The organism is Fusobacterium perfoetens (assembly GCF_021531595.1).
GTDB lineage: Bacteria > Fusobacteriota > Fusobacteriia > Fusobacteriales > Fusobacteriaceae > Fusobacterium_B.
This window is the reverse complement of sequence record NZ_JADYUD010000006.1, coordinates 1-57671: the sequence shown is the minus strand read 5'-3', so window position 1 is coordinate 57671 and position 57671 is coordinate 1. Positions and strand designations below refer to the sequence as shown.

The following is a 57671-nucleotide window of genomic DNA, read 5'->3' as shown; positions in this document are numbered from 1 at the left end:
TTTTTCAATACATCTTTAAACTTTTCATCTTTTTTTACTTCCTCTTTCATCAGAGCATATTGACCATCTATAAACGAATCAAAAGTTATTTTATACTCTCTGCTTTTTTCTCCTTTCTTAGCAATAGCAACGGCTTTTTCAAGAAGTTCTGAAAGTCCTGTTTTCTTTATTGCAGATGTTTTTATTATCTCTATTTCTGTAAGTTCACTAAGTCTTTTTAAATCAAGTGTATAATTTAATTTTTCAAACTCATCATAAAAATTAAGAGCCATTATCATAGGCTTCCCTAATTCCTGAAGAAGCATAGTAAGATACAAGTTTCTTTCTATATTTGTAGATTCCACTACATTTATAACAACATCAGGATTTTCATTTATTATGAAATCTCTTGTAATTTTTTCCTCTAATGAAAAAGGACTTAGGCTGTATACTCCTGGAAGGTCAATCATTGTTATTTCTTCTCCATTATGTATAAAATGTGCCTCTTTCTTTTCAACTGTAACACCTGGCCAGTTTCCAACTTTAAGTTTAGAACCAGCTATTGCATTTATAAGTGCAGATTTTCCTACATTAGGATTTCCTGCAAAAGCTATTTTAATCATCTTATTTGTCCCCCTGTAATAAAATTTAATCCCTTTATCTATTATTTTATAAGTTCTATTTCTATATTTGCTGAATCTTCTTTTCTTATGGCAATACCATTTTCTTTAATACGGAATTCTTGAGGATCTCCAAGAGGTGCGTCTCTTTCAAGAAGAATTATTTCACCAGCTGTTACCCCCATATCTACAAGCCTTTTTTTTAGCTCACCAATTTTTCCTATTTTTATAATTTTGGCTTTTTCTCCTCTTTTTAACTCATTAAGTTTCATAACATCCTCCCATAATCTTCTATTTAAAATTTAAAATATTTAGTGTTTCAAAGTAAAATTCGTAAAAATTTACAGCCTCACGGCTGTAATTATTTTTTTATTCTACCATAATGTCTTTGGCAAATCCGAAACCTATTATATATTGACACTGCCCTGTCTTTACAACAAAATTATTGTTCATATTTCTCATAAGGCAAATTTTCCCACCACAACATATTCCTTTTTCTGCTAAGACAGTTTTATCTTTAGAATTTCCATTTATGTTTTTTATTGTAAAATATTTGTTTTGTTCTGCAAAAGCTAATGGAACTAACATATCAATTCCTCCTTAACCTTATTTTCAAAATCATTATACTCTATAATGATACTAACGGTCAAGCAAAAACTTTGATATTAAAAATATTTTTTATTCTGTTGAAAGAATATTAAAACAATGAAACTTAAAATAAATCCTTTATACTGTTCATTATAACGCTTCTAATGTCATTATTTTCTAAAGAAAATTCCTTTATCATATTTTTTATTTTCAGTCTTTTTGAATCCTCACTTGTTTCGTAAGGACATTTTGATTTCATAATAGGAAGTGAAAGTTTTCTTGCATAACTTATAATATTTTTTTCCTCAACATAGGCAAGAGGTCTTATTATTTTTACTCCATGTTCCTCTGATATATATGAAGGTCTCATAATATTTCTGTTTCCTTGATATAAAATATTCATAAGAAAAGTTTCTATTATATCATCTTTATGATGTCCCAGAGCAAGTTTATTTATTCCTTCCTCTTTCATTACTCTGTATAAAATCCCTCTCCTTATTCTTCCACATAAAAAGCAAGGATTTTTTTCTTTTGTTTCACCAAAAAGCATATCATCAAGATTAGTTTCTATAACTTTAAGTTCAAGCCCTAATTTTCTGCAATATTCTTTTATTTCAGAGCAATCTGCCTGATCTTGTTTAGGATGTATGTGGATTGGAATAATTTCAAAATCTATTTTCGCTATTTTTTTTACTCTTACAAAAGCATTAAGAGTTACAAGGCTGTCTTTTCCTCCTGAAACTCCTACTGCTATTTTATCCCCATCTTCTATCATATTAAATTGGTGCATAGCTTTTCCTATTGGATTCCATAAAACTTTATCATATCCCTTTGATTGAATATATGAAAGAATTTCTCTTTCATTAAGTTCCTCTGTCACAATTTTTATTTCTGTTAATTTTTTTATTTTTTCAAAAACACTGATAGTATTAAAAGGATTATATTCTATCTCTATATTTATTTTTTCTTTTTTATTTTCAATAACAACAATATTTTTTTCTGTACTTTCTACAACTGAAAATTTGTAATTTTCTTCTTCTTTTCCATGAAGTTCTCTTATATTTTTTATTTTTATCACAAACTTCCTCCCTGTTTTTCCTTATTTCCTTTTGTATACCCCATAACATAATCAATGTTTATATTTTTAAGAGAGTTAAATATACTTTGTTTTATATTTGGATTTTTCTCTTCTAAATCTTTTAAAAGAAGTTTTATCTCTCTTCTTTTTGAATCAACTTTTCCTGATTCAACAGGGCAGCCACAGCCCATAGCTTTTATCCCATTTCTTTTTACAAAAGAAATAATATCTGCTTCTTTTACATAAGCCATAGGTCTTATTACTGCAAGTCTTCCACTTGTTGATGGAACTTTTGGAATCATTGTTTTTATCGTTCCTGCATAAAACATATTTATAAGAGCTGTTTCAACTATATCATCAAAATGATGACCAAGTGCAAGTTTATTAAATCCTAATTCCTCAACCTTTTTATAAAGTACTCCTCTTCTCATCTTAGCACATAAAAAGCAAGGATTATCAGGATCTTGTTCAAAAGCTATTCTCCATACATCTGAATTAAAAATTTCACAAGGAATATTAAGAATTTCTAAATTTTTCTGAAACTGTTCTATATCTATAGCTTCAAAACCCGGATTCATAGATATAAAAGCCACTTCAAAATTTTTACTTTTATCTCTTTTTAGTTCTTGAAAAAGTTTACACAAAAGAAGACTGTCTTTTCCCCCTGAAACTCCTACTGCTATCCTATCTCCATCTTCTATAAGATTAAAATCATTTACAGCTTTTATAAATTTTCTCCATATTTTCTTTCTATATGAAGTTCTTAAACTATCAAGAACCATATCTTCATTTAAATCTTTTTTCTCTTCTATATGTATACAATTTTTACACTCACTCATTTTTATCCTCCATTAAAATCTTTAGGCTTTATTATATCATAAAAAAATATATTTATGGTATAATATCTTCAATATAATACTTTATTTTTAAGAAAGGACAAATAAAATGAGAGATATAGATATTAAAATAATAAAATTTTTAGTCAGTGGAAAAGCATACAGTGACACTGCTATTTTAAAAAATACAGGAGTAACTTTTGAAGAACTTCAAAAATCTTATGAAATTCTTACAAAAGAGGGATATCTTGAAAATTATACAGATTATCTTGCAAGAACACAAAATAGCTTTAATTCAAAAGAAAATGAATGCAGTTCATCTTGTGGGAAAAACTGCTGTGATTCAAATGAAAAACACTCATGTTCATCATGCTCAAAAAGTATTCCTGAAGAAGATTATAAAAATATAAAAGTAGTTACAGAAAAAGCTGTAAGAGAATTTGAATAATTTTTCTTGATTTTTATTATTATTAGAATATAATATTATTAATAATTTTTTATCAAAACATTGGGGAGGTAATATATGAATTTAAAATTATTAACAGCTGGAGCTATACTTGCTTCAACAGTATCTTTTGGAGCTGTAAAACCTGCTCAGTTTTCTGTTCTTCCTGGAGTTCAGTTTGGAGCAACTAAATATGATTCTGTAGCAAACTTCAGTTTTAACCTTTTAGGAGCAGAAAACCAAAATGTTTCAGGTCTTGATGTTTCTTTAGTTGGATACAGACAAGTAAATGGAAATTTCAGTGGTTTCCATGTTGCTTTATTTGGATTTGAGGCTTTCAGAGTAAATGGAAATATGAATGGAGTTTCTCTTGCACTTTGGAATGATGTTCATGGAAATTTAAATGGAGGAACAATAGGTGTAGTTAACACAACAGATGGTAATGCTGTATTTAATCTTGGAGGAGTCAATGTAACAAGAGGAGAGGCTACTGTTCAGCTTGGTTTTGTAAACTATGCAGAAACTACAAAAGGTCTTCAATTTGGTTTTGTAAATGCTACAAAAAATCTTGAAGGTGTTCAGGTAGGATTTGTAAACTATGCTGCAAATGGAGTGCTTCCTGTTCTTCCAATAGTAAACTTTAGAAAATCATTCTAAAAAATATCTACAAAAAAATAGTTTACTCTTTAATTAATACAGAAAATAAAGTGTAAAAAATGGGACTGTTGAATTCCTAATTTATAAAAAGTAAAATTTTAGGATATTGAAAATATTTTTGTAATTTATGAAGTGAGTTGAACGATAAAAAATGACACTGTCTGAACGAAGTGAGTTTGTCATTTTTAGTGAAACGAACAATATAAATAAAAAATATTTTCACAGAATAAAATTTTATTTTTATAATTTTCTAACAGTCCCATTTTACCTTTAACAATAAATTAATAAAACTATTTTTTATAAGCAGATTAATTTCATTTTAGTTCATTTTTTTGTATCATTGCTTTAAATTTTTTTCTATATTTATAAATAAGAATACCTGCTTCTATAAACCATTGAACAACAGTGATAATCCAAAAATATGTGATTGGCATTTTTTTCACATAGATAAAGTAATACATAAGAGGCAGTCTTATAAACCAGTTACATATAAAAGCCACTTTAAAAGGAGTTTTCGTGTCTCCACTTCCCTTTAAAGCTCCTGCAAGAACCATATCAACAGCCATAGGAATCTGCTGTGCTGCTCCAATCATAAGGCATTGGCTTCCAAGTCTTATAACTTCTGCTTCTTCTTTTTTTATAAACAAAGATACAAGTTCTTCTGAAAATATAAGAAATATTATACTAAAAAATCCCATTACAAATGCAGAAATAATAGCTGAAGTATTTGCATAGTTTTTGGCCTGTCTAAAATTCTTTTCCCCTATACTATGTCCCACAAGTGCAGTACAAGCTAGAGAAAATCCCCATCCTGGCATAAATGAAATGCTTTCTATAGTTACTGTTATCTGATTTGCTGAAAAAGCCAAACTTCCTAAACTCATAACCATCATAATTCCAAGAAGCCTTGAAATACTAGATGCTCCTTCCTGCATTGCAGAAGGAACTGCAAGTTTTATAAGCTCTTTCATTTCTTTAAAATTTATTTTTTCTGACAAAGATATTTTAAAAGGAAGTTTATTTCTTTGAGTAAAAATAAAAACAAAATATAAAATCTGAGCTCCTGCAGTTGCAGCTGCTGCTCCTCTTATCCCCATTTCAGGAAAACCAAATTTTCCAAAAATCAACAGATAATCAAAGGTTAAATTTACAACATTCATTACAGCAGCCCCATAAAGAGGAGTCTTAGTATCTTTACATCCTCTAAAAATTCCATTGAGCATATTGGCACACATATAAAAAAACATTCCACTGCAACAAATCCTCATATATGAAACAGCTGTTTTTAAAATTTCACCTTCTGCATTTGCTGCACTTAAAATATTTTCAGCAAAAATAAAAAAAGTAACTGTAACAACTGAAGAAATAAATATTCCTATCTTTATTCCTTGATTTGCATAGCTTTTAGCAAGAACTACATTTTTATTTCCCATAGCCCTTGCAACTATTGAAGTCATTGCTATTGAAAGTCCCATTCCCATAAGAATATTTATAAAAGTATATAAAAGTTCAGAGCTAAGAGCTACAGAAGATACTCCTGCCTGCCCCCCATAATGTCCTACCATCATTGTATCAAAAATCCATATAAGCATATAAAGCACCATTTCACCAACAGCAGGAAGTGCTAATTTTAATATTTCTTTTACATATTTCAACATTGTATCTGCTCCTTAATGTCTGTCTTGTAAAAAAAATTTTATCATTTTTTCCTTTTTCAGTCTATATAAAATATGTAAAAGTTTTAATTATCTGTTGACAGGTAAAATTATTTGTGCTAAAATTCTCACAATATAAATTTAATCCATGTAGAGAGGTGTAGGGACAGGCCCTTTGATACCTCAGCAACCTGCTTTTAAAAAAGTGTGGTGCTAATTCCTGATAGATGGTAATATCTCTAAAAAAACATTAGACTTCTTTCATCTATCAAGAATAGATAAAAGAAGTTTTTTTATTTTAAATATTAATATACACAAATGTTTTTATGGGGGTATTTATGAAAATTGCTAATCTTTTTACAAAGAAAAAACCAACTGTTTCATTTGAGGTATTTCCACCAAATGAAATATATTCTCTTGATGAAGTCTATAAAGTTATAGATGAACTTGCAAAACTTAAACCTGATTTTATAAGTGTAACTTATGGAGCTGGAGGAACTTCAAGGGGAAGAACTGTTGAAATTGCTTCAAAAATTAAAAATAAAAATCATATAGAAGCACTTGCACATCTTACATGTATAGGTGCTGAAACTTCTGAAATTAATAATATTCTTGAAGAACTTAAAAAAAATAATATAGAAAATATTCTAGCATTAAGAGGAGATTATCCTAAAGACTGCACTGATTTTAAAAATGGAGATTTTGCACATGCAAGTGACCTTGTAAAATTTCTAAAAGAAAAAACTTCTTTCTCTGTAGGAGGAGCATATTATCCTGAAGGACATCAAGATACAAATGATTTGCTTGATCTTTTTAATCTTAAAACAAAAGTTGATTCTGGAACTGATTTCTTAATATCACAAATATTTTTTGACAACGAACAGTTTTATCAATTCAGAGACAAATTAAAAAAATTAAATATAAATATTCCTCTTATTGCTGGAATTATGCCTGTTACAAATGCAAAACAAATAAGAAAAATAACATCTATGTGTGGATGCTCTATCCCAGAAAAATTAAGAAAAATTCTTGATAGATATGAAAGCAATCCAAAAGCTCTTAAGGAAGCTGGAATAGCCTATGCAACAGAACAAATTATAGATCTTATAGCCTCTGATATTGATGGAATTCATATTTATACTATGAATAAAGTTGAAACAGCCAAAAAAATTATGGACAGTATAGAAAATATCAGAGCTGAGTTTGAGGAGGCTGTATAATTATGAATTTCACAATTTTAAAAAAAGAACTTGAAAAAAGAATACTTGTCCTTGATGGTGCAACAGGAACTGCTATACAAAAGTATAATCTAAGTGATACAGATTTTCTTGGAAAAAAAGGGTGCAGTGAAATTCTAAACATTACAAGACCAGATATTATTAAAGAAATACACCTTAATTATATGAAAGCTGGAGCAGATATTATTGAAACAAATTCATTTAATTGTAACAGTATCTCTCTTTCTGAATATAATTTAGCTGAAAAATCTTATGAATTTTCAAAAATATCAGCTTCTATTGCCTGTGAAGCTGTAAAAAATTTCTCAGAAATTTCAGGGAAAAAAATATGGATTGCAGGATCTGTAGGTCCTACAAGTAAAAGTGCTTCTATTCCTACTGGAGATATTCCCTATGAAAGAGAAATATCTTTTGATGAACTAAAGAATTCTTACTCTGATCAAATAAGAGGGCTTATTGATGGAGGAGCAGACATTATTCTTATAGAAACTATATTTGATGGACTTAATGCAAAAGCTGCCCTTATAGCTACAGAAGAAATTTTTGAAGAAAAAAATAAATTTTTTCCTGTTATGATTTCAGCTACTGTAAATAAACAAGGAAAGCTTCTTTCAGGACAGAGTATTGAATCTCTTATAACAGCCCTTGACAGAGAATATATTATCTCTTTTGGACTTAACTGTTCCTTTGGAGCAAAAGATCTTGTTCCTCTTATTAAAAAGTTAAGTTCTTTTACAGATAAATATATATCTCTTTATCCAAATGCAGGACTTCCTGATGAAAATGGAGAGTACAAAGAAACTCCTGAAATAACAGCTGAATTTTTAAAAGAACTTGTTGAAGAAAAAGCTGTTAATATTCTTGGAGGCTGCTGTGGGACACATTTTGGACACATTAAGGCTATATCAAAACTTGTTTCTGGAAAAGAACCTAGAAAACCTAGTCTTTCATTAAAGAAAACTCATCTTCTTTCAGGAAATGAAATTTACTCTTTTAAAGACAGATTTACACCTGTAGGGGAAAGGAATAATGTTGCTGGTTCAAAAATTTTTAAAAAGCTGATAGAAGAAAAAAATTATACTAAAGCTCTTGAAATTGCCCGTACTCAAATTGAAAAAGGAGCAGCTGTTATTGATATAAACATGGACGACGGACTTCTTATTTCACACGAAGAAATAGAAAAATATTTAAGAGTTATTCAAAATGATCCTCTTGCTTCAAAAGTCCCTGTTATGATTGATTCTTCTGATTTTAAAACTATTGAAACTGCACTTAAAAATACAGCAGGGAAATCTATAGTAAATTCCATAAGTCTTAAAGAAGGGGAAGAAATTTTTAGAAAAAAGGCTCTTATTATTAAAAAATATGGTGCTGCTGTTATTGCTATGGCTTTTGATGAAAAGGGACAAGGAGTTTCTTATGAAAGAAAAATAGAAATATGCAGTCGTTCATACAAAATATTAAAAGAACTTGGATTTAATGACTGGGATATTATTTTTGATCCTAATATTCTTGCTGTAGGAACTGGAAGTGAATCTGATAGATTTAATGGAATAAACTATATAAAAGCTGTATGCTGGATTAAAGAGAATCTAAAATGTGGAGGCGTTGTAGGAGGACTTAGTAATCTTTCTTTCTCTTTCAGAGGAAATAATGCTCTTCGTGCTTCAATTCATTCTGTATTTCTTAAAACAGCTAAAAAAGAAGGAATGAATTTTGCTATAATGAATTCAGGTGAGTCTGCTCCTGAACTTTCAGAACATGAAATATCTGTTATTGAAAAACTTTTAAGAGGAGAAGAAAACAGTCTTGATGAAATACTTTCACTTTCAGTTAAAAAAACTGATACTGTAAAAAAAGAAAATCTTGAAGATAATTTTTATAACAGAATACATAAGGCTCTTATATATGGAGGAAGCACTTCATTTGAAAATGACATCTCAGAAGCATTAAATACTTTTTCCCCTATTGAAGTAATTCAGAATATCCTTATGCCTGGAATGGAAAAAGTAGGAAGTATGTTTGAAAAAGGAGAACTTTATCTTCCACAGCTTATTCGTTCAGCAAGTGTTATGAATAAAGCAGTTGATATTATAACCCCTCTTCTTGCAGGAAATGAAAAAATCCAGTCTAAAGGAAAAATTATTATGGCAACTGTAGAAGGAGATGTGCATGATATAGGAAAAAATATAACAGGAACAGTTTTAAAATGCAGTGGCTTTGAAATTATAGATTTAGGAGTTATGGTTTCAAAAGAAAAAATATTTGAAACTGCAGTAAAAGAAAAAGCTGATGTTGTAACTTTAAGTGGGCTTATTAGTCCTTCTCTTAAAGAAATGGAAAAAGTTCTTAATCTTTTTAATGAAAATAGTCTAAATATTCCTGTTATTATTGCAGGGGCAGCTGCTTCAATGCTTCATACCTCTATAAAACTTGCACCTATTTATAGAAATAAAACTTTATATGCAGCTGATGCTCTTGATACACTTACTGCAGCTGAAATGTTATGTTCTGATAAAAAAGATAATTTTCTTAAAGAAAAAGCTGATGAACTTAATAAGATTGCAAAAATATATTATGATAATAATAAAAATAAAAGTATAGAAAATAAACCTTCAGCTGAAGGTTCAAATGATAAATTTTTAAGTCCTGTTTCTTCTCCTTTAAAAACAGGAAAAGATTTCATTGAATTTTCTATTAAAGATACAGAACCTTTTATTAAATACGGACTTATTTTTCATAATCTTAAAGTAAAAGATACAAAAGAAGAAAAAGAAGTAGAAAAAGATATTAAAATGATCTTAGATACAATGAAAAAAGAAAAACTTACTGTTAAATGCTCCTTTGGTATTTTTCCATGTAAAAAAAATGAAGACAGTATTACAATCACAGAAAATCAAAAGAATTTTTCTATTCCTTTAAAAAGAGGAATCTATAAACCTCAGAGCACTTCTCTTTCTTTAAGTGATTTTTTCAATAAAGAAGATTATATAGGAGCATTTACTATTTCTGTTTTCAGTAATTTTTTTAAAGATAATGATTATTTAAGTCTTTTAGAGACTCTTGTTCTTACAAGAATAGCTGAAGCAGGAGCAGAATGTCTTCAAAAATACATTGATAAAAATTTATGGAAAATAAATATAAGACCTGTACCTGGATATCCTTCTCTTCCTGACCATTCAATAAAAAAAACTATTTTTGATTTAATTGAAGGAGAAAGAACTGGAGCAACACTTACTTCCTCTTTTGCAATGACACCTTTAAGCAGTGTCTGTGGATTATATGTTTCAAATCCTAAAAGTTTTTATTTTAATTTAGATTAAAATTTATTTCAAAAAAGGTGGCTTTTAATGCCACCTTTTTCCTTTCCATGCTTCTTTCAGACTTTTATATTTTAATTTTTTTCTTTTCAAAACTTTTTAATTAAAATACTTTATAAATCTTAAAAAAATTTTCTTACTATATTTTTATTGTATTATTATAAATTAAGTGATATTATTAGTTTGGTATAATTTTTTTGTTACCTTCAAAATTAAATTTAATTTAAAGAGGTCATTTATGAAAAAAGCTATAGGTTATGTCCGTGTATCCAGTGATAAGCAGGTAAAAGAAGGAGGCGGGCTTGAAGTTCAAAAAAAAGCAATTATTCAATTTTGTGAAAAACAAGATATCAAACTCTTAGATATCTTTTCAGATGAGGGAATTTCAGGTGCAGAAGATATTGAAAAAAGAGAAGGGCTTGCCCAGTGCTTTGCATATATCAGAAAAAATAAAGAAGAAGTAAAATATGTTATAGTTCAAAAGCTTGATAGATTTGCAAGAGATACTATTCTTCTAGGGTATCTTGAATTTGAATTAAAAAAATGCAACTGTGAACTTTTAGCTGCAGATCAAAAATTCAACAACGATCCTTCTGGAAAATTGATGAAAGATATTATCAGTGCTTTTGCTGCATTTGAAAAAAATATGATTAATATGAGAACTTCAAGTGGTAAAAAAAATAAAATTGAAAAAAGACTCTTTACTGGAGGTAAAATTCCTCTTGGCTATAAAATAGTTGGAAACGATTTTATACAAATTGATGAAAAAACAGCTCCTATTATTAAATGTATTTTTGTTTTAAGAAATAAAAATTTTTCTTATAGAAAAATATCAAGATACATAGAAAATGTTTTCTGTGTGCCAATGCATCATACAAAAGTAAAATACATACTTTCAAATAAAGCATATATAGGAGAACTTTCTCAAGAAAAGAAATATCATATACCTATTACTCCTTTAATTACCAAAGAAGAATTTTATAAAGCAAATTCTTCTGTCCGTGTTCATAAGGATATAAAATAAGAGTATTAAAAAGACTGTTGCATTTTCTAATTTATAAAATAAAATTTGCAACAGCCTTTTTAATGTCTTTTTATAAAAGTCTGTTTTCTTTCTGTTCTTTTATTTTTTCTAAATGAAATATGCACATAATTTCTTTTTTTATAATAAATCATCTGATCAAAACTATATCCTGATCTCCTTATCCTGTCAAAAGCTATTCTTGCATTTCCTTTTATTGTAAAATCAACTGCAAGACCGTCTCTGTGAGCTGATGTTGTGCTCCCTCCAATTATCCTGTTAAGATTGGGACTTCTATACCAGCTGTTTATTGTAAGAGGCTGTCCTACAATATTTCTTATTTTTTCCATACGCCCTGCTGTATATTTTATAGTTTTAAAATCTCCTCTTCCTGGATAATTCTTTACCCCATATTTTTTAGCTGTTCTGCTGTTTGTTGCTTCATAAAAAGTAAAATGTTTTGAAATTTTATAATTATTTCTTTTTTTTACAACTGTACACCCTGTAAATAAAAAAATTAATAAAACTGCAAGCAGTACTTTTTTCATTTTTCTTACCCCTCTGCCCTTATTTTTTCTTATTTATTATATCATATTCTTCTTCCTATCTAAATATTTCTTTTTCAAGGAAAGAAATATCATTTGTAATTTCTCTGCTTACCATGTATAATATATTATTACTGAAACATATTAAATATAAATCAAAATAATTTTAAAATAAATATTATTTTTCAGAATATAAGGAGTGAATTTCAAAATGATAAAAATGGGAAAAAGACAAAAGATGAAAGTAAATAATTATACTGCCATCGGATTGTACTTAGATGCTGAAACAGGAAATGAAGATGATAATATTCTTCTTCCTAAAAATGAATTTGAAGATATGGAAGAAAAACCTGAAATAGGAAGCGAACTTGATGTTCTTATATATATGGATTCTGAAGATAGACCAATTGCAACTTTAAGAAAAACTGCTGCCACTGTTGGAATGCTTGCAAAACTTACTGCAACTGATGTTAATCCAAGACTTGGAGCTTTTCTTGACTGGGGACTAAAAAAAGAACTTCTTCTTCCTAAAGGACAAGAAATATGTCCTATTGAACCTGGAAGAAAATATCTTGTAGGACTTTATGAAGATAAAAAAGGGCGTATATCTGCAACAATGAAAATATATAGTTTCCTTCTTCCTTGCAGAGACTACAAAAAAAATGATATTGTTACAGGAACTGTTTACAATATAGATGAAAATATTGGAGTTTTTATTGCTGTTGATGACAGATATTTTGGAATGATTCCTAAAAATGAATATTTCAAACATTTTAAAATAGGTGAGGAAGTAACAGTAAGAGTTATAAGAGTCCGTGAAGATGGAAAACTTGATCTTGCTCCAAGAATGCTTGCTTATCAGCAAATGGATGAAGACTCAAAGCTTATCTTTGAAAAAATGAAAATTTTAAAAGGTGCTTTCTATTTCAATGATAAAACTTCACCTGAAGAAATTTATGACTATTTTGGAATAAGTAAAAAAGCATTTAAAAGAGCTATTGGAAATCTTCTTAAAGAAAATCTTATTGAAAAAACAGACAAAGGATTTGCTATAAAAAAATAATTTGTACTATTTAATTAGTCTTATATAAAATTTATATATTTATTTTTATTTTTAAATATAACCTGCTTATTTTTATATAGTTATTCTATATTTAATATAGGCAGGTTTTTTCTTTATTTTTTATTTAACATTTGTTTTTCAATATCTTTCAAAACATCTGATAATTTTACACATTTTTTATTTTTATTTGGAAATCTTTTAAATTTATAATATAATGTTAAGGACTGATTTTTTTAATTTATATAAAACTAAATTTATATATGGAGGTTTTGATGGAACAAAAAACAAAAAAGAGTTTTTTCAACAAGTTTCTTGACTTTGTTGAAGTAGGAGGAAATAAACTTCCTCACCCTGTAACATTGTTTGTTATTTTATCACTTATCATCATTGTAGTTTCAGAACTTTGTGTAAGAGCAGGAGTAACTGTAACTTATACTGGTTTTAACCAAAAAACTAAAGTTGTAGAAGAAATCACTCTTGCTGCAAGATCACTTATGAACGCTGAAGGTCTTAGATATATCTTTGATACTATGACACCAAACTTTACAAGTTTTGCTCCTCTTGGAACAGTTCTTGTTGCAATGATTGGAGTTGGAGTTGCTGAAGGTACAGGACTTATACAAACAGTTCTTAAGAAAATGGTAATGTCTACACCTAAAAAACTTCTTACTGCTGTTATTGTTTTCGCTGGTATAATGTCAAATATTGCTTCTGATGCTGGATATGTTGTACTTATCCCTCTTGGAGCTATTATATTCCTTTCTGTAGGAAGACACCCAATAGCAGGACTTGCTGCTGCATTTGCTGGAGTATCTGGAGGATTCTCTGCAAACCTTTTAATAGGAACTATTGATCCTCTTCTTGGAGGAATCACTACTGAGTCTGCAAGAATATTTGCACCTGACTATTTCGTTCCTGCAACAGCAAACTGGTATTTCATGATGTTCTCTACTATTATTATTACTTTCCTTGGTACATTTATCACTGAAAAAATAGTTGAACCTAGACTTGGGGAATATAAAGGAACACATGATGTTGAACATATAAGTGAACTTAGCGATGTTGAGAAAAAAGGTCTTAGATGGGCTGGGATTTCTCTTCTTATATTCGTTGCTGTAATGGCTTACTCAACTGTTCCTGCTAATGCTGTATTCAGAGTTAACGGTTCTTTAAATAAATTCATGGGTAACGGACTTCTTGTTGCTATCATGTTCTTCTTTATGATTCCTGGTATTGTTTACGGAGCTGTTACTAAATCTATTAAAAATGATAAAGATGTTGCAAACCTTATGGGTAACTCTTTAGGAACTCTTGGAGGATATCTTGCTCTTTCATTTGCTGCTGCACAGTTCATCGTATATTTCTCTTATACAAATCTTGGAACAATAGTTGCAGTTAAAGGAGCTGCTTTCCTTGAAGCTACAGGATTTACTGGATTCCCTCTTATTGTAGGATTTATTCTTGTAACTGCATTTATAAATCTTTTCATGGGATCTGCTTCTGCTAAATGGGCTATTATGGCACCTGTATTCGTTCCTATGTTTATGAAAATAGGATTTACACCAGAATTTACTCAGGCTATGTACAGAATAGGAGATTCAAGTACAAACATCATTTCTCCTTTAATGTCATACTTTGCATTTATCGTTGCATACTCTCAAAAATTTGGAAAAGAAAATGGAATGGGAACTCTTATCTCTACAATGCTTCCATTCTCAATGTGTTTCCTAGTTGTATGGTCAATCGTTCTTGTAATTTGGTATTTCTTAGGACTTCCAATTGGACCTGAAATTTATGCAACAATGCCTGTTCTTTAATAAAAAATATAATTAAAGATATAAAAAACCCACAGTTTTAAAAATCTGTGGGTTTTATTTTTACTATAATTCTTTTAATTCTTTTTCAAGTAATTCAGTAAGTCTTTCCATTTCATGAGCTACTGCTTCAAAATTTTCTTTTTCAAGAAGATTTACACCTGCTGTTTTAAGTTGTTCTATAGGATAGTTATTTCCTCCTGATTTTAATAGTTCTAAATATTTCACACGAGCTTCTTCTCTCTCTTCAATACTGTAATTTTTTCCTGTTACTTTTTCATAAAGTCTTGATGATGCTGCAAAGCTTGTTGCATACTGATAAACATAATAAGGTGAGTTAAAGAAATGAGGTATTCTTGCCCATATAATTTTTTGAAGTTCATCCATTACAAGAGTATCTCCAAAATATTCTGCAAATAATTTTGTCATTATTCCACTTAAAACATCTGGTGTTATTGGACTTCCTTCTTCTGCAAGTTTATGTGCCTCATATTCATAATCTGCAAACAGAGCCTGAATATAATATGTTCCCATAATATTTCCTATTGCTTCTTCTATAAGGGCAATTTTTTCTTCACGGCTTTCTGCTGTTTTAAGCATATAGTCAAGAAGAAGTCTCTCATTGAAAGTTGAAGCTACTTCTGCAACAAATATTGTATAGTCATTTGTTGCATAAGGCTGATGCTCTGTTGAATACATACTGTGTAAAGTATGTCCTAATTCATGTGCTAATGTAAATACAGAGTCCATAGTTCCATTGTAATTTAAAAGCATATATGGGTGAACATCATATATATTAAGAGAGTAAGCTCCACTTCTTTTATTAGGTGTTTCATAAACATCAAGCCATCCTTCTCCAAGAGCTTTTTCAAGATTCCTGCTGTAATCTTCTCCAAGAGGTTTTACAGATTTTAAAACAATGTCTTTGGCTTCTTCATAAGAAAATTCTTTTGTATAATCAGCTAGTTTAATTTGGTTATCATAATAATGATACGAATCAAGATTTAAATATTTTTTTCTGAATTCAACATATTTTTTTAAAGGTTCGCTGTTTTCTTTTGCTGAACTTATAAGATTTTCATAAACTTTTACTGGAATATTATCTGGCTCAAGAGCTTTTTCTGCTGTTGATTTATAATTTTTAGCTTTTGCTCCTGCTGCATCTCTTTGAAGTATTCCTTTATATATAGCTGCATAACTGTTTTTATTTACATTATACGAATTATATAATGCCTCAAATGCCTTTCTTCTGTCATCTTGATTTTTATTTCCATCAAGAATTTTTGAATATAATCCATTTGTTACCTGAACCTTTTCTCCTGTTGATAATTCTACTTCATTCCACACAATATCAGATGTAGAAAGTTCGTCGTAAATATCATTTACAGCTCCCATATATTGAGAAAAATGTGAAAGTAATTTTTCCTTATCTTTATCAAGAACATGGGTTCTTAATCTGTAAAGTTCCATTAAATTAAATTTATGATCTCTTATTTCATCATTTTCATCTATCCATTTTTCAACTTTTTCTTTTGGAATTTCTAAAATTTTTGGGCTTATCCATGAAGTTGCAACACTGAATTGTGCATAAATATATTCTATTTCCTGAAGTTTTTCTGAAACAAGCTGATCTGTTGAATCAAGATCTTTAAGCATATATGGATAAAGATATACTTTTTCCAATATTCTTGAAAGTTTTTCTTCAAGTTTTATAAGTTTTACAAAATCTTCTCTGCTGTTTTCTATCTTATTTTCATATTGTGGAATTTCTTTCATAAGACTTTTCATCTCTTCAACATCTTTTTGCCATTCTTCCCAGTCTTTATAAATATCTTCTGTATTCCATTTATATTTTTTATCAATTTCGTTTCTTGATTTTATCTTTTCCATACTTCACTCCTTTTATTTTAAGTTCTAAGTTATAATACCACTTTTCTCTTTTAATGTCCAACTTTCAAAAAATAGTAAAAATTTTTTAAAAACATATATGAAATATATAGATAATATGATAATATAGTAACAGAGGTACTATTATTTTATTAAAGCAGCTATAAAGGGAGGGGATATATTTTGGATTTACATTATCTAAAAATATTTTATGAAGTTGCAAGAGAAAAAAGCTTTACAAAAGCTGCAAATAAACTTTATATTAATCAATCAGCAGTTTCAATTCAAGTAAAAAAATTTGAAGAACTTCTGAATGCAAAACTTTTTGACAGAAGCTCAAAAAAAATAAGGCTTACTTATACAGGTGAAGCTCTTTACAGAATGGCAGAGGATATCTTTAATAAAGTTCAGAGAGCTGAAAAAGAAATAAATAGAATTATAAAACTAGGAAAAGCAAAAATTGTTATTGGAGCTACTTCTATTATAGGAGATCCTCTTCTTCCAAAACTTATGGAAGAATTCAGTTTTAAACATGGTGAAATTGAATATGAAATTCAGATGGGAAATAAAGCATGGCTTTTAAAATCTCTGAAAGAAGGAGAAATTGATATTGCTCTTCTTGATGAAGAACATATTGTAGATTCTAATCTTGATGTTTTAACTGTTGAAAAAGTTCCTTATGTCCTTATCACAGGAAGAAAAAATATCACATTGGAAAATGTTGCTGATTATCCACTTATTACAAGAAGCAATGTGCCTAACAATGCAAAAGCTATCAATCTTCTTGAAGAAAAATATAAAATTTCTTTTGACAACAGAATAACTGTTCTTGGAAGTCTTGAAGTTATTAAAGGAATGGTAAGAAATGAAATCGCTAATGTCATTCTGCCATACTATGCTGTATATAAAGAAATAAAAAGCGGAGAATTTAAAGTTGTAGAACAGCTTAATGAAATAAAAGATGGGTATCAGGTTGTAGTTACAAAAGATAAAAGCAGCCTGACACCTATAATTAAATTTTTAAACTTTATGTCAGAATACAAAATCAACAGTTAACTTTACATTTAAGGAGGAAATATGGCATTAATAGATTCTTATAAAACAGAATATCAACTTTTAAAAGACTTTATAGAGAAAGAAGAAAAAGAAAAAACAACAGAAAAAATAGCTGAGGAATTAGCTGATATTTTTAAAAATGGAAATAAAGTTCTTATCTGTGGAAATGGAGGAAGTAACTGTGATGCCCTTCATTTTGCAGAAGAATTTACAGGAAGATTTAGAAAAGAAAGAAGAGCTCTTCCTGCTATAGCTCTTTCAGATTCTTCTCACATAACATGTGTTGGAAATGATTATGGATTTGATTATATATTTTCAAAAGGTGTTGAAGCTTACGGAAAAGAAGGAGATATGTTTATAGGAATCTCTACAAGTGGAAATTCTGAAAATGTTATTAAAGCTGTTGAAAAAGCCAAAAGTCTTGGACTTAAAACAGTAGTTCTTTTAGGAAAAGATGGAGGAAAACTTAAAGGTATGTGTGATTATGAATTCATTATACCTGGAGAAACTTCTGACAGAATACAGGAAATACATATGATGATTCTACATATTATAATTGAAGGTGTGGAAAGAATCATGTTCCCTGAAAACTACTAAGAAATAATAAAATTTTTTCAATGTCAGAAAATTTTATTTTTTATAAGGGGCAATAGAAAATGAAAAAAATTTTAACAATATTTTTTATATTTGTCTCATTGACTATATATAGTTCTCCAAAGGAAAAAGCATATATAGGATCTTTTAATGCTCTCCGTCTTGGAGAATCTGAAAAAGATTACAAAGAATTAAGCAATATCCTTGTACTTCTTGACCTTATAGGACTTGAAGAAGTTTCAAACAGAGAAGGTGTTGAAACTCTTGTTGATGAACTTGAAAAAAATACCCATGAAAAATGGAATTATCATATTTCTCCTTATCCTGTAGGTACTAAAAAATATAAAGAATACTATGCTTATATTTGGAAAGAAAATAAAGTAAAATTTCTTAAATCAAAAGGATTTTATAAAGATAATGGAGATAAATTTATAAGAGAGCCTTATGGTGTAGATTTTAAAATTGGTGAATTTGATTTTACCTTCGTTATTATTCATTCTATTTATGGAAAAAATAAGTCTGTAAGAACTGCAGAAGCTATGAATTTAGATAAGGTATATGATTATTTTCAAAGCTCTGATAAAAAAGAAAATGATATTATCATAGGAGGAGACTTTAATCTTTCTGTAAGAAGTGAAGGATTTAAAAATCTTCTTTCTCACAGAGATAAAATTACAAATTGCATATCTCCAAATATGAAAACTACCATAGGAACAAAAGGATATGCTAATCAATATGATAATATTTTTATATCTGAAATCTATACAAAAGAATATACAGGAAGAAGTGGAGGTATAGACACTGCTAACGGAAATTATAAAAAAACAAGAAAACTTATTTCCGATCATATTCCTGTTTTCATAGAAGTTAATACATCAAAGGACGACGATTAGGGAGATTTTTTATTATGAATAACATTAATACTGCTTTTATTTTTCTTAACGGTGTTATGGACAACGGCAGTTCTTTTTATAAAGAACTTTTAATTAATGAAAATAATATATTCTGTGCTGATGGAGGTTTAAAACATGCTCTTGAAATGGGAATTTTTCCTCTTGAAGTATGGGGTGATTTTGATTCTGTAAGTAAATCTCTTGTAGAAATAGCTGAAAAAAGTGGCAGCAAAATTATTGAATTTGACAGCAGAAAAGATTTTACTGACGGAGAACTTATTTTATCTGAAATCTCAAAAAGAGGTTTTGATAAAATTGTAGTTTTAGGAGGACTTGGAGGAAGAACAGATCATCTTCTTACAAATCTTAACTTGCTTTTTAAATTTGATAATGTTTTCTTTGTTGATGAAAAAGAAACTATTTTCAGAGTAAATAAAAAAACTGAAATAAAAAAACAAAAAGGAAAAACAATATCATTTATTCCTATGACAGATACTGTATCAGAAATAACTCTTACTGGCTTTGAATATCCTTTAGATAAACATACTCTAAGAAGAGGGGATTCAATTTGTACAAGTAATATTATCAAAGAGGAAAAAGCTACCATTGAGTTTTCAAGAGGAAAATTATTAGGAGTTATACAAAATAAATAACCTGTTAGATTTTTTGTTAGTATTGATTTTTTTTATTTTTTATGTTAAAATAATTTTTAGAAATAAAAAAGGACTAATAAAATGACTAAATTTAAAATTTATTATTAAACATTATATAAAAGGATTGTGTATTCACTATCCTTTTTTTTTGAAAAAAATAAAGATGCTTATAAAATTTTAACGGAGGTTATATAATTATGACAGAAATCACAACAAAAGGTAAGCTTGTACTTGGTTTACAGCATGTACTTGCTATGTTTGGAGCAACAGTTTTAGTTCCTTTTCTTACAGGACTTAATCCTTCTATTGCTCTTCTTACTGCTGGAATCGGTACTCTTCTATTCCACTTATGTACTAAAGGAATAGTACCTGTTTTCTTAGGTTCATCTTTTGCTTTCATAGGAGCTATTGGTCTTGTTTTAAAAGATGGTGGAATTGGAGCTGTTAAAGGTGGAGTTATTGCTGCAGGTCTTGTTTATGTTGTTATGAGTAGACTTGTAAAAATTTATGGTGTTGAAAAAATAAAATCATACTTCCCTCCTGTTGTAGTAGGACCTACAATAGTTGTTATAGGATTAAGACTTAGCCCAACTGCTCTTTCAATGGCTGGATATTCAAACGGACATTTTGACGGAAAAAGTTTAATAGTTTCAGGAATTGTTGTAATATCTATGATTGTTATTTCTATTCTTGGAAAATCATTTTTCAGATTAGTTCCTATTCTGATATCTGTTACTTTGGGATATATTGTTTCTATTTTTATGGGAATGGTTGATTTCACTCCTATAAAAGAAGCTGGATGGATTGGGCTTTCTTCTGAAGCTGCTCACTCTCTTTTCACTATGCCTGAATTTACTCTGACAAGTGTTCTTGCCATTGCACCTATCGCTCTTGTTGTTTTCATTGAACACATAGGAGATATTACTACAAATGGAGCTGTTGTAGGAAAAGATTTCTTTGCTAATCCTGGAATAAGCAGAACTCTTTTAGGAGATGGAATTGCAACTATAGTTGCTGGATTTTTAGGAGGTCCTGCAAATACTACATATGGTGAAAATACAGGAGTTCTTGCTGTTACAAAAGTTTATGATCCTGCTATTTTAAGAATAGCTGCATGTTATGCAATCTGCCTTGCTTTTATTGGAAAATTCGGAGTTATTCTTCAAACAATTCCATCACCTGTTATGGGAGGAATTTCTGTTATTCTTTTTGGAATGATAGCATCTGTAGGTATGAGAACTCTTATTGAAGCACAGCTTGACTTCTCTCATTCAAGAAATCTTATCATCTCATCTCTTATTCTTGTATTTGGAATAGGAATTGATAATATTGTTGTATGGAGAACTGTTTCTCTTTCTGGGCTTGCAATAGCAGCTTTTGTAGGAATTATCTTAAATAAAATTTTCCCTGAAAATATGTAAAAACAAAATTTTATAAATTTATTTTTTAATGAAGGGACTGTTGCAAATTTATACAAATAAAATTTTCTCTTGTGAAAATATTTTTTATTTATATTGTTCGTTTCACTAAAAATGACAAACTCACTTCGTTCAGACAGTGTCATTTTTCAGTGTTCAACTCACTGCATAAATTACAAAAATATTTTCAATATTCTAAAATTTTATTTGTATAAATTAGAAAATACAACAGTTCCTTTCTTTTTTTATTCAAATTTTTTATAAATATCATTGTCTTTATTTATGATTATTAAAATATTTAAAAGCATTAGGTCTGTTTTTTTACTACTATCTTTGTAATTTTTAAAACTTTTTTTGTTATCATAAATCAAATAAAAATATATAATAATTTCAACAAAAATTATAAGACTAAAACTTTTTGAAAAATTTTCTTGCTTTTTTTTTGATTTTGTTCTATACTTACCTCAATAAGAAAAAAATATTCTTATTGAATATATTTATAAAAAAGGAGGTTAGAATATGTTTTTACTACTTAGCATAATATTTGTCATATGTGTCATACTGCTGATAATAAGGAACACAACTAAATATGCAGATAGTTTTGTTAGGGAAAGTTTAAGTCATATTCTATTGCCTTTGTTTAAATATAATTTTTTATAATAGCATAAGTTAATTTTTTAGATGATACATAAATATCATTTAAAAGTTTATTTTATAAAAAATATTTTTAAATAATAACTTTAGTAGTTTTAGGACAGCCTAACAAGGTTGTCCTTTTTTTATAAATTTTTTTAGGGAAGGGGGAATAAAAATGAAAAAATTTAATGTTGTTTTATTAGGAGCTGCTTTACTTCTTACTGCATGTGGAGGTGCAAAAGAAACTTCAACTGAAGCTGATGTTGTTAAAATCGGAGGTATCGGACCTCTAACTGGGCCTCTTGCTATTTATGGAGTTACTTCTACAAATGGATCAAAACTTGCTATGGAGGAAATCAATAAAAATGGAGGTATCCTTGGAAAACAAGTTGAATATATTGTTCTTGATGAAAAAGGAGATTCAACTGAAGCTGTTACTGCTTATAACAAACTTGTAGATGAAGGAGTTGTTGCTCTTATTGGAGATATCACTTCAAAACCATCTCTTGCTGTTGCTGAAGTTGCTGCTCAGGATAATATGCCTATGATTACTCCTACAGGAACTCAATTCAATATCACCGAAGCTGGACCAAATGTTTTCCGTGTATGTTTTACAGATCCTTATCAAGGAGTTGTTCTTGCAAACTTTGCTAAAAATAATCTTAATGCTGAAACAGTTGCTGTTGTTGTAAATAACTCAAATGATTATTCTGATGGAGTTGCAAAAGCATTTATTGAACAGGCTGAAAAACTTGGTTTAAAAGTTGTGGCTAAAGAAGGATACTCTGATGGAGATAAAGATTTCAGAGCTCAGCTTACAAAAATTCTTCCAACTAATCCTGATGTTCTTGTAGTTCCTGATTACTATGAACAAGTTGCACTTATCACAACTCAAGCAAGAGAAGTTGGAATTAAAGCTACTTTTGTAGGACCTGATGGATGGGACGGAGTTGCTAAAACTCTTGATCCTAGTGCATATGGAGCTATTGAAAATTCATACTTCACTAATCACTACTCATTACAGGATCAATCAGAAAAAGTTCAGAATTTCTTAAAAGCATATAAAGAAGCTTATAATGAAGAACCTTCTGCATTCTCTGCTCTTTCTTATGATGCTGCTTACATGGTAAAAGCTGCTATTGAAAAAGCTGGAACTACAGAAAAACAAGCTGTTGTAGATGCTTTAAAATCTCTTGACTACAGTGGTGTTACAGGACATCTTACATTTGATGAAAAGAATAATCCTGTAAAAGCTGTAACTGTTTTAAAAATAGTAAATGGTGAATACACATTTGATTCTGTTGTTGAGCCAGCTAAATAATATAAAATAATTAATAACACAGTATGGAAAAACTGAAAATATTTCAGTTTTTCCAACTGTTTAAATAAACTTAAGGAGAGAGATATGGAATTTTTACTTCAAATTATCAACGGTTTACAAATAGGAAGCATCTATGCTCTTATTTCACTTGGGTATACCATGGTTTATGGAATTGCACAGTTAATCAACTTTGCACATGGGGATATCATAATGGTTGGAGCATACATTTCACTTTTCTGTATTCCAGCTTTTACAAAAATGGGATTACCCGTATGGCTTACAATGATACCTGCTGTCATTGTTTGTGTCCTTTTAGGAATGTTTACTGAAAGAGTTGCTTACAGACCTCTTAGAAATTCTCCAAGAATTTCTAACCTTATCACAGCCATAGGAGTAAGCTTATTACTTGAAAATCTTTTTATGAAATTATTTACGCCAAATACAAGACCATTCCCTAAGGTGTTTACACAACCTCCTCTTACTTTTGGAGCTCTTCACCTTAACTTTGGAACTATTGTTACTATCATTGTTACAATCGTTCTTTCTGTAGGTCTTCAATATTTTATGAAAAAGACTAAATATGGAAAAGCTATGTTAGCTACTAGTGAAGACTATGGTGCTGCAAGACTTGTTGGAATTAATGTAGATCATACTATTCAACTTACATTTGCTATAGGAAGTGGACTTGCTGCTGTTGCTGCCGTTCTTTATGTTGCTGCTTATCCTCAAGTTCAACCTCTTATGGGTTCTATGCCAGGAATAAAAGCTTTCATTGCTGCTGTTCTTGGAGGAATTGGAATTCTTCCAGGTGCTGTTCTTGGAGGATTTATTCTTGGAATTGTAGAAAGTCTTACAAGAGCATATCTTTCTTCTCAGCTTGCTGATGCTTTTGTTTTTGCAATACTTATTGTTGTACTTTTAGTTAAACCTACAGGTATTTTAGGTAAAAATATAAGAGAAAAGGTATAGGAGGATTCTTCACATGGATAAATATAAAAAATTAAGTTACACATTTACTCTTATACTGGTTCTGGTTCTTTATGCAGTTCTTGGAAGTCTTATTGGTTCAGGAATAATTTCTAGATATCAGACTGGTATATTAATTATTATCTGTATCAATATTATTCTTGCAGTAAGTCTTAATATAACAGTTGGTTGCCTTGGACAGATTACAATAGGTCATGCTGGATTTATGTCAGTAGGTGCTTATGCTGCTGCTCTTTTTTCTAAATCTGGTATTATTGACGGACTTCCTGGATATATTGTAGCTCTTATTATTGGAGGAATTGTTGCTGGTATAGTTGGAATTATTATTGGTATTCCTGCTCTTAGACTTAATGGTGACTACCTTGCAATCATTACTCTTGCTTTTGGAGAAATCATAAGAGTTCTAATAGAATATTTTAAATTTACAGGAGGAGCTCAAGGACTTCGTGGTATTCCTCGTACAAACAGTAATTTTACAATAATTTATTTTGTAATGATTATTTCTGTTATGATGATGTTCTCACTTATGACAAGCCGTCATGGCCGTGCTGTTCTTTCTATCCGTGATGATGAAATAGCAAGTGGAGCTTCAGGAGTAAACACTACTTATTATAAAACATTTGCATTCACTGTATCAGCTGTTTTTGCAGGTGTAGCAGGAGCTGTATATGCTCATCATCTAGGAATTTTAGGAGCAAAACAATTTGACTTTAACTATTCAATCAATATTCTTACTATAGTTGTACTTGGAGGAATGGGAAGTTTCACTGGATCTATTTTATCAGCAATTGCACTTACTGTGCTTCCTGAAGTGCTTCGTGGATTCTCTGATTATCGTATGATTATTTATTCACTTTTATTAATACTTACTATGATATTCCGTCCAACTGGATTATTTGGGCGTAAAGAATTTCAAATTACACCAATTATCAAAAGATTTTTCAAAAATAAGGAGGGTAAAGATGAACAATAATAAAGTGGTACTAAGTGCAAAAAACATCTCTATTACCTTCGGTGCATTAAAAGCTGTAACAGATTTTAATCTTGAAATAAGAGAAAATGAACTTGTTGGACTTATCGGACCAAATGGTGCTGGTAAAACAACTGTTTTCAATATTATTACAGGAGTATATTCACCTACAAGTGGAGAATATCATTTTAATGGAGAACCTGTAACAAAAACTCCAACATTTAAACTTGTAAAAAAAGGTCTTGCAAGAACTTTCCAAAATATAAGACTTTTCAAATATATGTCTGTTCTTGATAATGTTCTTGTAGCAAATAATTTCAATATGAAATATGGAATATTAACTGGTATTTTCCGTTTCCCAAATTATTGGAAAGAAGAAAAGAAAGCAAGAGAGAAAGCTCTTGAACTTCTTAAGATTTTTGATCTTGACCAATATGCAGATACTATGGCAGGAAATCTTCCTTATGGAAAACAAAGAAAGCTTGAAATAGCTCGTGCAATGGCAACAAATCCAAAACTTCTTCTGCTTGATGAACCTGCAGCTGGAATGAATCCTACTGAAACAGAAGAGCTTATGAATACTATCCGTTTAATAAGAGATCGTTTCAATATTGCAATTCTTTTAATTGAACATGATATGAAGCTTGTTCTTGGAATATGTGAAAGATTAGTTGTTCTTGATCACGGAACTACTATTGCAGCTGGAGATCCTATTGAAGTTATCAATACACCTGCAGTTGTCACTGCATATCTTGGACAGGAGGAGGAATAATTTTATGAATACAGAAGCTAAAACAATGCTTGAAATTAAAGATTTACATGTCTATTATGATAATATCCATGCTCTAAAAGGAGTTTCTCTTAAAGTAAAAGAAGGAGAAATTGTTTCTCTTATTGGTGCAAATGGTGCAGGTAAGACAACAACTCTTCAAACTATTTCGGGACTTATTCAGTCAAAACAAGGAAAAATTATCTTCCGTGGTAAAGACATTACAAAAGAAAAACCACACTTAATCTGTCAAGCTGGAATTGCTCAAGTTCCTGAAGGAAGAAGAATTTTTTCAAGGCTTGCAGTTAAAGATAATCTTAAACTAGGAGCTTTTACTGTTAAAGACACTCCTGAAAACCTTGAGAAAGACAGAGCAAAATTCTATAAAGATTTCCCAAGAATGTCAGAAAGGAAAAATCAAATGGCAGGAACTCTTTCAGGAGGAGAACAACAAATGCTTGCTATGGGAAGAGCTATTATGAGCAGACCTAAACTTTTAATTTTAGATGAACCATCAATGGGACTTTCTCCTCTTTTTGTTAAAGAAATTTTTTCTGTCATTAAAAAATTAAAAGAAGATGGTGTTACTATCCTTCTTGTTGAACAAAATGCAAAAATGGCACTTTCTATTGCTGATTATGCCTATGTTATAGAAACAGGAAAAATTACTCTTGAAGGACCTGCTCAAGAACTTTTAAATAATCCTGATATTAAAAAAGCTTATCTTGGAGCATAATAAAGAGATTAAAAAGATTTGTAACAAATTTTTCATACTTTTGTTATAAAATTTAAGTGATTTTTTATTTTTTTTCATTCTTTTTATCTCTATATAAAATTAACTATTACATCCATATATTTTCTTATTTATAAGAATTGAAAAAAATAATTATTGACATGCTTTTGTTTCTTTGATAAAATTTTCATGTAATAAACAAATATTTTAAAAAAGGAGTTTCACATGTTACACATAGCAGTCATATTCATATTAAGCCTGATAGTCATACAAAGCATTAAATTGAATATGAACTCTAAAGTATATTAGGAATTCCTTAAGTTATACAAAACACACTTATTTGATGTTTTAAACTTATATTTAAAATTATGAACAGCCTAATTTACTACGGCTGTTTTTTTATTAGTGTGAATAATTATTTTAAACAACTTTTAGGAGGATTTTATGAATAGGAAAAAAGAAGTTTTAATTTTAGGTTTTGCTTTATTTGCTATGTTCTTTGGTGCTGGGAACCTTATTTTCCCTCCCTCTCTTGGAATTGAAATGGGAAAAGACTGGCTTCTTGCAGGAATAGGATTTTTATTAACAGGTGTAGGACTTCCTCTTCTTGGAGTTCTTGCTTTCACAAAAGTAGGAAGACTTGAAGATTTCTCTGTAAAAATTTCTTCAAGATTTAATACTCTTTATTGTACAGCCCTTGTTCTTGTAATAGGACCTCTATTTGCTATTCCAAGAACTGGAGCAACTACTTTTGAAATGGGAGTTCTTCCTTCTTTTCCAAATACTGATCCAAAAATGCTTTCTATTATTACAGCTGTGCTTTTCTTTGGTCTTACTCTTATTCTTGTTATAAGAGAATCAAAAATAACTGATATTATTGGAAAATTTTTAACTCCTATTATTCTTGTTATTCTTGCTGCAATAGCTATACTTGGAATTACTGGAGACATTGGAACTGCAGTTGATAAACATATTACAAGTGTATTCTCAAAAGGATTTGTAAGTGGTTATCAAACAATGGATGCTCTTGCTTCTGTTATATTTGGTGTAGTCATTGTTAAAGGTCTTGAAGGAAAAGGAATAACTGATGAAAAAGAACAAAGATATTTCTTATCTGGTTCAGGTCTTATTGCAGCAATTGGTTTAGGACTTATCTATTTCAGTCTTATGTTCCTTGGAGCAAAAGTAAGTGGTGTAGGAACTTTCTCTACTACAAGTGCTGCTCTTTATCTTGCTGAAGTTACTCTTGGTTCTGCTGGAAAAATTGCTTTCGGTATCTGTGTTGCAACTGCATGTCTTACTACATCTGTAGGGCTTGTTGCTATTTCAAGTGACTGGTTCTCAAGATTTACACCTATATCTTATAAAGTATGGTCAGTTATTATCTGTGTCTTCTCTGGTGTTGTTGCAATAGAAGGAGTTGACTTTATAGTAAAACTTTCTGTTCCTGTTTTATGTATTTTATATCCTGTTACAATCATTCTTATTCTTTTAAATATATTTGGAGTAAGTCATGTTCTTGTTTACAGACTAGCAACATATACAACTCTTGTTGTAATTACACTTGAAGTTGGAGCAAGTACTTTCGGAATTACTTCTCTTTCAAATGCTCTTTTAAATATCCCTCTTGCAAAAGAAGGATTTGTATGGGTTCTTCCATGTTTAATCAGTATTATTATAGGTTCTGTAGCTGCTCCTATTAGAAAAGCTGCTAAATTAAAAGCAAAAACTGAAAAATAATAAACTTTTTATATAGAAAGCCTGCTTAAAAATAGCAGGTTTTTTTATTTTAACATTCTTTCTATTAAAAAAGAACGGCTAAAAAACCGTCCTTTTTTATGATTATTGATTTTGTAATTCTTTAATATTTTCAGAAAGTTTATCAAATTTATCTTGGTATTCTTTCTGAATTCTTCTGTCTCTTTCTAAAATATGAGCAGGAGCTTTTGAAGTAAACTTCTCATTTGAAAGTTTAGCATTCATCTTTTCAAGTTCAGCTGCAACTTTAGTAAGCTGAGCTTGTAATTTTTTAACTTCTGCTTCTACATCAAGAAGACCTGTAAGTATCATATATACTTCTGAATTTCCTGTAACTCTGAATCCACTTTGAGCAGGTTTTTCCATATCTTTTCCATATTCAATAGATTCAAGATTTCCAAGTCTTGTTATAAAGAAATAGTTTTCTTTTATTGTCTCAAGTTCACTGTCATCAGAAGATTTGATTACAACTTTTGCTGGTTTTGCAGGTGAAATTCCAGCTTCTGCTCTTATGTTTCTTAATGAAGAAATAAGTTCTTTAATATATTCAAAAGATTTTTCTGCATCTTTATCTATTAATCTTTCATCAGCAACAGGATATTGTGCAAGCATTACTGTATCCCCTTCTGCTTTTATTGTCTGCCAGATTTCTTCTGTTATATAAGGCATAAATGGATGAAGAAGTCTCATTCCTGCTTCAAGAACTGTCCATAACACATATTGTGCTGTAAGTTTTGAATCAGCATCTTCAGAGTTGTAAAGTCTTATTTTTGCCATTTCAACATACCAGTCACAGAAATCTCCTCTTAAAAATTCATATACAGCTTTTGCTGCTTCATCAAGAAGGAATTTATCAAGTTTATCTGCTACTTCTGCTGCTGTTTCGTTAAGTCTTGAGAATATCCATTTATCAACAAGCTCATATTTAAGTCTTGACTTATCAACTTTTGTTGGATCAAATCCTTCTAGGTTCATAATAACAAATCTTGAACCATTCCACATTTTATTTGCAAAGTTTCTTCCCATTTCAATAAGTTTTTCAGAGAAATGAACATCTTGTCCTTGAGAAGTATTATATATCATCGCAAATCTTATAGCATCTGCTCCATACTTTTCAATAAGATCTAAAGGATTAGGAGAGTTTCCTAAAGATTTAGACATTTTTCTTCCTATTTCATCTCTTACTATTCCGTGGAAAAATACATTTTTAAATGGAATTTCATCCATTTCATAAAGTCCAAACATAATCATTCTTGCTACCCAGAAGAATATAATATCAGCACCTGTTACAAGTGTTGAAGTAGGATAGAAAGTTTCAAGAGATTTTGTTTTTTCAGGCCATCCAAGAGTTGAGAAAGGCCAAAGTGCTGATGAGAACCATGTATCAAGAACATCTTCTTCTTGAACAAGTTCAACTTTTTTTCCATAATGAACTTCTGCCTGTTTCATTGCTTCTTCTTCACTGATTGCAACAAACATTTTTTGGTCAGGTCCATACCATGCAGGTATTCTGTGTCCCCACCAAAGTTGTCTTGAAATACACCAGTCTCTTATATTTTCAAGCCAGTTATAATATATTTTTTCCATTCTCTTAGGCATTATTTTAATTTCGCCGTTTCTTACTACTTCAAGAGCTCTTTTTGCAAGAGGTTCCATTTTTACAAACCATTGTTTAGAAACTCTTGGTTCAATTATAGTTCCACATCTATAACATGTTCCTACATTATGATTATGTGGCTCTATTTTTACAAGATATCCTTCGGCCTTTAAATCTTCAACGATTTTTTCTCTTGCTTCAAATCTATCAAGCCCTGCATATTTTGGATAATCTTCTACGATTTTTCCATCAGCTGTCATCATATTTATAATTGGAAGATTATATTTATTTCCAATGTTAAAGTCATTAGGATCATGAGCAGGAGTAATTTTTAAAGCTCCTGTTCCAAATTCCATATCAACATATTCATCAGCTATAATTTCTATTTCTCTTCCTACTAATGGAAGTATTGCTTTCTTACCTACAAATTCTTTGTATCTTTCATCATTAGGATTTACTGCAATAGCAACATCGGCAAGCATTGTTTCTGGTCTTGTAGTTGCAATTATAAGGAACTTGTCTGTATCTTTTACAGGATATTTAATATGCCAGAAATTTCCAGGTTTTTCCACATGGTCAACTTCATCATCTGCAAGAGCTGTTCCACATCTTGGACACCAGTTTACCATATATTCTCCCTGATAAATAAGTCCATCATTATATAAATCAACAAATATATGTCTTACAGCTTCTGAAAGTCCTTCGTCCATTGTAAATCTTTCTCTGTCCCAGTCAAGTGAAGCTCCAAGTTTTCTAAGCTGATTAGTTATTATTCCTCCGTGCTCCTCTTTCCATTCCCAAGTTCTTTTTAAGAATTCTTCTCTTCCTAAATCTTCTTTTGTAAGTCCTTCTTCAGCAAGTTTTCTTTCTACTTTATTTTGAGTTGCAATACCAGCATGGTCACATCCTGGAAGCCATAAAGTATTTTTTCCTGTCATTCTGTTGTATCTTACAAGAGTATCTTGAATAGAGTTATTTAAAACATGCCCCATATGAAGTATTCCTGTTACATTTGGAGGAGGGATGACTATTGAATAGTTCTCCTTACCATCATCTAAAGTAGCAGCAAAATACTTAGATTCTTCCCAGTGCTTATACCATTTTTTTTCAATTTCACTAGGAGAATAGATTTTTTCCAGTTCTTTCATTAATTTCCCTCCTGTTTTATTTTTTCTTCATTTAAAACTTCTTCAATATAATCTAATATTTCATCTCTGCCTGTATCTTTTAATGAAGAATGGAAAAATACATCTTCATTATGAAATTCAAGCTTAGTTCTTATTGCTTTTAAACATTTAAACTTCTCATTATTTGACACTTTATCCATTTTAGTAAAAATAATTTTAAATGGAATATCAAAGTGATCAAGCCAGTGAAGCATATCCATATCTTCTGCTGTGGGAACTCTTCTTATATCAAGAAGAACAAAAACAAGTTTTTTTCTTTTGCTTGCAAGATATCTTTCCATCGTTTGTCCCCATTCAGCTTTCATAGCTTTAGGAACTTTAGCAAATCCATATCCTGGTAAATCTACAAGGAAAAATTCATTATTTATTATAAAATAATTTATAAGCTGAGTTCTTCCTGGAGTCTTACTTATTCTAGCAAGTTTTCCTCTTCTTGTTATGCTGTTTATAAGAGAAGATTTTCCTACATTTGACCTTCCTACAAAAGCAAATTCTATGTTGGAAAGTTCTTCAGGATAATCTTTTTCATATACAGCAGATTTAACAAATTCTGCTTGTTTTATTATCATAGCTCTCTCCTATTTTATTTTTTGAAAACTAATTTTTCAACTTCATCATAATTTTTTACAAAATCTATTTTCATATCTTTTGCTACTTCATGAGGAATATCCACAATATCAGGTCTGTTGTCTTCAGGAAGAATTACTTCTCTTATTCCTGCTCTATGAGCACCTATAACTTTTTCTTTCACTCCTCCTATTGGAAGAACTTCTCCTGTTATTGTAATCTCACCTGTCATTGCTATATCTTGTCTTATCTCTCTTCCAGTAAGAACTGAAAGAATTGCAGTAGTTATAGTTATTCCTGCTGAAGGTCCGTCTTTAGGTGTTGCTCCTTCTGGGAAGTGAAGGTGAATATTTTTATTTTCAAGGAATTCTTTTTCATTTATATTATATTTAGCAAAGTTTGATTTTACATAAGTAAATGAAACTTCTGCTGACTCTTTCATTACATTTCCTAAAGTTCCTGTAAGATTAAGAGTTCCTTTTCCAGGAATTAAAACTCCCTGAACTTCAAGAGTCACTCCTCCAACTGCTGTCCATGCAAGTCCATTTACTATCCCTACTTTATAACTTCTTTCTTTCATCTTTTCTGGTCTAAATTTAGCTTTTCCAAGATACTTTTCAAGATTATTTACATTAACTGTAACTTTATCAAGTTTTTCTTTCACAACTTTTCTTGCAAGTTTTCTGAAAAGATTGTTTATTTCTCTCTTAAGGCTTCTTACTCCAGCCTCTCTTGTGTATTCATTTATAATTTTTAAAATTACATTGTCTGATATAGTTATTTTTATATCTTTTAATCCATTTTCTTCTTGAAGCTGTTTTACAAGATATTGTTTTGCAATATGAAGTTTTTCATACTCAGTATATGAAGAAAGAGATATAATCTCCATTCTGTCTATAAGAGGTTCAGGAATATTTCTTAAATCATTTGCTGTTGCAAGGAAAAATACCTGAGATAAATCATAAGGAACATCTATGTAATGATCTTCAAAATGAATATTTTGCTCTGGATCAAGAACCTCTAGCATTGCTGATGCTGGATCTCCTTTAAAATCACTTGACATTTTATCTAATTCATCAAGAAGAATAAGAGGATTTTTTACTCCTGCAAGCTTCATTGCTTTCATTATTCTTCCAGGCATAGATCCTATATATGTTCTTCTATGTCCTCTTATTTCAGCTTCATCTCTTACTCCTCCAAGTGAAACTCTTACAAATTTTCTGCCCATTGAATCTGCTACAGATTTAGCAAGAGATGTTTTACCTACTCCAGGAGGTCCTACAAGACAAATTATTGTTCCTTTCATTTTTGGATTAAGTTTTTTTACTGCTAGATAATCAAGTATTCTTTCTTTTACTTCCTTAAGTCCATAGTGATCTCTGTCAAGGACAGATGATGCTCTTTCTATATCCAAGTCATCTTTTGTTGTTTTTCTCCATGGAAGTTCAAGAAGTGTTTCTATATAATTTCTTGATACTGATGCTTCAGCTGAAAAAGCAGGCATTTTACTCATTTTCTTTAATTCTTCGTCTACTTTTTTCTTAACCTCTGCAGGAAGCTTAGCTTTTTCTATCTTATCTGCTAAATCAGAATTATCGTCTTCAGGAGTATAATCCTGTATTTCCTCTTTCATAGCATTTATTTTTTCTTTTAAATAATATGCTTTCTGAGCATCATTCATTTTATTTCTTACTTTATCTTCCACTTTCTTTTCAATTTCATTTATTTCAATTTCTCTTGAAAGAAAGTCAAGAATCATATATCCTCTCTGTTCAATATCAAGAACTTCAAGTATTTTTTGCTTATCTTTTGAATCTATAAATAAATTATTGGCGATTAAATCAAAACCACTGTTCAAATCTTTTGTTGATTTTAAAGTCACAAGGACTTCAGGAAGTGTTTTCCCTAAAAACTTAGTATATTTTTCATAATATTCTATGACTTTTCTATATACTGCAAGAGTTTCTTTAGATTCTGAATTTTTACACTCAAGCATTATATATCCTGATGTATATGATCCATCTTCCTCTTCTTTTGGATTTTCCAAAAGAACTCTATTTTCTGCTTCAACAAGAATTTTTACTGTCTTGTTAGGCATTTTTACAGTTTGAAGAACATTAACAATAACTCCTGTTGTATATACATCTTCAGGAAGTTTAGGCTCTTCTTTCATTGTATCTTTCTGCATTCCAAAAAGCATTTTGCTGTTTTCGCTGTTTCCTATTTTTTCAAGAGTCTTCATGCTCTTTTCTCTTCCAACATATACAGGTGTTACTACTCCAGGGAAGATAACTAAATCTCTTGTAGGCAGAAACGGTAATCTATTTTCCATAAGCTATTATCCCTCCTTTTTGATTATCTGAACTTTCTTGTAATCATCAAGTCCATCTATATCAACAATTACTTTCTCTACATTTTCTTGTGAAGGAACTTCATACATAAGTTCAAGCATTGTATTTTCAAGAATTGCTCTTAAACCTCTTGCTCCTATTCTTCTTGCCATTGCTCTTTTAGCAACTTCTCTTAAAGCTCCCTCTGTTATTTCAAGTTCAATTCCTTCCATTTCAAAGAATTTTTGATATTGTTTTACAATAGCATTTTTAGGCTCAACAAGTATTCTTAAAAGAGCTTCTTCATTAAGGCTGTCAAGTGTTGTAACAAGAGGAAGTCTTCCTACAAGCTCTGGAATTATTCCTTGCTTAATAAGATCTTCAGGAGTAACTTTTCTTAGAACTTCTCCCTCTTCTCCTCTTTTTATTCTGCTTGTATCAGCACCAAAACCTAAACTTTTCTGCTGTGTTCTCTTTGATATAACTTTTTCTAGTCCTTCAAAAGCTCCCCCAACAATGAAAAGAATATTTTTAGTATCTATCTCAATAAGTTCCTGATTAGGGTGTTTTCTTCCTCCCATAGGTGGAACTTGTGACTTTGTTCCCTCTATTATTTTAAGAAGTGCTTGCTGTACTCCTTCTCCTGAAACATCTCTTGTTATTGACATATTTTCAGATTTTCTTGCTATCTTATCAATCTCATCTATATATACTATTCCTCTTTCTGCTGCTTCAACATCATAGTCTGCAGATTGCAGAAGTCTTACAAGAACATTTTCAACATCGTCTCCAACATATCCTGCTTCTGTAAGTGTTGTAGCATCAGCTATAGCAAAAGGTATATTAAGTATTCTTGCTAATGTCTGTGCAAGAAGTGTTTTTCCTGATCCTGTAGGTCCTATTATAAGTACATTTGATTTTTGTACATCTACACTGTTGTCACTTTCATCAGCTAGTCTTATTCTTTTATAGTGATTATATACTGAAACAGCCAAAACTTTTTTACTTTCATCCTGACCGATTACATATTCATCAAGTTTTGCTTTTATTTCTTTTGGTGTAAGAAGTTCTGTTTCTATTTCGTCATAAGAAGAACCTTCTCTTATTTTTTCCTCTGCAAGAGAGTAATCCAGCATATCATAACAAGCTTCTATACAATCTTTACATATAAAAGCTCCGTTCATTCCTGAAAAAAGTTTTCCTCCGACTTCTTCCTGACTTCTTCCACAAAAAGAACATTCCGGTTTTTTCATCTTATTCTCCTCTCTTATGATTATCTCTTTATAACTTTGTCTATCAGACCATATTCTACAGCTTCTTCTGCAGACATAAAATTATCTCTGTCAGTATCTCTGTAAACTTCTTCAACTGTTTTTCCACAGTTTTCAGCTAAAATCTCACTTAATTTTTTCTTTAATCTTAATATTTCTTTAGCATGAATTTCTATATCAGCTGCCTGACCTTGAGTTCCCCCTAAAGGTTGATGTATCATTATTCTTGAATTTTCAAGTGAAAATCTCTTTCCTTTTGCACCAGCTGAAAGAAGAAAAGCTCCCATGCTTGCTGCTTGTCCTACACATATTGTCTGAACATCTGGTTTTATATAATTCATTGTGTCATATATTGCCATTCCTGCAGTTACAACTCCTCCAGGACTGTTTATATACATAGTAATATCTTTTTCAGGATCTTCTGCTTCTAAAAATAAAAGCTGTGCCACTATTGCATTGGCAACATTATCATTTATTTCTGTCCCTAAAAATATTATTCTGTCTTTTAACAGTCTTGAATATATATCATAACTTCTTTCTCCGTAACTTGTATTTTCTATAACTATTGGATTGTACATATTCTTATCTCCTCCTTAAATAAAAAATAAAAGATTTCTGTTAAAAATATTTTATTTCTTATTTAAAGGGGAGAGAACTGCTACATTAAAAATATGCAGCGGTTCTTCCCAATTAAATTATTTTGTTATTTATTAAGTATAAAACTATTTTGCGTTATTTTCAATTAGTTCAATAGCTTTGCTCATTAATAAATCTGTTTTTAAGCTTTCAATGAAGTTGTCATATCTCTTAGTTTTGTCTAATTCTTCTTTAAGAGTTTCTGGAGTCATTCCATACATTTTTGCAACTTCTTCAGCTTTTTCTTTTACTTCTTCTTCTGAAACTTCTAAGTTTTCAACTTTAGCTATTTTGTCAAGGATTAAGTCCATTTTAACTTTGCTTTCAGACATTGGAGCTAATTGATTATAGATAGAATCTATTGTCATTCCAGTCATTTTTAAGTATCCGTTTAAGTCCATTCCTTGCATCATAAGTTGTTGCTCAAGTTCAGAAATTTTAGCTTCAACTTCTCTTATAACTAAGCTTTGAGGAACTTCAACTTTAGCACCGTCAGTTACTTTTATAAGCATTCTTCCTCTGTTTTCGTTTTTAGCGTTTTCTTCTCCTCTTTTTGCAACTTCTTCATATTTTTTAGCTTTTAAATCTTCAACTGATTCAAATCCACATTCTTTTGCAAATTCATCATTTAATTCAGGTTTTTCTAATAATTTAACTGCATTGATTTTTACTTTGAATACAGCTGGTTTTCCAGCAAGGTTAGCTGCATGGTATTCAGCAGGGAAAGTTACAGTTATTTCTCCCTCTTGTCCTTTAGTGTATCCTACTAATTGATCTTCAAAGTTGTCAATAAACATTTTGCTTCCAAGTTTTAATAAGTGAGAATCAGCTTTTCCACCTTCAAAAGCAACTCCATCTATAAATCCTTCAAATGCTAAATCAACTGTATCTCCCATTTGAGCTTGGTATCCATCTTCAGCATCTTTTAATTGAGCTTTTGCATTACGCATTCTTTCTATTTCTTCATTTAATTTGTCATCTGTCATTTCAAATACAGCTTTGTCTATTTCAATTCCTTTGTATTCTCCTAAAGTTACTTCAGGGAAAACATCAACAGAACAAGTTACTTCAAAAGTTTCTTCGTCCATTTTAACATTTACATTGTACATTGGGCTTACTGGTTTTAATCCTTCAGCTGTTACAACTTCTCCAAAGTATTTTTTTAACACTTTATCTGTTAATTCCTCTTTTATTCCTTCAGCATATTTAGCTTCAATTTGGTCAATAGGAGCATGTCCTTTTCTGAATCCTGGAATTTCTACAGTTTTTTGAGCATTTTTAACTATCTCATTTTTTATTGGAGCAAACTCCTCTTTTGATAAAGTCATTACAATCTCTACTGCAGATTTTTCAAGTTTTTTGATTTCGTGTTTCATCTTTTCCTCCTTAAGTGTTTTTTACTAACTTTATTTATAAACTTTATTTTATGCTTTTTATTTTGATACTGTATCTGTCTTTTCCTTTTATATTAACCTTTTCAGGATAATATACAATATCAAATTCATCTTTTATATTTCTGTGTTCTATTTCATTAGACAGGTTAAATGCAATAAAAGGATATTCTTTTTTATTTTTTTCAATTATTCCATTAAAGTGTCTGTCTTCAACACCAAATTTTTCAATATTTTTTATGTGAACACCTCTGTCCATAAATAAAGGCTGTTGGTTATCCAACCCATATGGTGAAAGAAGCTTTATATCTTCCAGAAGTTCTTCATTTATTTTATCTATAGAAAGTTCAAGGTCAACATCAATAACCTTTTCCTCTCTTACAGTTTTAAGCTTTTCTATCTCTTCTGCAAATTTTTCTTCAATTTCTTTAAGCTTTCCTGTTTCAGCAATAAATCCTGCTGCAAGATCATGCCCTCCGAAACGGACAAGTTTATTTTCCATCTCTTTAAATATGTTGAAAATATTTACACCATTGTTGCTTCTACATGATGCTTTTCCCACTCCGTTTTTTACTGCAACCAATATAACTGGAACACCAAACTTTATACTTAGCCTTGAAGATACAACTCCAATTACTCCGGGATGCCAGTTTTTAGAAGTCAGAAATATATATGACATCTCTTTTGTCCTATTTTCTTTTTCTAGAATTTCAATTGCTTCATCATATATTTTCTTTTCTAGTTTTCTTCTTATTTTATTGGTTTTTTTCATCTCTTCAATTATGTTGTAGATTTTAAAATCATCTTCTTCTATGAAGAAATCTGCTCCTATTTTAGAAACACCTATTCTTCCAAGAGAATTAATAAGAGGAGATATAAAATAGCTTACATCAGTTGTGTTTATATTCTTATTTTGAAATTTAAGATATCTTATAAGATAAACAAGACCTTTTACCTTTGTTTCTTTTAAAACCTGAAGCCCTTTACTTATTATAACTCTATTTTCATCTGTCATTGGCACAACATCAGCAACTGTTCCTATCATTACTATATCAAGATATTTATATAGTCTCTCTTCTGATATTCCAAGTTTTCTGTATATACCTTGAGCAAGTTTTAAAGCTACACCTGCTCCTGATAAATATTTAAATTTATAATTTTCACTTAGCTTCGGATTTATTAGAATATATTCTTCATCTGATTTTTCTTTTGCAGATTTATGATGATCTGTAACAATAACTTCTATTCCAATACTCTGAGCATATCTTATATCTTCTATAGAATTAGCTCCAGTATCAACAGTTATTACCATTTTTCCGTCTCTTTCATTTATGAAATCTATAGTCTTTTTATCAAGTCCATAATTTTCTTCCATTCTGCTAGGAATATAATATCTTGTATCTATTCCTATTTCTCTCATTACAAGAACAAGAAACGAGGCTGCTGTAATTCCATCTACATCATAATCTCCATATATATAAATCCTCTGTTTTTTTTCTCTCAATTTTATGATTTTTTCCACAGCTTCTTCCATTTTTTCAAAATCAAAGGGATTTCTCAACTGGTCAAGACTGGGATTTATAAATCTTTCCACATCTTTTTTTTCAACTAAATTTTTATTTAATAAGAGTCTTGTTAATATTTTGGAAGTTTTCCAAGCATCTGCTTTTTCTGCTACAATGGAATCTGAAATATTATTATTTTTCCATATCATAGCTTATCTGTCCTATTCTTCCTGTTTCTTTTTAATATCGTCAAGCAGTTTAGAAATTTTAACTGCATATTCTATAGAATCATCTATTTTTATTCTCATTTCAGGAATAAATCTAAGATTAAGTTCTTCAGAAACTTTCTTTCTTAAAAATCCTCTTATCTCATTAAGCCCCTCTTCAACTCTTTCTTTATTTACTTCAAGTCCTTCCATTGAAAGAATTGTAAAATAAAGATCTGCAAATTTAAGATCTTCAGTAACTCTTACTTTAGTAAGTGATACCATCCCTTTTACTTTAGGGTTTTTTACATCCTCTAAAAGAGCTGTTGAGATAACTCTTAAGACTTCTTTTTCTATAGATGCTAATCTTTGTTTTCTCATTTTTTATACCTCCATTCTGCATAGAAGGCTGCATGGCTCTTATTATCTAAGAGTTCTTTTTACTTCCTGAATATCAAATGCTTCTACGATATCTCCTTCTTTAATATCATTAAAGTTTTCAATACCAAGTCCACATTCCTGACCTGCAACAACTTCTTTTGCGTCGTCTTTAAATCTCTTAAGTGATGCAAGTTTTCCTTCGTAAACAACAACTCCATCTCTTACTATTCTTATATTAGAATCTCTTCTTACTTTACCGTCTACAACAACACATCCTGCAATGTTTCCAACTTTTGCAACCTTGAATACTTTTTTAATTTCAATTCTTCCAAGATACATCTCTTTGAATTCAGGTTCAAGCATTCCTGTAAGTGCTTTTTCAATGTCTTCTATAATTTGATAAATAATAGAAGATGTTCTTATTTCTATTCCTGATACTTCAGCTTCTTTTATAGCTTTTGTAGTAGGTCTTACATTAAATCCTATAATGATTGCACTTGAAACTTCAGCAAGTTTAATATCACTTTCAGTTATTGCTCCAGGAGCTGACTGAATAATATTAACTGCTACTTCATTTGTAGAAAGTTTCATTAAAGATTCTTTTAAAGCTTGTGCAGAACCTTTTGAATCTGCTCTTAAGATTAGATTAAGTTCTTTTAAGTTTTCATTGTCAAAACTTTCTGATAAAGACTCAAGAGTTATAGTTTTCTTACCAGTTTCTGCCATTTTTCTTTCTTTTGCCATCTCTTCAACTATTCTTCTTGCATGTTGTTCATTTTGAATAACATAAATAGTATCTCCAGCTTCTGGAACACTGTTAAATCCAATTATTTCCACTGGCTGTGACATTTCTGCACTATTTACTCTCATTCCTTTGTCGTCCATTAATGCTCTTATTTTTCCATAAGATTCTCCAGCAACAATAACATCACCTATTCTTACAGTTCCTTCCTGAACTAGAATATCTGCAACTGGCCCAACTTTTGGATCAAGTTTAGATTCAAGAACAACACCTTTTCCTCTTTTCTTAGGATTTGCTTTAAGTTCAAGAATTTCTGCTGTAATTAGTATTGTTTCAAGAAGTATATCAAGGTTGATTTTAGCTTTTGCTGATACTTCAACAAACTCTACATCTCCCCCCCATTCAACTGAAACAAGTCCATGTTCCATAAGTTCTTGTTTAACTCTCATTGGATTAGCTTCAGGTTTATCTATTTTATTGATTGCAACAATAATAGGAACTCCTGCTGCTTTAGCATGAGATATAGCTTCTATTGTTTGAGGCATTACTCCGTCATCTGCTGCTACAACAAGTATAGCTATATCAGTAACCTTTGCTCCTCTTGCTCTCATATCTGTAAACGCTTCGTGACCTGGTGTGTCTACGAAAGTGATTTTCTTTCCATTTTTAGTTACTTGATAAGCACCTATTTTTTGAGTGATTCCTCCTGCTTCTCCTGCAACTACTTCTGTTTTTCTTATTGCGTCAAGAAGAGATGTTTTACCGTGGTCAACATGTCCCATTATTGTAATAACAGGAGCTCTTTCTTGAAGATCTGACTCTTTGTCCTCTATTTCAAGGGCAAATTTATCTCCAAATGCTATTTCCTCTTCTTCTTCCTGTTCTACAAGAACATCATAGTCAGCAGCTATCTCTTCTGCAAGTTCTATGCTAAGAGGGCTGTTTATTGTAAGCATTTGTCCTTTAAGGAAAAGTTTTTTTATAATTTCAGAGCTGTTTATTTTTAATTTTTCAGCAAACTCTCCTAAAGTCATTTCTCCTCTCATTTTTATTATTTTAATTCCATCTTCTTCTACAACTGTTCCTACTTCAGTATCAGCTTTTTTTACAAAGAAATCTGTTCTTCTTCCTTTTTTCTTTTTCTTATTCTTATCTTTCTTTGACTCCAATACTGGCTCCTTACTTTTCTCTTTTATTTTTGACTTTTTTTTCTTTTTCCCTGCTTTTTCATTATCAGCAGCTTTTTCATCTTTACTGAAATGGCTTTTTATTTTATCAACTTGATCTTCTGAAAGTCCAGAAAGATGAGATGATACTTCTATTTCTAAATCTTTTAAAAGGCTTAAAAATTCTTTATTTCCTATTTCATACTTCTTAGCTAATTCATGTACTCTTACTTTCATTAAAACTAAGCACCTCCTTAACTTACTCTATAAGTCCACGGGCTACCTTCTTATTTTTAACAGCAATTACATTTATTTCCTCTTTATTGAAAATGTCTCCAAGTTCATTTTTTCTTCCATAATGGACATAAGGAATATTTTTTTCCTTTGCTTTTGCTGTAATGCGTTTATCATTTCTTTCACTTATATCTTCAGCTATTATGATAAAATGAACTTTTTCTATTTCATCAAATATCATATTTATTCCAAAAACAAGCTCCTGAGAATTCTTCATTGCTTTTAAAATCTTAAGATAGTCTTTCGTATCCTTTTTAAGCAAGTTCAACATTTTAAGTAAATCTTCTATTTCCACTTTTATTTTCTTATGTTTTGACAGTCTGTTTATACATTCATGTGTTCTGCATACATATTGCCCTCTTTTTTGGGCTGTCTGCTTTTCATCAAGAATAAATTTTCCCTCTTCATCTTTTTCAACAATTCTGAAAAGGTCAGCTTTATTTTTTTTCTCTCTGCATATTACACACATTCTTTCAGAATTAGTCTTCATTTTTTTCTTCTGCAGGCTCCTCTGTTTTTGCTTCTTCAGCTTTTTCTAAGTCCTCTTTAACTTTTATATCTACTCTCATTCCTGTAAGTTTTGCAGCAAGTCTTGCATTTTGTCCATTTTTACCAATAGCAAGAGAAAGCTGAGAAGGATCAACTATTACTCTTGTAGTTGTTCCATCTTCAAGAAGTTCTACACTATTTACTTTTGCTGGACTTAAAACAGCTGATACAAACTCTTCTATTGAATCTTTCCATTCAACAATATCAATTTTTTCTCCGTTAAGTTCATCAACTATATTTTTGATTCTAAGACCTTTTTGCCCTATACATGCTCCTACTGTATCTATGTTTTTATCAGCAGAATATACAGCTATTTTTGCTCTTGATCCTGCTTCTCTTGCAACAGATTTAATTTCAATTAATCCATCTGCTATTTCAGGAATTTCAAGTTCAAAAAGTTTTCTTAATAGCCCTTCATTTTTTCTTGATATTACAATTTTAGGGAATTTATTTGTTTTTTCAACTTCAGCTACATATACTTTTATTCTTTCCCCTACTCTGTAAGTATCTGCAGGAGATTGTTCTGCCATAGGAAGAATAGCTTCTGTTCCATCAAATTCTATAAAAATATTTTTTCTTTCGTCAATTCTTCTTATAATTCCATTGATAATATCTTTTTCTTTAACTTTAAATTTATCATATATATTTTGTCTTTCAGCTTCTCTTACTTTCTGAATAACAATCTGTTTTCCGTTTTGAATAGCATTTCTTCTGAACTCTTCACAGTTAACTTCAATTTTTACTTCGTCTCCTGGTTTAGCTCTTTTCTTAATCTCTCTTGCATCTTCAACTGAAATTTCAAGAGCAGCATCGTAAACATCTTCTACAACAGTTTTTACTTCAAATACTCCTATTTCTCCAGTTTCTCTGTCAATTTCTACTTCAACTTTTTCTTCGTCACCGTAGTGTTTTTTATAAGCAGCAAGAAGAGCTTGCTCAACAGTTTCAAGTAAACTTTCTTTACTTATCCCTTTTTCTTTTTCAAGTTCTTCCAATGCTTCTAAAAATATTTTTGCGTCTTTACCTTTCATTAATCTTCCTCCTGATTTAGGCATTAAATATCCTTAAAGTCATAAACAAGGTTTGCTTTTCTAACCTCTTTAAAAGGGATTTCTAATTCTGTATCATCTGCTGACAGAAATAAAATACCATCCTCAAATTTAGACAATATCCCTTCAAAATTTTTCTTTTCATTTATTTTATGTTTTAAACTTACTTTTACTTTAGAACCTGTAAATCTTACAAAATCTTTTTCTTTCTTAAGAGGTCTTTCTACTCCCGGAGAAGAGATCTCTAAAAAGAATTTCTTGTCAATCAGTCTGTCTATATCATCTTCAACTGTCATACTTACTTTTGCACAGTCATCAAGTGATACATCTCCGTCTAATTTTTCAATGTAGATTCTTACATACCAATATCCACCTTCTTGCAGATATTCAACATCCACCAATTCAAGTTCCATTTCTTTAAGCACCGGCAGTACTACTTTTTCAATTTTAACAATAGTTTCTTCAACTGTTTCTTTCATACTTTTATTCTTTCACCTCTCTTTCACTTTTTCATTCTACAAATAAAGAGTGGGTTGCCCCACTCTTCTCGAACTAGTATGATTTATCATAGTAATTATATCATAGATACAGCCAAAAAAGCAACGATTTATATATTTTTTTCAAATTTTTTTAAAATTATTATTGACTTTTATGGTATTTAATATTATAATCATTGAGAACCATCAAGAGAGACAGAGGGAGCGGCCCTGTGAAGTCTCAGCAACCTGCTTATATAGTGTGGTGCTAATTCCAGCAGATGGAAGGAAATAGTAATGTTATTATGTTCCCTTTCATTTTGATGAAAGGGATTTTTTATTTACTGACTAAATTTATTTTTATTTATTATTACTTTGAGGAGGATTTTTAATGGAAAATTTAACATATTTTACTTCTGAATTTGTGTCACCTGGACACCCTGATAAAATTTCTGATCAGATTTCTGATGCAGTTCTTGATGCATGCCTTGCAAATGATCCTGATTCAAGAGTTGCTTGTGAAGTATTCTGTACAACTGGGCAAGTTATTGTAGGAGGAGAAATCACTACTAAAACTTATGTTGATATTCAAGATATTGTAAGAAAAAAAATTGATGAAATAGGATATAAACCTGGTATGGGATTTGACTCTGACTGTGGAGTTTTAAATGCTATCCACTCTCAATCACCTGATATTGCCATGGGTGTTGATATTGGAGGAGCTGGAGACCAAGGAATTATGTTTGGAGGAGCTGTAAAAGAAACTCCTGAACTTATGCCACTTGCACTTGTTCTTGCAAGAGAAATTTTAGTTGAACTTACAAGACTTACTAGAAATAATACATTAACATGGGCAAGACCTGATGCTAAATCTCAAGTTACTCTTGCTTATGACAGAAATGGAAAAGTTCAGTTTGTAGATACTGTAGTTGTATCTGTTCAACATAATCAATTTGTTACACAAGAACAAATTCATCACGATGTAAAAGAATTTGTAATAAGACCTGTTCTTGCTAGATACAGCCTAAACTTTGATGATGTTAAAAAAGTTCACATAAACCCAACAGGAAGATTTGAAATTGGAGGTCCTCACGGAGATACAGGACTTACAGGAAGAAAAATCATAGTTGATACTTATGGTGGATACTTCAGACATGGTGGAGGAGCTTTCTCTGGAAAAGATCCTTCAAAAGTTGACCGTTCAGCTGCTTATGCTGCAAGATGGGTTGCTAAAAATATAGTTGCTGCTGATCTTGCAGATAAATGTGAAGTTCAGCTTTCTTATGCAATAGGAGTTGCAGAACCAACATCAGTAAAAGTTGAGACATTCGGAACAGAAAAAGTAGATGTAATAGAACTTGAAAATGCTGTTAAATCAATATTTGATTTAACACCAAGAGGAATAGAAAGAGATCTTAAATTAAGAAGCTGTGAATTTAAATATCAAGATCTTGCTGCATTTGGTCACATTGGAAGAACAGATATAAAACTTCCATGGGAAGAATTAAATAAAGCAGAAGAATTAAAAAAATATTTTAACAAATAAAAATATAACAGAAAGCGCGATTGCCCATCGCGCTTTTCTTTTATATAATATACTTTCCTAATTAATAAAAAACAGGACTCAGATTTTTCTGAGCCCTGTTTTTGTGAGAATTTTTATTTATGATATAAGGAGTTCTATTATTAGAACTTATATCCTACACCTGCTGTTACACCGTAAGCTTCTGTTTCATTGCTTCCGAATTCATAAGTAAATCCACCATTGTAGAAGAATCCACTTTCATAAGATACTTCTGCTCCTAAGTTGATTGAGAATACATTTTCTGCTATTTCTGCTCCTAGTACATCAAAGCTTTCTGCTCCACCTTTAAATGATCCTCTGAAGTCTTTATCTGTATCTCCCATTGTATAAGTATAAGCTGCACCTAATTTAAATTCTGCTGATGCTTTTTCTAATTGAACTGATTTTACTAAATCTGCTCCTGCTGTTAAATCAAATGTTGTGATTTCTGCTTCGTCTAATCCAAAGTAAGCATCTTTCACTGCTTCTTGTTCTATACGAGTTAATCCTGCTCTTAATTTAGGTTGAATTGATAATCCATTTCCTAAATCATTTGTAAATGTTGCTTGGCTATATACTCCGTATGCATTTGAATCATAAGAAGCATCTGTTGATTTTAATGCTGCTGTATTATCCGCATCAAATTTATTTAATTGGTAAGCTGCTCCTGTTCTTACTTGAGCTTTTCCTATTGTTGTATCTTTATATACTCCAAAGTAGAATGCATCTCCGTCTGCATTTCCTCCGTCTGTATCTATATCTTGTTTTGCTCCTGAGAATACAAATCCTAATGATGAGTTATCATCTAATCCGTAAACTAAGTTAGCAAGAAGTCCTGTTGTTTCATTTTCTGAAGTTCTGTCTCCTAAAATTCCATCTCTGTCATATTCTGTTTTAGAATATAGAGCTTTACCTTCTGCTACTAATTCTCCTGCTTTTGCTGCTGTGTTCATTGAAAGAGCTGTATCTTCATTTAATTTGAACATATCATAAGAAGCTCTTACTGTTTCAGCATAGATATTAGAAGAATATAATCTGTCTAATTGGTCTGCTCTTTCAGCTTTATTGTGAGATAAATATTCTGAACCAACATTATAAGCTTGATTATTCATATTATTTAAAGTTCCATCTTCAAATAATTCAGTATCATATGTAAATACTATTCCATCAACTGAATCTGATAAAGCTTTATCAAATACATAAATATCTGAATTTGCAGTAACTTTTAAATCATCTGATATTTGTTCAAAATCAGCTTCATTATTTGCTACTCCATCAATTGCAACTATTACATCTTTACCAGTAAAGTTTTCAGTTGTAAATTGAACTTCTCCTGTTCCTTCTAATTTTATTCCTTGTTTTTCAGTTCCAAATTTTTCTCCATTGTTAAGAGCATTTTCTGTCAATCTTCCAAAAGAATCTTTTTCTGCTCCAACTTTAACTACTAATTTTCCATCTTCTTCAACTGTTATTGTTTTTAAAGCATCTCCTGTTACTATTTCAGCTTTTGAATCTAATATTAATGTTCCTGTTGCATCTGTAGCTACTTTTTTAACAATTCCATCTCCAACTGTTAAGCCAGCACCTAGAGTTAATTTTTTATTAATAAATGTTTCTCCTAAAACTGTAGAAGCTGCTCCTGTTCCAGTAGTTAAATCTCCATTAAAGATAGTAGTTCCGTTTGTTGTTAATGCTCCTGCAACTGTTACTTCTTTATCAAATAATGTAGTTCCATTTGTTTTAATAAATGAACCTCCAGTAGTTGTTACTGCATCTTTAAACCATGTTGTTCCATTTGTTGTTATTCCATTTGATCCAGCTGAACCAACTGTTACTGCTTTTTCAAATATTGTATTTCCATCTGTTGTTAATCTTCCAACCTTAACTTTTCCATTTATTGTAGTTTTTCCAGCTGTTTCAACTCCTCCTTTATTACTATCACCAATATTTCCTAATACAGTTGTATTGTCAAGTTTTAAAGTAGAATAAGAATCAAGTTTTATAGCTGTTTCAGTTTTATCTGCATTTACTGTAGAATCTTTTAGTGTTAAAACATTATTATTTCCTGATACTCCTGCTCCCAATACAATTCCAGAACCTTTAGTTAATTCTGTATCTTCTATATTGATTACAAAATTAGAAAGTGTTGTATCATCTGTTATATTAAGAGTACCTGCATTTCCTTTTGTAGGTTTTTGTCCTTCTCCTGCTGCTGGAGTATCTTTAGAAACAATATTAAGTACTTTTCCTGAAGCTTCTCCACCAGTTATTTCAATTGCTTTTCCTATTACTTTATAAGCTTGACCATTATTTCCGTCACCAAATATTATTCCTGCATCTCCACCATGTTCTAATTCATTTCCACCAACTATTTGTACCACTTGGTTTCCTTTTTCATCATATGCAGTAACAATACCCATATTTCCTTTTAAAGTATCTTCAGTTATTCCTTCTAGAGATTTGTCATTTCCACCAATAGCTTTTACAATTGCTTTTAATTGAACTACTGTTAATTTATCTCCTTCTAAACCTTCTCCAACTTTAGATAAATCTACTCCGTTTACTTTAAGAATACCAGTATTTCCTTCAAACTCAGCTTTCTCAGAAATTTTTGCATCTTTTCCAAATTCTGCTGTTCCGACATTTGTAAATGAACTTCCTTCTCCACCTAAAGTAGCTTTTTCTCCAAGAACAAGTTTAGCTCCTGATTGGTTAGTAAAGTCTACTTTACCAGTTCCTCCAACAGCACCATTTGCTAATTCTATTACTCCATCATTAGTAATTTTGAAAACTTCTTCTTCAGCTCTTAATGTTGCAGAATTTATTTCAGGTACAATAAATAAATGTCCATCTTTAGCAACTGATACTTTTGCATTGTTGATAAATGAAGAACCTGTTAAGTCTTCCACTTTTACTAAAGTTGTTCCTGCTGCCACATTAATATCTGCAGAGTTAATAAAGGTTCCTCCTTCTTCTTCATCAGTTTTTCCAAGAATAGCATATGCTAATTTTATTTCACCTTCTTTTTCAGAAACTGGAGTAGGTACTAAGTTAATAATTCCTTTATTTTCTACAGTTGCACCATTAGAAGCTTTTAATCCATATCCTTCTCCATTGACAGTAATAACATTTTCATTTATTCCTGTTACTCCTGCTCCTGTAGCTATTATTCCAACTCCTCCTGAAACTTCTATTGTTCCTTTATTTAATAGTGTTCCTTTGTTAGCATTATTAGTATTGTCACCTGCATTAGTGATATCCATTGCTGATCCAGATTTTATTGCTATTTTTCCAGTATTAACTATTGTAATTTCAGAACCTGAATTTGCATCAAATTTACCATTTAATGCATTACTCCATCCTTCGTTACCAATAGTTATATCTCCTGTATTTTCAACTAACATTTTTGCACCATTTGAAGCATTTGTATAAATAGCATTTTTAGCATTTTCAGAAGTTAAATTTCCTCTGTTTATTAATTTATATTCTTTTGCTTCTTTCCCGTAGTTAGTAATTAAAGAAGAAGTACCATCTTTCTCTCCTTTTCCTGTAATATCAACATTTATATCTAAGTTGGAATTATTTATAGCTAATAAAGCTCCATCATATAAAGCAGTTTCCATCTTTCCTGAAGAAATAACTATATTACTTCCTGTTACATTTATTTTATCTACACCTGTAACATTATCTATTGTATCATTAACTCCATCTTTTATTTCTAAAGTATTTCCTGTTCCTTTTAACTCAATTGCACCTACTTTAGCTTTTTCTCCACTTAAAGTTATAGCTTTATTTCCATCCTCTTTATCAGCATATATTTTTCCTTCTATTACTCCTGTATTAGTAAGAATAATATTATCTTCTACATTAATATCGCCTTTTACAGTTCCATTATTTGTAAAAGTTGCTTTTGCTTCTTCTTTTGCTCCAGAAATTGTTATTGCTGCCCAACCATTTTCAGCTTTTTCTATTGTTCCGTTATTAGTTGTAGTTGTAGTTCCAAATAAATTTAAAGTTGTTCTACTAAGATTTTTTCCACTTAATACAGCATCTTTTTCTATTGTTAATGTTATTCCATCTGTAACTGTCATTAACCATGATTTTTCATTTTTTGACTGAAGAGTACCTTTTGCTGTTATCTCATTTTTATCATTACCTTTCGCTATGTTTATTGCAGAAAAACGCTTTTCTCCATTACTACCTGTATTAATGTGTACTCCTAGATTATTATCTAAGAAAAATTTATCTGTTATTTCAGTTACATCATTTGTTGCTGTTCCCTCTGCTCCAACACCTGTTACAGTAGCTCCAAATGCTACAGTTCCTGCAATAAGGAATCCTACTACAGTTGCCATTGTTACTTTTACTCTCGTTTTTAACCATCTTTTCAATGATTTTTCTGTGCTAACATAATTGTTCATAAACAAAATCCCCCTTCTTGATTTTAATAAAAGTTTTTACATACAAAAAAATAAAATCTCTTTAACCCAAAAGAAAAAAATAATGCATAATTGTATAAATATTTAAAAAAATTTAAACATAAAAGATAGGAAGAAATTTTCATATTCTTTTGATACTTTTTTGTAAAAAAGCCAAAAAAAGCATGAAAATTTCTTTTCATGCTTTTAGTTTAATAACTTTTAAGTTTTTCTACACTTCTATGCCTATCTTTTTTCTTATTATATGCCTAAATAAAAAAATTATCAAGTCCTTTTATAAAAAAAATTTAAATATAAATCAAAATATTTTATTTTAGCTCAAAATTTCCTGAAAAAATCATAAAATACATTCTTATACAAAAATAGCGCGATTATCAATCGCGCTTTTCTTTTGTTTAATATACTTATGAATTCTAAATCTACTTCTTTAAAAACTATTTTTTCTAAATTTTTCTTTTGGATTTATTTTAGAATGTATAAATAAGTCCTGTTCCTACGAAATAAACAATATCATCATCAACTATAGGAGAATTTTTTATCTCTTTTGACACTCTGTTCACTCCTGCAAATCCCATTAAAGAGAAACTATCTGTAAGTCTGTAAGAACCTGTTAAATTAAGACCTATTGTATAAGCACTGTCTCCTTCATAGCTTCTGTTTATTCCAGAATTTCTTAAAGCTTCACTTTGACTTACACCAAAGTAGTAGTCAATGTAGTCAGAGTTAAAATATACAAAGTTTGCAGAAGGAATTAATGTAAGTTTTGAATTTACATAATAAGGTCTGTTAAGCTGGAATAAAACATTTCCACCTTCTTTTCCATAATCAACAGAAGCAAGCATTTCAATATCATAAAGTCCTGTATAAATAGTTACTTCTGCTCCTCCCATAACTTTATGATCTCTGTCATCAATATTTCTATAACCATGTTTCATATCATCTGCATCCATTTTGTATCCACCAAATGGTTTTACATAAAGTGATAATGTATAAAAATCATCTTGATAAACATTATATCCGAAACTAAATCCATTGACTGTTGCTCCTTTTAAGAAGAAGTTATCATATTCTAAATCTATCATAGGAAGAACATAACCATTTTCATCACTTTTATAAAGTTCTGTTGTTGCTCCATATCCTATACCTATACTATTTGCAAAAGCTGCCTGCCCTGCTAGTACCATTCCACATAAAAATAAAGCTGCCTTTTTCATTTTATTTCCCTCCTGATGCTCTCTGCTCTCTTTTTATTTTTATAAAATTATATTTTCCACTTGTTTTTCTCTTAAAACTTCTAAGCCCATTTGTAGGAAAAATACCTATACGCCTTATATTATATAAATCTTCCTGAAAAGATATGTCTCCACTGTCTGTTGCAACTGCAAATTCATATCCCTCTTCTTTTACAAACTCTTTCACTCCTTCATCTCTATCACCATAAGGATATGCAAAACAATTCATTTTTTTACCAAGCTTTTTCTCTAAAATATCTCTTGATTCAACAATTTCTTCATGAGCAATATTTTTATCAATTCTGCTCATTTTTGAATGTGTCATAGAATGTCCGCCAAATTCAATTCCATATTCCTGCATTTCAAGAATTTCATTATCATCCATTAAAGGAAATTTCTTTTCAGGATTTTCAGGATTATCCACATCCCATTTATTATATTTTAAAGTTCCAAGAAGATATATCACACTTTTAAAACCATATTTTTTTAATATAGGGAAAGCATGAGTATAATTATCTTTATATCCGTCATCAAATGTAAGAACAATCCATTTATTTCCTTTATCAAATCTATGTCTGTAATTCCCATTTTTTAAATCTTCAAAAGTTACAGTCTGATATCCTTTATCTTTAAGATATTTCATATGCTCTTCAAATTTTTCAACTGTAATATATGTTCCATGAACACCTTTTTCCTCGTCTCTGTCCTCAATAACTCTATGATACATAATTACAGGCATTTCATATTTTTTCTTAAGAACATATTGTTTTGAATAAATTTTTTCTATTCTATCAACAATTTTTTCAAATGAGAAATTTTCACGAACTATATTTCTTAGTCTTAAAAGTTCCTCTCTGCTTTTAGCAAGGCAAAGTTCTATATCTTTATTAACTGTACTTACATCAACAATATCTTTAGAATCTATATTTCCAATATCTCCGAAATTACTTTTTAATCCTTCTGAAATTGTATTTTCTGATACAACACCTATATATTCTGATTCTCCAACTGCTATTACAGGTGTTCCAGAAAGAATCCCTTCTACAGCTACTCTTCCTGCCCCTATTACTACATGAGATTTTGAAATTTCTTCAGATACATTATTTATATATCCCATGAAATTTACTTTTTCTTTAAATTGCTTAAATCTTTCAGGAATATCTTTCCCACCTATTACACGGATATTATACCCATCATTTTTAATAAGCTCCTTTAAAAGATTATAAGTAACATCTCCTTTAGGGCCTGAAAGTCTTCCTATAATAGAAACCACTGTTTTTCCTTTTTCTTTTTCTACTTCAGAAAAACTATATTCCTCACAATTTACAGGATTTCTTAAAACTTCTATTTTTTCTTTTTTAAAATGAAGTTCTTCTGCCATCTGCTCATAAACATTTTCACAAACTGCCAAAGAATAGTCTCCAAACCCTTTTACAAGTTTTCTGCTCAAGTGAACTGGCTGTTTTCCATGAGTAGTTGTCACAAGAGGTATTCCTGCTATTTTACATGCTATCATAGAACTCCATGAAGATGCTCTTGAATGAGCATGAACCACATGAATATCTTTTTCTTTTATTATTCTTAAAAGCTCTTTTATATGCTTTATTCTCTGTGATAATTTTCTTTTATTAAATTCTATTTTAAAATACTCAGCTTCTGTTTCTTTAGTTAAAGTATCAGATACTATATATACATTATTTCCTCTTTTTATAAGTTCATTTGCAAGATTTACTGCATATACTTCTGCACCTGTAACTTCAAGCTGAGAAAGTGCCATTAATATATTCATTATTCCTCCGTTTTATAAAAGTTAATCACTTAAGTCTTCTACAAACATTAGATATTCTTCTATTTTTTCACTATAAGATTTTACTGTCATTTCATTAATACGCTCATAATTCTCATTATTTTTATAAAGCTGATTGCGAAGAAAATTAAATCTTCTTCTCAGTTTTCTTAAATCCGATTTTTTTATTGGAGATTCCACAACTCTATCAAAATATTTTACAGTTTTATTGTATTCATCTACAAATTCAAACTGATCATAATTATATGATAATGAGGCACATGAAAAAAATGTTACAGATAAAACCACTGCCAATATATTTTTCTTCATTAATTCCTGCCTGTCTTTTATTTGTAAATATAAAAATTTATGACTGAACAGTCATTTTCAATGATAGCATACCATATTACGACCATCCAGTCAACCTGTTTTATCTTTTTATTTCCCTGTTAAAATAACAAATAAAATTCGGAAGATCCTTTGAAATATATTCCCATGTATGAACTTCATCTTTATATATATATCCTTTAAAGTCTACTTGATATTTTTTTAATCTTCCTACTATATCTATCCACTGCTGAAGCATAAGATAAGGTTTTTTATCCTCAGCTCCTACACTTATATAAAACTTTTTTCCTTTAAGTCTCTTTGGATCAATAACCTTTATTATGCTGTAAGGATCTTGCTTTAAAATTCTCCATCCCCATGAACTAAATATTCTTATAAAAAGAGATTTATCAACATCATTAAAAAGAAACTTAGGTATATATACATACCTCATTATTCTCATTACTCTTCTATTTACACTCATTCTTATAAGACTCACAGCTCCTGAAAAACTTCCTACTACACTGTATTTTTCTGGATGCATAAATCCTAATTTAAATGCTCCATATCCTCCCATTGAAAAACCTGCTATTCCTATTTTTCCTTTAGGAGATATTTTTCTGGCTTCTTCATAAAGTTCACCAGTAAAATAATCTTCATATTTATGCTTTGGATCTTTGAAAAAATTTGTATACCAGCTTTCACCATTATATCCAGAAGCAGGAAGTATAAAGATAATATCATCTATAAGATTTATTTCTCTTAAAGTTAGATAATTTTCAAGAAGACATGCTCTGTTTATCCAATCTTCAGGATAATCCCTTATTCCATGAAGAAGAAAAAGACAAGGAGTATCTTCTTTTATTTTTCCTTTCGGTGTAACAAGAATATATCTCATTTTTTCATCTACATGAACACTGTCTAAAAATTTTTCTTCTATGTTAAGATACTCATCTATCTTATCAAAATCATATTTTTTAAAACATTTATCTTCTTTACTTACATAACTCACTTCAGAAAAACTTTTTACTCTTTTCAGTTTTCTCTCAAGTTTAAAATCATAAGGATATGTAACAATATAAAAAAGGAGAGAAAAAACTGCCAATATTATTAATATATTAAGTGCCATTTTTCATCTCCTTTATATTTTAGTTTATTTTATTAGAATGCTGCATTTCCTGGAGTTCTTGGGAATGGTATTACATCTCTTATATTAGTCATACCTGTAATATACATCATCATTCTTTCAAATCCAAGTCCATATCCTGAGTGAGGGAAACTTCCAAATCTTCTTAAATCAAGATAGAAACTGTAATCTTCTTTTTTAAGTCCCACTTCATCCATTCTTTTTTCAAGAGCTTCAAGATCATCCTCTCTTTGAGATCCTCCTATTATTTCTCCTATACCTGGAGCAAGAAGATCCATTGCTCTTACTGTTTTTCCGTCTTCATTAAGTTTCATATAGAAAGCTTTTATATCTTTTGGATAATCTGTTAAAAATACAGGTTTTCCAAAATGTTTTTCTGCAAGGAATCTTTCATGTTCACTTTGTAAATCTATTCCCCATTTTACAGGATAACTGAATTTTTGTCCTGAAGCAAGAAGAATATCTATAGCTTCTGTATAAGTAACTCTTGCAAATTCATTATTTAAAACATTATTTAATTTATCTATAAGACCTTTTTCTATAAATTGATTGAAGAATGCCATTTCTTCAGGACATTCATCCATAACATATTTTATAATATATTTTATCATTGCTTCCCCTAAATCCATATTTGCATTTAAGTCTGCGAAAGCAATTTCAGGTTCTATCATCCAGAATTCTGCAGCATGTCTTGAAGTATTAGAATTTTCTGCTCTGAATGTAGGTCCAAATGTATATATATTTCTGAATGCTGAACAATAAGTTTCTCCATTTAATTGTCCACTTACTGTTAAGTTAGTTGATTTTCCAAAGAAATCTTTAGAGTTGTCAACTGCTCCTGCTTCTGTTTTAGGAAGATTATTGAAATCAAGAGTTGTTACTCTGAACATTTCTCCTGCTCCTTCAGCATCAGAACCTGTTATAATTGGAGTGTGAGTATAAACAAATCCTTGTTCTTGGAAAAATTTGTGAATTGCATAAGCAAGTACAGATCTTACTCTGAATACAGCTGCAAATGTATTTGTTCTTGGTCTTAAATGAGCTATTTCTCTTAAATATTCAAAAGACTGTCTTTTATTTTGAAGTGGATAGTCTAGAGAGGCTTTTTGAATTATTTTTACATCTGTAGCTTTTATTTCTGTTGCCTGTCCTTTTCCTTCTGATTCTTTAAATATTCCTCTTACTGTTATTGAAGATGAAATTGAAAGGTGTGAAATCTCTTCAAAATTTTCAAGTTCTGTATCATATACAACTTGTATTCCTTTGAAAAAAGAACCGTCATTAAGTTCTATAAATCCAAAGTTTTTCTGATCTCTAAGTTTTCTTACCCAACCTGAAACTTCTATTTCTTTTCCAAGAAACTCTTTTTCATTTCTGTATAAGTTTCTTACTGTTGTCTTGCACATAAAATTATCCCCCTAATTTAGTTTTTCTTTATCTTCTGTTGTGTCGTCTACTATTTCAATATTATCAAGCTGAGCTTTTACCTGTGCTCTAAATTTTTCAAGGTAAAGCTGTCTGTATTTATGTCTTTCATCTGCCTCTTCTTCTGTCAGAGGTCTTGTTTTTGCAAGTTTAGAAAAATAATTTATTTTTTCTATTATTTCCTTCATTTCCATTTTTTTCTCCTATTCGCTTTTAAATAAGCATAAATCATATTGCTAATTATACATTTTATTTTGTTTCTTGTCAAACATACTCTTATTTATATTAATAACTATTCCTATTCCTGCAAATATAGTTATAAGAGAACTTCCTCCATAGCTAAATACAGGCATTGGAATACCAAACACAGGAAGAAGACCTAAAGCTACAAATATATTTATTAAAAACTGACTTATTATATATCCTCCTACACCAAGAGCAAGATAACGACCAAAACTATTTTTGCAGCTTATTCCTGTTTCAACAATGAGATTATAAAGAGTAAAAAATAATACTATAACTAAAATTACTCCTATAAATCCCATTTCTTCACCAAATAATGCCATTATAAAGTCTGTATGTATTTCAGGAAGATAATTATATTTCTGTACTCCATTTCCATAAGATCTTCCTAAAAGTCCTCCATTCCCAAAAGCAAGAAGTGATTGTCCAACTTGATATCCTATATCTGCATTTCCTATATATTTATCTGTTATAAGCCCTTCTAAAAATATTTTAATTCTTTCTACTTTATAGCCACCATCTATTTTATCTCCATAGTTAACTATAAAATAACTTCCTGCTGCAGCCAAAATTCCACCAATAGCAACTGTTCCTGTTATTATTTTCTTATCTATTCTAGTTAGAAAAAGCATAAAAATATAAATTGCTCCATAATGAATAACTGTTCCAAGGTCATTTTGACGGCATATTAATATAGCAAATATTCCAAAAATTAATGCTGAATTAAATACTACAGTTTTTGCTGGGAGATTCTTTTCTTCACCCTTTGCCAAAACATTTGCAAGAAGAATTATAAAAGGAATTTTCAGTATTTCAGCTGGCTGTACAGTAGTAATTCCAAGGTTTATCCAACCACTTGCACCATTAACTGTTTTTACAATACTTTTAGGTCCTATTATAATAAAAATAAGTATACCTATTGATAATAAAAAAAGCATTCCTTTCATAAAAGGTTTTTTATATACTTGATAACTCATAACAGCAGGAACAAGTGCTGTTCCTAAAGCAACTCCCATTATAAGTATATGCTTTTTTACACTAAATAAATCTTCTTTATAAAATCCTACACTTAACATATTAAGAATACTTAAAATAATAAGTATTGCCATAATTAAAAGAATACTTCTGTTTCTTCTTCTTATTCTTATGCCTTCAGCTTTTTTTTGGATATTTTCATCTATTTCATTGTGCTGATGATAAATACTTTTATTCTCAATTTTCATATTATCATTATTTCCCCGCTCTCAATATTTCAAATAATATTATAGCATATTTTCATATGTAGAGACTTTATTTTTTAGGTATTTTAATAAATTAATAAAATAAAAAAGCAGCTGCAGAATTTATAAAAATAAATTTTATACTTCTGAATACAACTGCTTTTTATATTAAAATATTTTTTCCAAAAAATAAAAAATGGCGCTTCTTGTTGGACTTGAACCAACGACAACACGATTAACAGTCGTGTGCTCTACCGACTGAGCTAAAGAAGCACCTGTCTCGAAACTTTTGTTTAATCCTGTCGGAAAAACTGTTTCAAGATTTAGTAAAAGATTGGCAAGTTCCTATCCTCCCAAAGGGCTGCCCCCTAAGTACTTTCAGCGTTTACAGGCTTAACTTCTAGGTT

47 protein-coding genes, 1 tRNA gene and 2 riboswitches (1 of these 50 running past the window's edge) are annotated in these 57671 nt (G+C 30.2%); of the genes, 19 read left to right on the top strand and 29 right to left on the bottom strand.

What is annotated here, in order from left to right; translation table 11 throughout:
- From feoB to I6E17_RS04755, 5 genes are all read right to left on the bottom strand, one after another.
- Positions 1-602, bottom strand: partial view of a ferrous iron transport protein B gene (feoB, locus tag I6E17_RS04775; protein WP_235235894.1) — the start only. It extends 1585 nt beyond the left edge of the window; 602 of the gene's 2187 nt are visible here — the first part of the coding sequence; its start codon is at positions 600-602; its stop codon lies beyond the left edge, outside the window.
- A 41-nt stretch (positions 603-643) separates the two neighbouring features.
- The gene (locus tag I6E17_RS04770; RefSeq protein ID WP_176829422.1) at positions 644-871 is read right to left on the bottom strand and encodes a FeoA family protein; all 228 of its coding nucleotides are present in this window, start codon (positions 869-871) and stop codon (positions 644-646) included.
- 97 nt (positions 872-968) lie between these two features.
- Positions 969-1187: a FeoA domain-containing protein gene (locus tag I6E17_RS04765; protein WP_176829423.1), complete on the bottom strand. Its 219-nt coding sequence runs from the start codon at positions 1185-1187 to the stop codon at positions 969-971.
- 124 nt (positions 1188-1311) lie between these two features.
- Positions 1312-2265, bottom strand: coding sequence for a tRNA 2-thiocytidine biosynthesis TtcA family protein (locus I6E17_RS04760; protein ID WP_235235892.1), 954 nt, complete (start codon positions 2263-2265; stop codon positions 1312-1314).
- Complete coding sequence (locus tag I6E17_RS04755) at positions 2262-3047, bottom strand: tRNA lysidine(34) synthetase (RefSeq protein WP_419180978.1); 786 nt, start codon at positions 3045-3047, stop codon at positions 2262-2264. Before I6E17_RS04755 ends, I6E17_RS04760 begins: the two co-directional genes overlap by 4 nt.
- Positions 3048-3210: 163 nt before the next feature.
- Here I6E17_RS04755 and I6E17_RS04750 point away from each other — a divergent pair, with 163 nt between their 5' ends.
- Positions 3211-3549 carry a hypothetical protein gene (locus tag I6E17_RS04750; protein ID WP_235235888.1) on the top strand — a complete coding sequence of 113 codons (339 nt, stop codon included), beginning with the start codon at positions 3211-3213 and terminating at the stop codon, positions 3547-3549.
- A 75-nt stretch (positions 3550-3624) separates the two neighbouring features.
- Positions 3625-4203, top strand: a complete 579-nt coding sequence (locus I6E17_RS04745) for an LA_2272 family surface repeat-containing protein (RefSeq protein ID WP_235235886.1) — start codon at positions 3625-3627, stop codon at positions 4201-4203.
- A gap of 314 nt (positions 4204-4517) precedes the next feature.
- Here I6E17_RS04745 and I6E17_RS04740 read toward each other — a convergent pair whose 3' ends face one another.
- The gene (locus tag I6E17_RS04740; RefSeq protein WP_235235884.1) at positions 4518-5861 is read right to left on the bottom strand and encodes an MATE family efflux transporter; all 1344 of its coding nucleotides are present in this window, start codon (positions 5859-5861) and stop codon (positions 4518-4520) included.
- Between the two features lie 145 nt (positions 5862-6006).
- Positions 6007-6109: riboswitch (SAM riboswitch) on the top strand.
- A gap of 87 nt (positions 6110-6196) precedes the next feature.
- On the opposite strand from I6E17_RS04740, the gene metF reads away from it, so the two are divergent.
- The 3 genes from metF to I6E17_RS04725 all read left to right on the top strand — a co-directional run bounded on the left by metF (position 6197) and on the right by I6E17_RS04725 (position 11440).
- Positions 6197-7078, top strand: a complete 882-nt coding sequence (gene metF, locus I6E17_RS04735; protein ID WP_235235882.1) for a methylenetetrahydrofolate reductase [NAD(P)H] — start codon at positions 6197-6199, stop codon at positions 7076-7078.
- Positions 7079-7080: 2 nt separating this feature from the next.
- The gene (gene metH / locus I6E17_RS04730) at positions 7081-10419 is read left to right on the top strand and encodes a methionine synthase (protein WP_235235879.1); all 3339 of its coding nucleotides are present in this window, start codon (positions 7081-7083) and stop codon (positions 10417-10419) included.
- Positions 10420-10654: 235 nt separating this feature from the next.
- Positions 10655-11440 (top strand): recombinase family protein, encoded by a 786-nt coding sequence (locus tag I6E17_RS04725; protein WP_235235878.1) that lies wholly within the window; start codon positions 10655-10657, stop codon positions 11438-11440.
- Between the two features lie 59 nt (positions 11441-11499).
- Here the strand turns inward: I6E17_RS04725 and I6E17_RS04720 are convergent, their stop codons facing one another.
- Complete coding sequence (locus I6E17_RS04720; protein ID WP_235235876.1) at positions 11500-11985, bottom strand: D-Ala-D-Ala carboxypeptidase family metallohydrolase; 486 nt, start codon at positions 11983-11985, stop codon at positions 11500-11502.
- A 208-nt stretch (positions 11986-12193) separates the two neighbouring features.
- Here I6E17_RS04720 and I6E17_RS04715 point away from each other — a divergent pair, with 208 nt between their 5' ends.
- Both I6E17_RS04715 and I6E17_RS04710 read left to right on the top strand, forming a co-directional pair.
- Entirely contained in the window at positions 12194-13045 is an 852-nt protein-coding gene (locus tag I6E17_RS04715) for a S1 RNA-binding domain-containing protein (RefSeq protein WP_235235874.1), read from the top strand.
- A 272-nt stretch (positions 13046-13317) separates the two neighbouring features.
- On the top strand, positions 13318-14862 hold the full coding sequence (locus tag I6E17_RS04710) for an AbgT family transporter (RefSeq protein WP_235235872.1): 1545 nt from the start codon (positions 13318-13320) through the stop codon (positions 14860-14862).
- 63 nt (positions 14863-14925) lie between these two features.
- On the opposite strand, the gene pepF is transcribed toward I6E17_RS04710, so the two are convergent.
- Positions 14926-16740, bottom strand: a complete 1815-nt coding sequence (pepF, locus tag I6E17_RS04705) for an oligoendopeptidase F (protein WP_235236009.1) — start codon at positions 16738-16740, stop codon at positions 14926-14928.
- Positions 16741-16929: 189 nt separating this feature from the next.
- Between pepF and I6E17_RS04700 the strand changes: the two genes are divergently transcribed.
- From I6E17_RS04700 to brnQ, 11 genes are all read left to right on the top strand, one after another.
- The gene (locus I6E17_RS04700; RefSeq protein WP_235235870.1) at positions 16930-17802 is read left to right on the top strand and encodes a LysR family transcriptional regulator; all 873 of its coding nucleotides are present in this window, start codon (positions 16930-16932) and stop codon (positions 17800-17802) included.
- Positions 17803-17823: 21 nt separating this feature from the next.
- A complete protein-coding gene (gene gmhA, locus I6E17_RS04695; RefSeq protein ID WP_235235868.1) occupies positions 17824-18399 on the top strand; it encodes a D-sedoheptulose 7-phosphate isomerase in 576 nt (191 codons plus the stop codon).
- Positions 18400-18458: 59 nt separating this feature from the next.
- The gene (locus tag I6E17_RS04690) at positions 18459-19289 is read left to right on the top strand and encodes an endonuclease/exonuclease/phosphatase family protein (protein WP_235235867.1); all 831 of its coding nucleotides are present in this window, start codon (positions 18459-18461) and stop codon (positions 19287-19289) included.
- A 14-nt stretch (positions 19290-19303) separates the two neighbouring features.
- A complete protein-coding gene (locus I6E17_RS04685) occupies positions 19304-19942 on the top strand; it encodes a thiamine diphosphokinase (RefSeq protein ID WP_235235865.1) in 639 nt (212 codons plus the stop codon).
- A 197-nt stretch (positions 19943-20139) separates the two neighbouring features.
- Positions 20140-21363 (top strand): uracil-xanthine permease family protein, encoded by a 1224-nt coding sequence (locus I6E17_RS04680; protein WP_176829437.1) that lies wholly within the window; start codon positions 20140-20142, stop codon positions 21361-21363.
- 808 nt (positions 21364-22171) lie between these two features.
- Entirely contained in the window at positions 22172-23317 is a 1146-nt protein-coding gene (locus I6E17_RS04675; protein ID WP_176829438.1) for an ABC transporter substrate-binding protein, read from the top strand.
- Positions 23318-23401: 84 nt separating this feature from the next.
- Positions 23402-24286: a branched-chain amino acid ABC transporter permease gene (locus tag I6E17_RS04670; RefSeq protein WP_176829439.1), complete on the top strand. Its 885-nt coding sequence runs from the start codon at positions 23402-23404 to the stop codon at positions 24284-24286.
- A gap of 13 nt (positions 24287-24299) precedes the next feature.
- Positions 24300-25277 (top strand): branched-chain amino acid ABC transporter permease, encoded by a 978-nt coding sequence (locus I6E17_RS04665; protein WP_235235863.1) that lies wholly within the window; start codon positions 24300-24302, stop codon positions 25275-25277.
- Positions 25267-26046 (top strand): ABC transporter ATP-binding protein, encoded by a 780-nt coding sequence (locus I6E17_RS04660; protein WP_176829441.1) that lies wholly within the window; start codon positions 25267-25269, stop codon positions 26044-26046. Before I6E17_RS04665 ends, I6E17_RS04660 begins: the two co-directional genes overlap by 11 nt.
- Positions 26047-26071: 25 nt before the next feature.
- Positions 26072-26779, top strand: coding sequence for an ABC transporter ATP-binding protein (locus I6E17_RS04655; RefSeq protein ID WP_328225708.1), 708 nt, complete (start codon positions 26072-26074; stop codon positions 26777-26779).
- Between the two features lie 441 nt (positions 26780-27220).
- On the top strand, positions 27221-28516 hold the full coding sequence (gene brnQ / locus I6E17_RS04650) for a branched-chain amino acid transport system II carrier protein (RefSeq protein ID WP_176829443.1): 1296 nt from the start codon (positions 27221-27223) through the stop codon (positions 28514-28516).
- Positions 28517-28618: 102 nt separating this feature from the next.
- Here brnQ and I6E17_RS04645 read toward each other — a convergent pair whose 3' ends face one another.
- From I6E17_RS04645 to rimP, 12 genes are all read right to left on the bottom strand, one after another.
- On the bottom strand, positions 28619-31279 hold the full coding sequence (locus I6E17_RS04645) for a valine--tRNA ligase (protein WP_176829444.1): 2661 nt from the start codon (positions 31277-31279) through the stop codon (positions 28619-28621).
- A complete protein-coding gene (yihA, locus tag I6E17_RS04640; RefSeq protein WP_176829445.1) occupies positions 31279-31887 on the bottom strand; it encodes a ribosome biogenesis GTP-binding protein YihA/YsxC in 609 nt (202 codons plus the stop codon). Before yihA ends, I6E17_RS04645 begins: the two co-directional genes overlap by 1 nt.
- Positions 31888-31901: 14 nt before the next feature.
- Positions 31902-34217 (bottom strand): endopeptidase La, encoded by a 2316-nt coding sequence (gene lon, locus I6E17_RS04635; protein ID WP_176829446.1) that lies wholly within the window; start codon positions 34215-34217, stop codon positions 31902-31904.
- 6 nt (positions 34218-34223) lie between these two features.
- Positions 34224-35468, bottom strand: coding sequence for an ATP-dependent Clp protease ATP-binding subunit ClpX (gene clpX, locus I6E17_RS04630; RefSeq protein WP_235235861.1), 1245 nt, complete (start codon positions 35466-35468; stop codon positions 34224-34226).
- A gap of 20 nt (positions 35469-35488) precedes the next feature.
- Positions 35489-36064 carry an ATP-dependent Clp endopeptidase proteolytic subunit ClpP gene (gene clpP / locus I6E17_RS04625; protein WP_176829448.1) on the bottom strand — a complete coding sequence of 192 codons (576 nt, stop codon included), beginning with the start codon at positions 36062-36064 and terminating at the stop codon, positions 35489-35491.
- 144 nt (positions 36065-36208) lie between these two features.
- On the bottom strand, positions 36209-37498 hold the full coding sequence (gene tig / locus I6E17_RS04620; RefSeq protein WP_176829449.1) for a trigger factor: 1290 nt from the start codon (positions 37496-37498) through the stop codon (positions 36209-36211).
- 43 nt (positions 37499-37541) lie between these two features.
- Positions 37542-39227, bottom strand: coding sequence for a single-stranded-DNA-specific exonuclease RecJ (gene recJ / locus I6E17_RS04615; RefSeq protein WP_176829450.1), 1686 nt, complete (start codon positions 39225-39227; stop codon positions 37542-37544).
- 12 nt (positions 39228-39239) lie between these two features.
- The gene (gene rbfA, locus I6E17_RS04610; RefSeq protein ID WP_176829451.1) at positions 39240-39605 is read right to left on the bottom strand and encodes a 30S ribosome-binding factor RbfA; all 366 of its coding nucleotides are present in this window, start codon (positions 39603-39605) and stop codon (positions 39240-39242) included.
- Positions 39606-39647: 42 nt separating this feature from the next.
- The gene (infB, locus tag I6E17_RS04605) at positions 39648-41750 is read right to left on the bottom strand and encodes a translation initiation factor IF-2 (protein ID WP_235235859.1); all 2103 of its coding nucleotides are present in this window, start codon (positions 41748-41750) and stop codon (positions 39648-39650) included.
- A gap of 22 nt (positions 41751-41772) precedes the next feature.
- Positions 41773-42297, bottom strand: coding sequence for a DUF448 domain-containing protein (locus tag I6E17_RS04600; protein WP_235235857.1), 525 nt, complete (start codon positions 42295-42297; stop codon positions 41773-41775).
- On the bottom strand, positions 42287-43387 hold the full coding sequence (gene nusA / locus I6E17_RS04595) for a transcription termination factor NusA (protein WP_176829454.1): 1101 nt from the start codon (positions 43385-43387) through the stop codon (positions 42287-42289). The genes I6E17_RS04600 and nusA overlap by 11 nt, the downstream gene beginning before the upstream one ends.
- Before the next feature lie 23 nt (positions 43388-43410).
- Complete coding sequence (gene rimP / locus I6E17_RS04590) at positions 43411-43884, bottom strand: ribosome maturation factor RimP (protein WP_176829455.1); 474 nt, start codon at positions 43882-43884, stop codon at positions 43411-43413.
- Between the two features lie 198 nt (positions 43885-44082).
- A riboswitch (SAM riboswitch) is annotated at positions 44083-44169 on the top strand.
- 103 nt (positions 44170-44272) lie between these two features.
- On the opposite strand from rimP, the gene metK reads away from it, so the two are divergent.
- The gene (gene metK, locus I6E17_RS04585; RefSeq protein ID WP_176829456.1) at positions 44273-45427 is read left to right on the top strand and encodes a methionine adenosyltransferase; all 1155 of its coding nucleotides are present in this window, start codon (positions 44273-44275) and stop codon (positions 45425-45427) included.
- A gap of 140 nt (positions 45428-45567) precedes the next feature.
- Here metK and I6E17_RS04580 read toward each other — a convergent pair whose 3' ends face one another.
- From I6E17_RS04580 to I6E17_RS04540, 9 genes are all read right to left on the bottom strand, one after another.
- A complete protein-coding gene (locus I6E17_RS04580) occupies positions 45568-49866 on the bottom strand; it encodes an autotransporter outer membrane beta-barrel domain-containing protein (protein ID WP_235235855.1) in 4299 nt (1432 codons plus the stop codon).
- Between the two features lie 485 nt (positions 49867-50351).
- Positions 50352-51098 (bottom strand): MipA/OmpV family protein, encoded by a 747-nt coding sequence (locus tag I6E17_RS04575; RefSeq protein WP_176829457.1) that lies wholly within the window; start codon positions 51096-51098, stop codon positions 50352-50354.
- A gap of 1 nt (position 51099) precedes the next feature.
- Complete coding sequence (locus I6E17_RS04570) at positions 51100-52905, bottom strand: glycosyltransferase (RefSeq protein WP_235235853.1); 1806 nt, start codon at positions 52903-52905, stop codon at positions 51100-51102.
- Positions 52906-52926: 21 nt separating this feature from the next.
- Positions 52927-53232 (bottom strand): hypothetical protein, encoded by a 306-nt coding sequence (locus I6E17_RS04565; protein ID WP_235235851.1) that lies wholly within the window; start codon positions 53230-53232, stop codon positions 52927-52929.
- A 100-nt stretch (positions 53233-53332) separates the two neighbouring features.
- A complete protein-coding gene (locus tag I6E17_RS04560) occupies positions 53333-54358 on the bottom strand; it encodes an alpha/beta hydrolase (protein WP_176829460.1) in 1026 nt (341 codons plus the stop codon).
- A gap of 32 nt (positions 54359-54390) precedes the next feature.
- Positions 54391-55782 carry an asparagine--tRNA ligase gene (asnS, locus tag I6E17_RS04555; protein ID WP_235235850.1) on the bottom strand — a complete coding sequence of 464 codons (1392 nt, stop codon included), beginning with the start codon at positions 55780-55782 and terminating at the stop codon, positions 54391-54393.
- A 12-nt stretch (positions 55783-55794) separates the two neighbouring features.
- A complete protein-coding gene (locus tag I6E17_RS04550) occupies positions 55795-55995 on the bottom strand; it encodes a DUF896 domain-containing protein (RefSeq protein WP_176829462.1) in 201 nt (66 codons plus the stop codon).
- A 42-nt stretch (positions 55996-56037) separates the two neighbouring features.
- A complete protein-coding gene (locus tag I6E17_RS04545; protein WP_235235849.1) occupies positions 56038-57267 on the bottom strand; it encodes an FtsW/RodA/SpoVE family cell cycle protein in 1230 nt (409 codons plus the stop codon).
- 194 nt (positions 57268-57461) lie between these two features.
- Positions 57462-57537 (bottom strand) — tRNA-Asn (locus tag I6E17_RS04540).
- Positions 57538-57671: the final 134 nt, after the last annotated feature.

Excerpts from the sequence above, each read along its gene's own strand:
- I6E17_RS04770 (WP_176829422.1), bottom strand. The coding sequence starts at position 871 with ATGAAACTTAATGAGTTAAAAAGAGGAGAAAAAGCCAAAATTATAAAA.
- I6E17_RS04765 (WP_176829423.1), bottom strand. The coding sequence starts at position 1,187 with ATGTTAGTTCCATTAGCTTTTGCAGAACAAAACAAATATTTTACAATA.
- I6E17_RS04755 (WP_419180978.1), bottom strand. The coding sequence starts at position 3,047 with ATGGTTCTTGATAGTTTAAGAACTTCATATAGAAAGAAAATATGGAGA.
- I6E17_RS04750 (WP_235235888.1), top strand. The coding sequence starts at position 3,211 with ATGAGAGATATAGATATTAAAATAATAAAATTTTTAGTCAGTGGAAAA.
- I6E17_RS04745 (WP_235235886.1), top strand. The coding sequence starts at position 3,625 with ATGAATTTAAAATTATTAACAGCTGGAGCTATACTTGCTTCAACAGTA.
- I6E17_RS04740 (WP_235235884.1), bottom strand. The coding sequence starts at position 5,861 with ATGTTGAAATATGTAAAAGAAATATTAAAATTAGCACTTCCTGCTGTT.
- metF (WP_235235882.1), top strand. The coding sequence starts at position 6,197 with ATGAAAATTGCTAATCTTTTTACAAAGAAAAAACCAACTGTTTCATTT.
- metH (WP_235235879.1), top strand. The coding sequence starts at position 7,081 with ATGAATTTCACAATTTTAAAAAAAGAACTTGAAAAAAGAATACTTGTC.
- I6E17_RS04725 (WP_235235878.1), top strand. The coding sequence starts at position 10,655 with ATGAAAAAAGCTATAGGTTATGTCCGTGTATCCAGTGATAAGCAGGTA.
- I6E17_RS04720 (WP_235235876.1), bottom strand. The coding sequence starts at position 11,985 with ATGAAAAAAGTACTGCTTGCAGTTTTATTAATTTTTTTATTTACAGGG.
- I6E17_RS04715 (WP_235235874.1), top strand. The coding sequence starts at position 12,194 with ATGATAAAAATGGGAAAAAGACAAAAGATGAAAGTAAATAATTATACT.
- I6E17_RS04710 (WP_235235872.1), top strand. The coding sequence starts at position 13,318 with ATGGAACAAAAAACAAAAAAGAGTTTTTTCAACAAGTTTCTTGACTTT.
- gmhA (WP_235235868.1), top strand. The coding sequence starts at position 17,824 with ATGGCATTAATAGATTCTTATAAAACAGAATATCAACTTTTAAAAGAC.
- I6E17_RS04690 (WP_235235867.1), top strand. The coding sequence starts at position 18,459 with ATGAAAAAAATTTTAACAATATTTTTTATATTTGTCTCATTGACTATA.
- I6E17_RS04685 (WP_235235865.1), top strand. The coding sequence starts at position 19,304 with ATGAATAACATTAATACTGCTTTTATTTTTCTTAACGGTGTTATGGAC.
- I6E17_RS04680 (WP_176829437.1), top strand. The coding sequence starts at position 20,140 with ATGACAGAAATCACAACAAAAGGTAAGCTTGTACTTGGTTTACAGCAT.
- I6E17_RS04675 (WP_176829438.1), top strand. The coding sequence starts at position 22,172 with ATGAAAAAATTTAATGTTGTTTTATTAGGAGCTGCTTTACTTCTTACT.
- I6E17_RS04670 (WP_176829439.1), top strand. The coding sequence starts at position 23,402 with ATGGAATTTTTACTTCAAATTATCAACGGTTTACAAATAGGAAGCATC.
- I6E17_RS04665 (WP_235235863.1), top strand. The coding sequence starts at position 24,300 with ATGGATAAATATAAAAAATTAAGTTACACATTTACTCTTATACTGGTT.
- I6E17_RS04660 (WP_176829441.1), top strand. The coding sequence starts at position 25,267 with ATGAACAATAATAAAGTGGTACTAAGTGCAAAAAACATCTCTATTACC.
- I6E17_RS04655 (WP_328225708.1), top strand. The coding sequence starts at position 26,072 with ATGCTTGAAATTAAAGATTTACATGTCTATTATGATAATATCCATGCT.
- brnQ (WP_176829443.1), top strand. The coding sequence starts at position 27,221 with ATGAATAGGAAAAAAGAAGTTTTAATTTTAGGTTTTGCTTTATTTGCT.
- I6E17_RS04645 (WP_176829444.1), bottom strand. The coding sequence starts at position 31,279 with ATGAAAGAACTGGAAAAAATCTATTCTCCTAGTGAAATTGAAAAAAAA.
- yihA (WP_176829445.1), bottom strand. The coding sequence starts at position 31,887 with ATGATAATAAAACAAGCAGAATTTGTTAAATCTGCTGTATATGAAAAA.
- lon (WP_176829446.1), bottom strand. The coding sequence starts at position 34,217 with ATGGAAAATAGATTACCGTTTCTGCCTACAAGAGATTTAGTTATCTTC.
- clpX (WP_235235861.1), bottom strand. The coding sequence starts at position 35,468 with ATGAAAAAACCGGAATGTTCTTTTTGTGGAAGAAGTCAGGAAGAAGTC.
- clpP (WP_176829448.1), bottom strand. The coding sequence starts at position 36,064 with ATGTACAATCCAATAGTTATAGAAAATACAAGTTACGGAGAAAGAAGT.
- tig (WP_176829449.1), bottom strand. The coding sequence starts at position 37,498 with ATGAAACACGAAATCAAAAAACTTGAAAAATCTGCAGTAGAGATTGTA.
- recJ (WP_176829450.1), bottom strand. The coding sequence starts at position 39,227 with ATGATATGGAAAAATAATAATATTTCAGATTCCATTGTAGCAGAAAAA.
- rbfA (WP_176829451.1), bottom strand. The coding sequence starts at position 39,605 with ATGAGAAAACAAAGATTAGCATCTATAGAAAAAGAAGTCTTAAGAGTT.
- infB (WP_235235859.1), bottom strand. The coding sequence starts at position 41,750 with ATGAAAGTAAGAGTACATGAATTAGCTAAGAAGTATGAAATAGGAAAT.
- I6E17_RS04600 (WP_235235857.1), bottom strand. The coding sequence starts at position 42,297 with ATGAAGACTAATTCTGAAAGAATGTGTGTAATATGCAGAGAGAAAAAA.
- nusA (WP_176829454.1), bottom strand. The coding sequence starts at position 43,387 with ATGAAAGGTAAAGACGCAAAAATATTTTTAGAAGCATTGGAAGAACTT.
- rimP (WP_176829455.1), bottom strand. The coding sequence starts at position 43,884 with ATGAAAGAAACAGTTGAAGAAACTATTGTTAAAATTGAAAAAGTAGTA.
- metK (WP_176829456.1), top strand. The coding sequence starts at position 44,273 with ATGGAAAATTTAACATATTTTACTTCTGAATTTGTGTCACCTGGACAC.
- I6E17_RS04580 (WP_235235855.1), bottom strand. The coding sequence starts at position 49,866 with ATGAACAATTATGTTAGCACAGAAAAATCATTGAAAAGATGGTTAAAA.
- I6E17_RS04575 (WP_176829457.1), bottom strand. The coding sequence starts at position 51,098 with ATGAAAAAGGCAGCTTTATTTTTATGTGGAATGGTACTAGCAGGGCAG.
- I6E17_RS04570 (WP_235235853.1), bottom strand. The coding sequence starts at position 52,905 with ATGAATATATTAATGGCACTTTCTCAGCTTGAAGTTACAGGTGCAGAA.
- I6E17_RS04565 (WP_235235851.1), bottom strand. The coding sequence starts at position 53,232 with ATGAAGAAAAATATATTGGCAGTGGTTTTATCTGTAACATTTTTTTCA.
- I6E17_RS04560 (WP_176829460.1), bottom strand. The coding sequence starts at position 54,358 with ATGGCACTTAATATATTAATAATATTGGCAGTTTTTTCTCTCCTTTTT.
- asnS (WP_235235850.1), bottom strand. The coding sequence starts at position 55,782 with ATGTGCAAGACAACAGTAAGAAACTTATACAGAAATGAAAAAGAGTTT.
- I6E17_RS04550 (WP_176829462.1), bottom strand. The coding sequence starts at position 55,995 with ATGGAAATGAAGGAAATAATAGAAAAAATAAATTATTTTTCTAAACTT.
- I6E17_RS04545 (WP_235235849.1), bottom strand. The coding sequence starts at position 57,267 with ATGAAAATTGAGAATAAAAGTATTTATCATCAGCACAATGAAATAGAT.